The 56,448-nt window shown below is 71.9% G+C and carries 51 protein-coding genes and 1 pseudogene (1 of these 52 only partly in view); 26 read left to right on the top strand and 26 right to left on the bottom strand.

Translation table 11 applies throughout. The features are described 5' to 3' along the window. The 3 genes from FAF44_RS29185 to FAF44_RS29175 form a co-directional block, all read right to left on the bottom strand. A protein-coding gene (locus FAF44_RS29185; RefSeq protein WP_237106503.1) for a fumarylacetoacetate hydrolase family protein crosses the window boundary here: on the bottom strand, positions 1-467 show its 5' portion. Its footprint begins 400 nt before the window's first position; 467 of the gene's 867 nt are visible here — the first part of the coding sequence; it begins with the start codon at positions 465-467; its stop codon lies beyond the left edge, outside the window. A gap of 129 nt (positions 468-596) precedes the next feature. After that, complete coding sequence (locus tag FAF44_RS29180; protein ID WP_237106502.1) at positions 597-2,132, bottom strand: multicopper oxidase family protein; 1,536 nt, start codon at positions 2,130-2,132, stop codon at positions 597-599. Next, on the bottom strand, positions 2,129-2,557 hold the full coding sequence (locus FAF44_RS29175; RefSeq protein ID WP_237106501.1) for a hypothetical protein: 429 nt from the start codon (positions 2,555-2,557) through the stop codon (positions 2,129-2,131). Before FAF44_RS29175 ends, FAF44_RS29180 begins: the two co-directional genes overlap by 4 nt. Before the next feature lie 154 nt (positions 2,558-2,711). Here FAF44_RS29175 and FAF44_RS29170 point away from each other — a divergent pair, with 154 nt between their 5' ends. Then, entirely contained in the window at positions 2,712-3,923 is a 1,212-nt protein-coding gene (locus FAF44_RS29170) for a sensor histidine kinase (protein ID WP_237106500.1), read from the top strand. Then, positions 3,920-4,612 (top strand): response regulator transcription factor, encoded by a 693-nt coding sequence (locus FAF44_RS29165; RefSeq protein ID WP_237106499.1) that lies wholly within the window; start codon positions 3,920-3,922, stop codon positions 4,610-4,612. The genes FAF44_RS29170 and FAF44_RS29165 overlap by 4 nt, the downstream gene beginning before the upstream one ends. Before the next feature lie 499 nt (positions 4,613-5,111). Here the strand turns inward: FAF44_RS29165 and FAF44_RS29160 are convergent, their stop codons facing one another. Beyond that, positions 5,112-6,236 carry an Ig-like domain-containing protein gene (locus tag FAF44_RS29160; protein WP_237106498.1) on the bottom strand — a complete coding sequence of 375 codons (1,125 nt, stop codon included), beginning with the start codon at positions 6,234-6,236 and terminating at the stop codon, positions 5,112-5,114. A 213-nt stretch (positions 6,237-6,449) separates the two neighbouring features. Between FAF44_RS29160 and FAF44_RS29155 the strand changes: the two genes are divergently transcribed. Both FAF44_RS29155 and FAF44_RS29150 read left to right on the top strand, forming a co-directional pair. Further along, a complete protein-coding gene (locus FAF44_RS29155; protein WP_237106497.1) occupies positions 6,450-7,103 on the top strand; it encodes a hypothetical protein in 654 nt (217 codons plus the stop codon). 76 nt (positions 7,104-7,179) lie between these two features. Beyond that, positions 7,180-8,691, top strand: a complete 1,512-nt coding sequence (locus tag FAF44_RS29150; protein ID WP_237106496.1) for a cytochrome bc complex cytochrome b subunit — start codon at positions 7,180-7,182, stop codon at positions 8,689-8,691. Between the two features lie 31 nt (positions 8,692-8,722). On the opposite strand, the gene FAF44_RS29145 is transcribed toward FAF44_RS29150, so the two are convergent. Further along, complete coding sequence (locus FAF44_RS29145) at positions 8,723-8,875, bottom strand: hypothetical protein (protein ID WP_237106495.1); 153 nt, start codon at positions 8,873-8,875, stop codon at positions 8,723-8,725. Between the two features lie 45 nt (positions 8,876-8,920). On the opposite strand from FAF44_RS29145, the gene FAF44_RS29140 reads away from it, so the two are divergent. Together FAF44_RS29140 and FAF44_RS29135 are read left to right on the top strand one after the other, a co-directional pair. After that, the gene (locus tag FAF44_RS29140; protein WP_237106494.1) at positions 8,921-9,274 is read left to right on the top strand and encodes a LysR substrate-binding domain-containing protein; all 354 of its coding nucleotides are present in this window, start codon (positions 8,921-8,923) and stop codon (positions 9,272-9,274) included. Between the two features lie 153 nt (positions 9,275-9,427). Further along, positions 9,428-10,297: a polysaccharide deacetylase family protein gene (locus FAF44_RS29135; protein ID WP_272895160.1), complete on the top strand. Its 870-nt coding sequence runs from the start codon at positions 9,428-9,430 to the stop codon at positions 10,295-10,297. 173 nt (positions 10,298-10,470) lie between these two features. Here FAF44_RS29135 and FAF44_RS29130 read toward each other — a convergent pair whose 3' ends face one another. From FAF44_RS29130 to FAF44_RS29110, 5 genes are all read right to left on the bottom strand, one after another. Next, on the bottom strand, positions 10,471-13,245 hold the full coding sequence (locus FAF44_RS29130) for a DUF5682 family protein (protein WP_237106493.1): 2,775 nt from the start codon (positions 13,243-13,245) through the stop codon (positions 10,471-10,473). After that, positions 13,242-14,357 carry an AAA family ATPase gene (locus tag FAF44_RS29125; RefSeq protein WP_237106492.1) on the bottom strand — a complete coding sequence of 372 codons (1,116 nt, stop codon included), beginning with the start codon at positions 14,355-14,357 and terminating at the stop codon, positions 13,242-13,244. Before FAF44_RS29125 ends, FAF44_RS29130 begins: the two co-directional genes overlap by 4 nt. Before the next feature lie 11 nt (positions 14,358-14,368). Continuing rightward, complete coding sequence (locus FAF44_RS29120; protein ID WP_237106491.1) at positions 14,369-15,712, bottom strand: VWA domain-containing protein; 1,344 nt, start codon at positions 15,710-15,712, stop codon at positions 14,369-14,371. Next, complete coding sequence (locus FAF44_RS29115) at positions 15,709-17,103, bottom strand: hypothetical protein (RefSeq protein WP_237106490.1); 1,395 nt, start codon at positions 17,101-17,103, stop codon at positions 15,709-15,711. Before FAF44_RS29115 ends, FAF44_RS29120 begins: the two co-directional genes overlap by 4 nt. A 61-nt stretch (positions 17,104-17,164) precedes the next feature. Next, a complete protein-coding gene (locus tag FAF44_RS29110) occupies positions 17,165-17,656 on the bottom strand; it encodes a hypothetical protein (RefSeq protein WP_237106489.1) in 492 nt (163 codons plus the stop codon). A 355-nt stretch (positions 17,657-18,011) separates the two neighbouring features. Between FAF44_RS29110 and FAF44_RS29105 the strand changes: the two genes are divergently transcribed. Together FAF44_RS29105 and FAF44_RS29100 are read left to right on the top strand one after the other, a co-directional pair. Further along, entirely contained in the window at positions 18,012-20,036 is a 2,025-nt protein-coding gene (locus FAF44_RS29105) for a SpoIIE family protein phosphatase (protein ID WP_237106488.1), read from the top strand. Between the two features lie 51 nt (positions 20,037-20,087). Next, positions 20,088-20,729, top strand: coding sequence for a GntR family transcriptional regulator (locus tag FAF44_RS29100; RefSeq protein ID WP_237106487.1), 642 nt, complete (start codon positions 20,088-20,090; stop codon positions 20,727-20,729). A 129-nt stretch (positions 20,730-20,858) separates the two neighbouring features. Here FAF44_RS29100 and FAF44_RS55030 read toward each other — a convergent pair whose 3' ends face one another. Continuing rightward, positions 20,859-21,728: an NAD(P)-dependent oxidoreductase gene (locus FAF44_RS55030; RefSeq protein WP_272895159.1), complete on the bottom strand. Its 870-nt coding sequence runs from the start codon at positions 21,726-21,728 to the stop codon at positions 20,859-20,861. Between the two features lie 132 nt (positions 21,729-21,860). On the opposite strand from FAF44_RS55030, the gene FAF44_RS29090 reads away from it, so the two are divergent. Together FAF44_RS29090 and FAF44_RS29085 are read left to right on the top strand one after the other, a co-directional pair. After that, positions 21,861-22,604, top strand: a complete 744-nt coding sequence (locus tag FAF44_RS29090) for a PIG-L deacetylase family protein (RefSeq protein WP_237106486.1) — start codon at positions 21,861-21,863, stop codon at positions 22,602-22,604. Continuing rightward, complete coding sequence (locus FAF44_RS29085; protein WP_237106485.1) at positions 22,601-23,290, top strand: 4-carboxy-4-hydroxy-2-oxoadipate aldolase/oxaloacetate decarboxylase; 690 nt, start codon at positions 22,601-22,603, stop codon at positions 23,288-23,290. The genes FAF44_RS29090 and FAF44_RS29085 overlap by 4 nt, the downstream gene beginning before the upstream one ends. Positions 23,291-23,425: 135 nt before the next feature. On the opposite strand, the gene FAF44_RS29080 is transcribed toward FAF44_RS29085, so the two are convergent. Further along, entirely contained in the window at positions 23,426-23,764 is a 339-nt protein-coding gene (locus FAF44_RS29080) for a luciferase family protein (protein WP_237106484.1), read from the bottom strand. Between the two features lie 62 nt (positions 23,765-23,826). After that, positions 23,827-24,420, bottom strand: a complete 594-nt coding sequence (locus FAF44_RS29075) for a helix-turn-helix domain-containing protein (RefSeq protein WP_237106483.1) — start codon at positions 24,418-24,420, stop codon at positions 23,827-23,829. Between the two features lie 107 nt (positions 24,421-24,527). Between FAF44_RS29075 and FAF44_RS29070 the strand changes: the two genes are divergently transcribed. From FAF44_RS29070 to FAF44_RS29060, 4 genes and pseudogenes are all read left to right on the top strand, one after another. After that, positions 24,528-25,988: an NCS1 family nucleobase:cation symporter-1 gene (locus FAF44_RS29070; protein WP_237106482.1), complete on the top strand. Its 1,461-nt coding sequence runs from the start codon at positions 24,528-24,530 to the stop codon at positions 25,986-25,988. Next, on the top strand, positions 25,985-26,713 hold the full coding sequence (locus FAF44_RS29065) for an aspartate/glutamate racemase family protein (RefSeq protein WP_237106481.1): 729 nt from the start codon (positions 25,985-25,987) through the stop codon (positions 26,711-26,713). The genes FAF44_RS29070 and FAF44_RS29065 overlap by 4 nt, the downstream gene beginning before the upstream one ends. A gap of 121 nt (positions 26,714-26,834) precedes the next feature. Beyond that, a pseudogene (locus FAF44_RS56460) lies at positions 26,835-27,026 on the top strand (carbohydrate-binding protein); the annotation flags it as partial. A gap of 53 nt (positions 27,027-27,079) precedes the next feature. Beyond that, the gene (locus tag FAF44_RS29060) at positions 27,080-28,447 is read left to right on the top strand and encodes a glycoside hydrolase family 18 protein (protein ID WP_237106480.1); all 1,368 of its coding nucleotides are present in this window, start codon (positions 27,080-27,082) and stop codon (positions 28,445-28,447) included. 116 nt (positions 28,448-28,563) lie between these two features. On the opposite strand, the gene FAF44_RS29055 is transcribed toward FAF44_RS29060, so the two are convergent. Next, entirely contained in the window at positions 28,564-29,409 is an 846-nt protein-coding gene (locus tag FAF44_RS29055; protein WP_237106479.1) for an aldo/keto reductase, read from the bottom strand. Positions 29,410-29,557: 148 nt separating this feature from the next. Here FAF44_RS29055 and FAF44_RS29050 point away from each other — a divergent pair, with 148 nt between their 5' ends. Beyond that, positions 29,558-31,111 carry a M28 family metallopeptidase gene (locus FAF44_RS29050; RefSeq protein ID WP_237106478.1) on the top strand — a complete coding sequence of 518 codons (1,554 nt, stop codon included), beginning with the start codon at positions 29,558-29,560 and terminating at the stop codon, positions 31,109-31,111. Between the two features lie 46 nt (positions 31,112-31,157). Here FAF44_RS29050 and FAF44_RS29045 read toward each other — a convergent pair whose 3' ends face one another. The 5 genes from FAF44_RS29045 to FAF44_RS29025 are packed head-to-tail and all read right to left on the bottom strand — an operon-like array spanning position 31,158 to position 36,497. Beyond that, entirely contained in the window at positions 31,158-32,519 is a 1,362-nt protein-coding gene (locus FAF44_RS29045; RefSeq protein WP_237106477.1) for a sulfatase-like hydrolase/transferase, read from the bottom strand. Between the two features lie 13 nt (positions 32,520-32,532). Next, positions 32,533-33,345 (bottom strand): carbohydrate ABC transporter permease, encoded by an 813-nt coding sequence (locus FAF44_RS29040; RefSeq protein ID WP_237106476.1) that lies wholly within the window; start codon positions 33,343-33,345, stop codon positions 32,533-32,535. After that, positions 33,345-34,217 (bottom strand): carbohydrate ABC transporter permease, encoded by an 873-nt coding sequence (locus FAF44_RS29035; protein ID WP_237106475.1) that lies wholly within the window; start codon positions 34,215-34,217, stop codon positions 33,345-33,347. Before FAF44_RS29035 ends, FAF44_RS29040 begins: the two co-directional genes overlap by 1 nt. Beyond that, complete coding sequence (locus FAF44_RS29030) at positions 34,214-35,479, bottom strand: sugar ABC transporter substrate-binding protein (RefSeq protein ID WP_237106474.1); 1,266 nt, start codon at positions 35,477-35,479, stop codon at positions 34,214-34,216. The genes FAF44_RS29035 and FAF44_RS29030 overlap by 4 nt, the downstream gene beginning before the upstream one ends. 16 nt (positions 35,480-35,495) lie before the next feature. After that, on the bottom strand, positions 35,496-36,497 hold the full coding sequence (locus FAF44_RS29025) for a LacI family DNA-binding transcriptional regulator (RefSeq protein WP_237106473.1): 1,002 nt from the start codon (positions 36,495-36,497) through the stop codon (positions 35,496-35,498). Between the two features lie 296 nt (positions 36,498-36,793). Here FAF44_RS29025 and FAF44_RS29020 point away from each other — a divergent pair, with 296 nt between their 5' ends. The 4 genes from FAF44_RS29020 to FAF44_RS29005 all read left to right on the top strand — a co-directional run bounded on the left by FAF44_RS29020 (position 36,794) and on the right by FAF44_RS29005 (position 41,734). Then, on the top strand, positions 36,794-38,257 hold the full coding sequence (locus FAF44_RS29020) for a multicopper oxidase family protein (protein ID WP_237106472.1): 1,464 nt from the start codon (positions 36,794-36,796) through the stop codon (positions 38,255-38,257). Positions 38,258-38,347: 90 nt separating this feature from the next. Beyond that, positions 38,348-39,736: an APC family permease gene (locus tag FAF44_RS29015; protein ID WP_237106471.1), complete on the top strand. Its 1,389-nt coding sequence runs from the start codon at positions 38,348-38,350 to the stop codon at positions 39,734-39,736. Positions 39,737-39,753: 17 nt separating this feature from the next. Continuing rightward, complete coding sequence (locus FAF44_RS29010) at positions 39,754-40,302, top strand: GPP34 family phosphoprotein (protein ID WP_237106470.1); 549 nt, start codon at positions 39,754-39,756, stop codon at positions 40,300-40,302. A 100-nt stretch (positions 40,303-40,402) separates the two neighbouring features. Continuing rightward, positions 40,403-41,734 carry a glycoside hydrolase family 30 protein gene (locus FAF44_RS29005; RefSeq protein ID WP_237106469.1) on the top strand — a complete coding sequence of 444 codons (1,332 nt, stop codon included), beginning with the start codon at positions 40,403-40,405 and terminating at the stop codon, positions 41,732-41,734. Positions 41,735-41,773: 39 nt separating this feature from the next. On the opposite strand, the gene FAF44_RS29000 is transcribed toward FAF44_RS29005, so the two are convergent. The 4 genes from FAF44_RS29000 to FAF44_RS28985 form a co-directional block, all read right to left on the bottom strand. Then, positions 41,774-42,589 carry a carbohydrate ABC transporter permease gene (locus FAF44_RS29000; RefSeq protein ID WP_237106468.1) on the bottom strand — a complete coding sequence of 272 codons (816 nt, stop codon included), beginning with the start codon at positions 42,587-42,589 and terminating at the stop codon, positions 41,774-41,776. Then, entirely contained in the window at positions 42,582-43,499 is a 918-nt protein-coding gene (locus tag FAF44_RS28995) for a carbohydrate ABC transporter permease (RefSeq protein ID WP_237106467.1), read from the bottom strand. Before FAF44_RS28995 ends, FAF44_RS29000 begins: the two co-directional genes overlap by 8 nt. Continuing rightward, complete coding sequence (locus FAF44_RS28990) at positions 43,496-44,749, bottom strand: sugar ABC transporter substrate-binding protein (protein WP_237106466.1); 1,254 nt, start codon at positions 44,747-44,749, stop codon at positions 43,496-43,498. The genes FAF44_RS28995 and FAF44_RS28990 overlap by 4 nt, the downstream gene beginning before the upstream one ends. Before the next feature lie 70 nt (positions 44,750-44,819). Further along, entirely contained in the window at positions 44,820-45,947 is a 1,128-nt protein-coding gene (locus tag FAF44_RS28985; RefSeq protein ID WP_237106465.1) for an ROK family transcriptional regulator, read from the bottom strand. A gap of 73 nt (positions 45,948-46,020) precedes the next feature. Between FAF44_RS28985 and FAF44_RS28980 the strand changes: the two genes are divergently transcribed. After that, the gene (locus FAF44_RS28980) at positions 46,021-47,268 is read left to right on the top strand and encodes a Gfo/Idh/MocA family protein (protein ID WP_237106464.1); all 1,248 of its coding nucleotides are present in this window, start codon (positions 46,021-46,023) and stop codon (positions 47,266-47,268) included. A gap of 43 nt (positions 47,269-47,311) precedes the next feature. Here FAF44_RS28980 and FAF44_RS28975 read toward each other — a convergent pair whose 3' ends face one another. The 3 genes from FAF44_RS28975 to FAF44_RS28965 form a co-directional block, all read right to left on the bottom strand. Then, the gene (locus FAF44_RS28975; protein WP_237106463.1) at positions 47,312-48,418 is read right to left on the bottom strand and encodes a 5-methyltetrahydropteroyltriglutamate--homocysteine S-methyltransferase; all 1,107 of its coding nucleotides are present in this window, start codon (positions 48,416-48,418) and stop codon (positions 47,312-47,314) included. A 2-nt stretch (positions 48,419-48,420) separates the two neighbouring features. Further along, positions 48,421-49,848: a long-chain fatty acid--CoA ligase gene (locus FAF44_RS28970; RefSeq protein ID WP_237106462.1), complete on the bottom strand. Its 1,428-nt coding sequence runs from the start codon at positions 49,846-49,848 to the stop codon at positions 48,421-48,423. Positions 49,849-49,935: 87 nt separating this feature from the next. Continuing rightward, on the bottom strand, positions 49,936-50,742 hold the full coding sequence (locus FAF44_RS28965) for a PaaX family transcriptional regulator C-terminal domain-containing protein (protein ID WP_237106461.1): 807 nt from the start codon (positions 50,740-50,742) through the stop codon (positions 49,936-49,938). Positions 50,743-50,829: 87 nt separating this feature from the next. Between FAF44_RS28965 and FAF44_RS28960 the strand changes: the two genes are divergently transcribed. The 6 genes from FAF44_RS28960 to FAF44_RS28935 all read left to right on the top strand — a co-directional run. Continuing rightward, positions 50,830-52,023, top strand: coding sequence for an ABC transporter substrate-binding protein (locus tag FAF44_RS28960; RefSeq protein WP_237106460.1), 1,194 nt, complete (start codon positions 50,830-50,832; stop codon positions 52,021-52,023). A gap of 6 nt (positions 52,024-52,029) precedes the next feature. Next, entirely contained in the window at positions 52,030-52,785 is a 756-nt protein-coding gene (locus FAF44_RS28955) for an ABC transporter ATP-binding protein (protein WP_237106459.1), read from the top strand. Beyond that, positions 52,782-53,441 (top strand): ABC transporter ATP-binding protein, encoded by a 660-nt coding sequence (locus FAF44_RS28950; protein WP_237106458.1) that lies wholly within the window; start codon positions 52,782-52,784, stop codon positions 53,439-53,441. Before FAF44_RS28955 ends, FAF44_RS28950 begins: the two co-directional genes overlap by 4 nt. A 15-nt stretch (positions 53,442-53,456) precedes the next feature. After that, positions 53,457-54,317: a branched-chain amino acid ABC transporter permease gene (locus FAF44_RS28945; RefSeq protein WP_237106457.1), complete on the top strand. Its 861-nt coding sequence runs from the start codon at positions 53,457-53,459 to the stop codon at positions 54,315-54,317. Next, positions 54,314-55,288, top strand: coding sequence for a branched-chain amino acid ABC transporter permease (locus tag FAF44_RS28940; protein ID WP_237106456.1), 975 nt, complete (start codon positions 54,314-54,316; stop codon positions 55,286-55,288). The genes FAF44_RS28945 and FAF44_RS28940 overlap by 4 nt, the downstream gene beginning before the upstream one ends. A gap of 63 nt (positions 55,289-55,351) precedes the next feature. Then, on the top strand, positions 55,352-56,448 hold a 1,097-nt coding region (locus FAF44_RS28935), incomplete at its 3' end, for an AAA family ATPase (protein WP_237106455.1).

Here is a 56,448-nt window from a genome sequence, read left to right as displayed (position 1 = left end):
ACGACCGTGTAGCCGACGATCTCCCCGGCCGCGTTCAGCACGAGACCGAGCTCCGGCTCCGGCACGTCGATCTCGGAGTCCTCGCGCACCGCGATGCGCCCGCCGTCACCGGCGACCTTCCAGGCCACCGACTTGAAGAACAGCTCGGGCCGCTCGGCGTCGTAGACCAGTTCGTACACGTCGGCGGCGCGCTCGCTCTCCAGCACCCGCGCCTCGCGCGAGCGCCGGTAGGTGACGCCCGCCGCCCACACCTCCATGCGCCCGTCCACGGGCGGCAGCAGCGTCACGGACCCGGAGGGGTGCCTGGTCCCGTCCGCGGCGGCGCAGCGCTCCCGCAGCTCATCGGAGGACAGCCGGAGCAGTTCGCCGACGCCGGTGACGCCCGTCAGCTCCACCACCTGCTCACCGTCGTCGATTCCGACTGCGTCAGCGCTGGTCAGAGGGCTGGTGAACCGTACGATCCGCATTCCTGCTCCTAGCTCCATCAGACGAGGGGGCACATGTCATCCGATGAATTGTCCCCTAAGGAGCAACTTAATAGCTTTTCGGGGGTGATCGGGAGGGCCGCGACCGGCATTCCTGCCGAGATCGTCCGGCTAGACCACCTCGAAGTCGGCCATCATCGCCATGTCCTCGTGTTCGAGGTTGTGGCAGTGGAGCATGTACCGGCCGCGGTAGCCGTCGAAGCGGGCCAGCACGTCCACCACCTCGTACGGGCGCACGTCCACCGTGTCCTTCCAGCCCGCGTCCGTGGCCTCCGGTCGCCTGCCGTTCCTGGCCAGCACCTGGAAGTGGGCCAGGTGCACGTGCACGGGGTGGTGGAAGTCGCTGGTCAGCCGCCACATCTCGGCGGTGCCGAGCCGCGGGCGGGCCAGCGGCACCCCCGGCCGGTAGGGGTGGCCGTTGACCGTCCACACCTCGTCCGTCCTGCGGAAGTCGAACGTGCGGGACGTCACCGGACGCGGGCGGCCGGGCGGGCGCGACAGGGTCGCCGGGACGGCGGTGTCGTCGGGCGCGCGGCGGGTGACGACGAAACGCATCACGTTCCCCGCCGGGCCGTCGGCCAGCGTGTTGACCAGGGTGACCGCGCTGCCGGGCGGGTAGGCGGAGAAGTCCACGACGACGTCGTACCGCTCGCCGGGGGCCATCGTGATCGTGTCGTGCGCGACGGGCGCGGCCAGCAGGCCCGCATCGCTGCCGATCTGCGTGAACCGGCCGCCGGGGGCCAGCCGCAGCCGGTACCTGCGGGCGTTGGAGGCGTTCACCAGCCGCAGCCGGTGCCGGGTGGCCGTCACCTCGGCCACCGGCCAGGGCGCGCCGTTGACCAGGATCACGTCGCCCTCGACGCCCTCCATGTAGTCGGCGTCCAGCGCGAACGCCCCGCCGCCGGGCCCGCCGTGCCCGCCGTGCCCATCGCCATGCCCGCTCGCGTGCGTCTGGGGGTAGCGGAAGGAGCCGTCCTCCTCGAAGGCCCGGTCGCAGATCATCAGCGGCAGCTCCCGCTCGCCCCTGGGCAGCGGCAGCGCGTCCTCCTCGTCGTCGCGGACCAGCGCCATCCCGGCCAGGCCGCGCCACACCTGCGGTGCGGTGAAGTCCATCCGGTGGTCGTGGTACCAGAGCGTGGCGGCCCGCTGCTCCACCGGGTAGCGATAGTCCTTCAGCACCTCGTGACGCACCTCGCCCGGGTGGCCGTGCGGCGCGGAGTAACCGGCCGGGACGACGAGGTCCGTCGGGTAGCCGTCCGAACCGGGCGGGGTGACGCCGCCGTGCAGGTGGGTGGAGGTGGGCACGGGCAGCTCGTTGCGCACGCTGATCGTGGCGGGCACGCCGCGCCGCAGCTCGAACGTCGGCCCGGGGAAGGTCCCGCCGTACCCCCACACCTCGGTACGCAGGCCGGGCAGGATCTCGACGGCCGCCACCCGCTGCGTCACCTCGTACCGGCCGGGGCCGACCGGCCGGGCCACCTCGGGGATCGGCAGCGGCACGGTGAACGGCTCGGGCAGGCGCGCCCGGCCGGTCAGCAGCTCCCCCGAGCTCTCGCGCCGCCCGCCGCACCCGGCGGCGGCCAGCCCGGCCCCGCCCAGCACCCCGAGGAACGCCCTCCTGGAGACCCGCCGGTTCCCCGTCCTCATGCCGTCCCCTCCACCTCGGCCGAGTTCCTGGGGCGGCGGAAGGCCAGCCACGTCCAGACCGTGAAGACGGCCGACAGGCCGAAGATCGCCATCCCGAGCGGGAAGTGCCCCTCCAGCACCCGCCACTGCCCCAGCGCCACCTGCACCGTCTCCACCACGACCAGCCCGAGGGAGGCCGCCGCCGGCCACCACGCCCCCCTGCCGGGCCGCCACAGCAGGACGGCCGCCACGAGCTGGGCGTAGAGCATGGAGTGGGTGTAGCCGGCGTTGTCGCGGTGCCAGGCGAGCAGATCGACGTCGCCGGTGACGAACAGCCCGGCGAGCGCGGCCTGCGCGAGCACGCCCACGAGGTGGAACGTGGCCGTCAGCCGCAGCGACCAGACGATCCAGGCACGTGGCGCAGGGGTTGGGGCGGAGGAGCTCATGACGGAAATGCTGCCGAGCCGGGCACCCCGGTCACATCCCACACCGGACGGCACCACCCCGTACGCCCGGGGACGTACGACGGGGCTTCCGGGCTCGGAAACGTACGTCAGGGGGATGACGTGCGGCTTGGAGCCCTCGCCTACCTTATGGAGCATGAACACCCGCAGAACGGACACGATCATCGCGGCGGGCAGCCTGCTGGCCATCATGCCGGCCACGTACGCGAACCTGTCGTGGACCGGCCCCGGCGAGCGTCCGCTCGACCCGGCGGGCGTGGCGCTCATCCTGATCACGACCCTGTCACTGGCCTTCCGGCGCACCGCGCCGCTGGCGGCCGGGATCGTCGCGGCGGCCGGCGGGGTCGTCTACTACGCGGCCCACTACCCGGGGGTGTTCGTCGCCGCGCCCGCGCTGGCCTCGATCTACACGCTGGCCATGCTGGGCCGCCGGATGGACGCGATCTGGCTGGCGATCGGCCTGGCCGTGCCGGTGTACGGGCTGATGGCGCTGTCGGCGGAGGACCCGGCGGCCGGGAACTGGATGATGCTGCTGAGCGGCTGGCTGGTGGCCATGGTGGTGATCGGCGAGGTGACCCGGAACCGGCGCGCCTACCTGCGGGAGGTGGAGCAGCGCGCGACGGCCGAGGCGCAGCGGGCCGAGGCCATGGCCCAGCGGGCGGAGGCTCTCGCGGAGCGGGCGGAGGCGGTGGAGCAGCGCGCGCGGGAGGCCGAGCGGACCAGGGAGGAGGCCGCGCTGCGCCGGGCCGGCGAGGAGCGGCTGTGGATCGCCCAGGAGTTGCACGACTCGCTCACCCACAGCATCTCGGTGGTCAACGTGCAGGCGGCGCTGGCGATGGAACTGCTGGAGCGCAGGCCGGAGCGGATCGGGGAGGCGCTGGCCGCGATCAAGGAGTCGGGCCACGAGGCGATGCACGAGCTGCGGGCCACGCTCGGCGTGCTGCGGCAGAGCGAGCCGGAAGGGGCCGAGACCGGGCTGTCGGGGCTGCCGCGCCTGGTGTCCAGGGCCGAGGGGGCGGGGCTGCGGGTGACGCACTCGGTCTCGGGCGACCCGTACGCGCTGCCGCCCGACGTGGACCGGGCCGCGTACCGGATCGCGCAGGAGGCGCTCACCAACGTGTTGCGGCACGCGGGCGCGGCGGCGGTCACGGTGGCCGTCGAATACGATCCGTCGCGGGTCGTGCTGCGGGTGGAGAACGACGGCGAGCCGGGAACGGCCGGGCCGGGGATGGGGTTGATCGGGATGCGGGAGCGCGCGGTCGCCGTCGGCGGCCTGCTGGCGGCGGGGCCCGGCGAGCACGGCGGCTTCGCGGTGCGCGCCGAGCTCCCGGCGGGGGTGGCGGCGTGACGGCGATCAGAGTCCTCCTGGCCGACGACCAGCCGCTGATCCGCGCCGGTTTCCGCGCCCTGCTCGAACTCAACGACGACATCACCGTGGTGGGCGAGGCCGGCGACGGCGCACAGGCCGTGGAGCTGGCCGGGCGTCTGCTGCCGGACGTGGCGCTGCTCGACGTGCGCATGCCGCTGCTCGACGGCATCCAGGCCACCCGCAGGATCGGCGGCTCCCCCGAGCTGAACGACGTGCGCGTGGTGATCCTCACCAACTACGCGCTCGACGAGTACGTCTTCGCCGCGCTCAGGGCCGGGGCCAGCGGCTTCCTGCTCAAGGACATCGAGCCGGGCGACCTGGTGCAGTCGGTCAGGGTGGCGGCGCGCGGCGACGCGCTGCTGTCGCCGTCGGTGACGCGCCGCCTGATCGAGGAGTACGTCAGCACCCCGCCCCGCCCGGTCCCCGCCCCCGGCCAGGACCGGCTGACCGGCCGCGAGCGCGAGATCGTCGCCCTGGTCGCGAGGGGCCTGTCGAACGACGAGATCGCCGAGCACCTGGTGATCAGCGTCGCCACGGCCAAGACCCACGTCAGCAGGTCGATGATCAAGCTCGGGGTGCGCGACCGGGCCCAACTGGTGGTCTTCGCCTACGAGTCGGGGCTCGTGGTGCCCGGCGCCGCCGGTCAGACGGCCAGCAGGAACTCGTAGGCGTTCAGCGCCCAGACCAGCAGCCACAGGGCGATGGCGGGGAGGCGGTGCAGCCCCCGCCAGGTTCCGTCAGCAGGCACTCGCGATCACAACACCTTCCTTCGACGGCGGTGTCATCCTCCCGTGCCCGGTGCGCGCCCGGAGGCGCTCCCGGGAACACGAAGCCTTTCCCGAATTCGCCTGTGCGGCGGATCCGGTTTATCTGATCGATCGAATGTGACAGCACACTCCTGTTGCCCCATCGTAAATCGCGTAGGCCCACAAAAGGAGCATTTACTGACAAAGGATTCACGGCACCGATCGATGCGCCACCTGGCGATCTTGCGCCCGCGACCTCGGCCGCCGGGAACGCGGGCACCCGTCGAATCGGCCAAGCGGTTTCCCTGTCTCCGGCACGTCCACGCCATTCCAGCGGTCGCCGAAAACACCGTCGATCGCGAAATATCGATATTTCGGATTCGGTATCGTCAAGGACTCGCAAACCGAATATCCACCGGGCTCACCCGTTGACCGGCCTGCCCAGCGCGCTGCCCGCCAGCCAGTCCTCCCACGACTTCGCCCACGGCGTCGGCCCGTTGCCGAAGCGCAGCTTCCTGGACGTGCCGGTGACCTCGATGACGTCCCCGCGCCGGGTGAACTCGTAGAACCAGCGCGCGTCGGCCGGGCTCGCGTTCACGCAGCCGTGGCTGACGTTCGAACTGCCCTGCGCGCCGGTGGACCAGGGGGCGGAGTGGAAGAAGGTGCCGCTGTAGGTCATGCGCACGTTCCACTTCGTCCGGATCCGGTACTCGCCGGGCTCGCCGATCGTGGCCGAGTCCATGACGAGGTCGGCGGCCTTCTCCTGCGCGATCATGACGCCGGTGTAGCTGTCGTCGCCCGGCCGGCCCAGGCTGACCGGGATGGTCCTGACGACCTCGCCGTCCGCGCGCACGACCGCCCGGTGGGTCTCGGCGCTGACCTCGGTGATGTGCTCCGGGCCGACGGTGAAGGACAGGCTCCGGTCCTTCGCGCCCCAGAGCCCCGGCCCGGCCCGCAGTCCGGCCAGGTGCGCCACCACCGTGACCCGCTCCCCCACCGGCCAGTACGCCCGCGGCCGGAACTGCACCTCACGGTCGCTCACCCAGCTCCACGCGCCCACCACCGGCTGCGACATCCGCACCACCAGCGAGCGCTCGATCGCGGCCCTGACCTGCGTGGAGGTGATCGGCCGCGACAGCAGGAGCTGCACCGGCATGCCGACGCCGACCTGCTCGCCGTCCAGCGGCGACATGCCGCTCTCCAGCACCCGGTCCGGCTTGAGCGTGCTGAAGGTGGAGGTGGCCGTCACCTGCCTGCCGTCCGTGCCCGTCGCCGCCGCGCTGACCGTGTACGCGGCCGACGGCCGTAACGGCCACCGGGGCCGCCAGCGCCCGTCGCCGCCCATCGCGCCCCGCACCGCGCGGCCCTTGGCGTCGGCCACGGTCACTTTTGTGACCTGGCCGCCGGTGGCCTTGACGCTGATCCCGGCGTCGGGGGCGACCTCCCCGGCTCCGTCGGCGGGGGTGATCGACAGGACGGCCACCGGGCCCGGCGCCGGGCCGCCGCCACCACTCGTGGCGGTGCAGCCCGCGGTCGTGACCAGCACCGCCACGCAAACGGTGCGGAAAATCCGTTCGGTCCGGCCGTTCCGCATCGTTGATGCCTCCCGCGCCTGACATATAGGCAGTCATTGAGAGTAGACCGCTTATCGACGATCCGGTGGGCTCCTTCCCGGATTGACCGAACCCATGCGAACACGACGGCGCGGCACGTTGCGATGATCTTGATCTGGCGTTCCGCCGCCCACGATCATTGGCCGGTGGACTACTACCTGATCTCCGCAACGGCGGGCGATCGATCGCCCGCAGGGCTCCTGGTGGAGGAGTTCGTCCTGTGCGACGACTACACGGCGGCCGGCATCGACGGCACCGAGTGGGTGACGGAGATCGGGGCCTGGTCCGCCTCGGCGGATCTGAGCCGGGCCATCCGCGCCGACATCGACCTGCGCTCGCGGGTGACCCCGGTCAGCAGACCGGAGGCGTCCCGGGCCTTCCGGATGCTCGGCGGCGACGTGCTGCCCGAGGAGGCCGGGCTGCGCACGCTCTTCCAGGAACGCCGGGCGCTGCCCACCACGTCCCCGCTCAACCTAGGCAACGGCTCGTCGAAGGCGCGCCGCTACCGCATCCTGTTCGCCGGTGAGCTCGGCGAGACCGGGCTGGCCAACGCGCGTACGGCGCTGCGGCTGGAACCCACCGGCGACCCGCGCGTGGTCGGCGCGGCCTCGGCCAACTCCGGCGGCCACGGCTTCACCTGGGAGCTGCGCCGGATCGGGGCGGGCATCGCCTGGTGCGTGGACGTGACCGCGCGGCTGGGCTCCGGCCCGGTCACCACGCTCGGGGCGCTGCTGCACCATCACCGGCAGGCCGTCCGCGAGCAGGGCCTCATCCCCGTCACCGTGGAGCGCTTCGCCTGACCTGCCGGCTGTCACATTTCCGGTCCCTGTCCCGTCTTGGTGGTGATGACACGACTGAGCGGTTTGCGGGGTGGCGATGAAAGGCAGCTCACTGGCCAGGGCGCTGGACGAGCGGGTCGGCGGTGCCGGGTTCCTGAAGAAGGCGATGCGGAAGGTCTTCCCCGACCACTGGACGTTCCTGCTCGGGGAGATCGCCCTGTACGCGTTCGTGGTGATCCTCCTCACCGGGGTCTTCCTGACCTTCTTCTTCAAGCCGAGCATGAAGGAGGTGGTCTACGACGGGATGTACGTGCCGCTGCGCGGGGTCACGATGAGCGAGGCGTACGCCTCGTCGCTGGAGATCAGCTTCGAGGTGCGCGGCGGCCTGCTGATGCGCCAGATGCACCACTGGGCGACGCTGGTCTTCCTGGCCGCCATCGTGGCGCACGCCCTGCGCAACTTCTTCACCGGCGCCTTCCGCAAGCCGCGCGACCTGAACTGGCTGATCGGCGTGGCGCTGTTCGGGATCGTGATGCTCAACGGGCTGTTCGGCTACTCGCTGCCGGACGACCTGCTGTCCGGGGCCGGGCTGCGCATCCTGCACGGAGTGACGGTGTCGGTGCCGCTGGTGGGCACGTACCTGGCGATGTTCCTGTTCGGCGGCGAGTTCCCGGGTGAGGACATCGTCGCCCGGCTCTACAGCCTGCACGTGCTGCTGATCCCGGCGCTGCTGCTCCTGCTGATCCCGCTGCACGCGGTGGTGCTGACCTGGCGGCAGACGCACACCCAGTTCCGCGCCAAGGGGCTGAACGACCGCGTGGTGCGCGGCGCCCCGTTCTACCCGGCGTTCCTGGCGAAGACGACCGTGTTCTTCCTGTGGGTGCTCGGGGTGGTCACGCTGCTGGCCACGGTGTTCCAGGTCAACCCCATCTGGCTGTACGGGCCGTACGTGCCGGGGCACGTCAGCGCCGGCTCGCAGCCCGACTGGTACATGGGGTTCCTGGAGGGCGCGCTGCGGATCATGCCGGCCTGGGAGTTCACGGTGTTCGGCCAGACGGTGGCCATGAGCGTGCTGATCCCCGCCCTGGCCGCGCCGGGACTGCTGTTCGCCGCGCTGGCGCTCTACCCGTTCGCGGAACGGTGGATCACCCGCGACCGGGCCGTGCACCACCTGCTCGACCGGCCGCGGGACGTCCCGATGCGGGCCGGGCTCGGGGTCGCCGGGATCGTGTACTACGGGGTGTTGTGGGCGGCCGGGGGCAACGACCTGATCGCCACCACGTTCCACATCTCCCTGTACGCCACGACGTGGATCTTCCGGGTCGCGATCGTGGCCGGGCCGGTGCTGGGGTTCGTCGTCACGCGGCGGATCTGCCACGGGCTGCTGGCCCGCGACCGGCACACCGTGGCGCACGGGGTGGAGACCGGGGTCATCGTGCGCAGCGGCTCCGGGGGCTACACCGAGGTGGAGCGGCCGGCCACCGAGGAGGAGACGGCGGTGCTGGTGCCCGCGCCGCGACCCGCCCTCCCACCGGCCGCCACCGGCGACGTGCCGCCACCGGCCGCCCGCCGGGTGCAGGACGCGCTGCGCCGCTCCTGGGACGGGTGACCGGGGACGGGTGACCGGGGACGCGCGGCCGTCAGCCCCGGGCGGCGGGAGCCACGCTCTCGACACCGCGGTCCAGGCGCAGCCCGCGCGTCTCCTTGAACGACGTCAGCACCACGACCAGCGACACCACCGCGATCGCCACCATGTAGAAGGCGGGCGCGATCGCGCTGCCGGACGCCGACACCAGCCCCGTCGCGACGAACGGGGCGGTGCCGCCGAGCAGGACGAGGTGCGCCTGCGCACGCTCGACGGCTCCGCCCTGGTGATCTTTCCCAGGGAGATGGCGCCGCAGCTCTACGACCACATGCTGGAGACGTGCCGCGACAACGGCTTCCTGCCCAGCGCGATCCGGCACGCCCGCAACCCGCACTTCGTCCACGGCCTGGTCATGTCGGGGCTGGGGGCGCACCTCAACGAGGAGCCGTACGACGAGCTGCCGGCCGGGCTGGTGCGGCGGCCCATCGACGAGCCCCGGCTGACCTGGTCCACCTCGGCGGTGTGGCTCCAGGTGCAGGGCGGGGAGGCGGTCACCGCGTTCGCGGAGGCGGCGCTGGCGGGGCTGCGTTCCGTCGGCCACGCCTGAGCGCGCCGCTCATCCGGAACGGGGTCTCCCGCTCCAGAACGGGTCTCCCGCGAACCACGGGCGAACGACGGTCGTCCAACCCTCTGGACCGATCCCGGCCTGGTCCGCCCGGCCGGGGTCGGCGCTCGGGGGCAGGTGCGCGAAGGGGGATCCATGCACATCGGCGCGATACGGGGGACGGCACGGCTGATCACCGCGCTCGCCATGGTCACGGCGGCCTGCGGCGCGGGCCACCGCGCAGCCACCGCGGACCACTCCACCACGGACCACTCCACCACGGGCCACACCACCACGGACCATTCCGCCACGGGCCCCGCCGCCGCCGGAGCGGCCATCGCAGGGCCTGCCGCCGAGGGGCCCGCCGCCACAGGGCCCGCCGTCACCAGGAGGAGCCGGCGCAGCGCCGCCGACGCCAAGCCCATCGACTGCCGCCGGGTGAAGTGCGTGGCGCTCACCTTCGACGACGGCCCCGGCGTGTACACCGACGAGCTGCTCCGGCACCTGGCGGCCTACCGGGCGCGGGCCACGTTCTTCGTCATCGGGCAGAACGTGGCCGCCCACCCGGAGGTCTTACGCCGGACGTACGAGGCGGGGCACGAGATCGGCGGCCACACCTGGTCGCACCCCGACCTGACGAAGCTGACGGCCGCCGCGGTGCGCGCCCAGTTCGCCCGTACCGACCAGGCCGTCAAGGCGGCTATCGGGGTCACCCCGAAGCTCATCCGGCCCCCGTACGGGGCGCTCTCGGCGAGCGTGCGCCGGCAGACGAGGCGGCCGATGGTGCTGTGGAGCGTGGACACCCTCGACTGGCTGCACCGCGACAGCGCCAGGGTGGCCCGCAAGGCCGTCAGGTCGGTACGGCCGGGCAGCATCGTGCTGTTCCACGACATCCACCCGACGACGGTCGCGGCGATACCGCAGGTGCTCAAGCTCCTGTCGGCACGCGGCTACCGGTTCGTCACCGTCAGCCGGCTCTTCGGCGGCGAGCCGCCCCGGCTCGTGTACAGCCGGGCCCGCGGGTGAGGTGAGCCCCGGCTCCGGCGGGAGCGCGGGCGCGGTGGGACCGGCCCCACCGCGCCCGCGACTCAGACCAGCAGGGCCAAGCGCTCAGACCAGCAAGGCCCAGGGCTCAGACCAGCAAGGCCCGGGGCTCAGACCGGCAGGGCCCGCGGCTCACGACCGGCAGGGCCGGGGGCTCAGACCAGCAGGGCCGCCACCGCGAGGGCCGGCTCAGGATGACCGGCCAGCAGCGCCCGCACCTCCCGGTGCCCGGCGTCGCCGCCGGTGCCCGGCGCGCGCCACTCACCCTCGCACCCGAGCAGCCCGGCCACCGCGTCGCACGCCACCGGATGCCCGTGCAGCAGCTCCGCCACCGGCCCGGACGCCGCCGACCCGGAGGCGGGGAGCACGGCGGGCTTGGGGCGAGGCGTCCACGGGGGCACCCAGGAGTCGACGGCCGTCAGCGAGCCGGGGAACGTGCGCCCCGCCTCCCGGACGAGCACCGGCACCAGCTCCGCCGCCCCCTTGCGCAGCGTGGTGATCAGCTTCGGCAGCCACGGCAGCAGCACGTCGTCGGGCAGCCGTCCGAACGCCTTGGAGATCACCTCCACCACGAACCCGGACAGGCCGGGCGCGAGCTCCATGGCCTGTACGAAGCCCATGATGTACTGCGGGACCGACGGGATGACCAGCGGGTTGCCCAGCAACTCGGCGCAGCGCGCCCGCAACTCGGCGATCGGCAGCAGCCCGAGCTGGTGCTGCGCCGCCCACAGCAGCGCCACCTTGCCGGGCGCCTCCGGATGCGACTGCCGCACCGCCAGTTCGAGCTGGGCCCGGTCGCAGCCGAGCGCCAGCGCCAGGCTCTCCATGGTGAACAGGAAGCCCAGCATGGCCGCCACCTGCCGCACGCCCGTCTCCTCGTCGAGGAAGGCCGTCGGGAGCAGCGTGCAGTAGTGCGCGTATCCGGCGATCACGAACGCCTCGCACCAGGCGGGCAGCTCGGACTCGTTCGCCCGGTAGTAGGCGAGCAGCCGCCGGATGCGGCGCAGCACCTCCGGGGCGTCGTCCACGCTGCGCTCGGCCGCGAGCAGCTCCACCGCGCGCGCCCCCAGCTCGTCGGCGAAGCGCCGGCTGCCCAGGAACAGCACGGCGTCCTCGACCGCGGCCAGCGCGACCGCCGCCGTGGCCTTGGGGTCGTGCACCGAGCGCCGCAGCCGCTGCTCCAGCACCTGCTCGATGGTGACGCCCTCGTAGCCGAGTTCGATGATCGAGCGCTGGTGCTTGCCGAACGCGAGGTCCCAGCTCTCCTGGATCGAACGCTCGCCGAGCCGCCGCTCGCCCATGATGGGCCGCACCGCGTCGGACGGCAGCAGGTAACGCAGCATCCACAGCAGGTCGGAGCAGGGCACCAGGTCGGGCTCGGCGTTGAGGTCGAGCAGCGCCCGCTGGATCGTGCGCTTCTCCAGGTCGAGGCCGAGCGGCTCGAGCCGGTCGTAGACGTTCCTGGCCAGCGGCGGCAGCGCGTCGTAGCCGACCTCGCCGAGCCGGTCGCCGCCGAGCAGGATCTCGCACAACCGCCGGATGTCGCGCCGGCCCGGCACCGCGTCCTTCTCGATGCAGGTGACGGCCGCGTCCTGGAAGTCGTACGGGGTCGGCCTGGCGCGGTTGCGCATGCCGGCCAGCAGGATCGAGGTCTCGTAGACCGCGATCGCGTCGGCGGTGCTGGCCAGGTAGCCGTTGCGGCGGGCCAGCCGGACGATGTCCACCGACCAGCCGACCAGCTCGGCGTCGTCCAGCGGGTCGAGCGCGGGCGGCCTGGACAGGAACCCGGTCAGCTTGTCGGCCACCTCGCCCCGCGGCGCGGGCGCGGGCAGCTTGGCCGCCCGCTTGCGCGCGCCGCGCTGGCCTTCGAGCTGGAACGGGACCAGCCGGTCGCGGGTGAGCGCCTTGGTCCACATGGCCGCCGCGATCGACACCGAGCCGGAGGCCAGCCCGAACTGCGCCTCGATGGCCGAGTGGCTGGACGGGATGAGCCCGTACAGCCACTTCGTGGCCGAGCGCGGGCTGATCTCGAAGGGGGCCGTGGACCTCAGGCCGAACTGCTCGACGTGGCTGGCGGCGTGGAAGGCGCCGCACACGTACAGGCAGTCGGCGGGGTCGGCGCCGGAGCCGGCCAGGTGCTCGCGCATCCTGGTCCACATGTAGCGCTCGCGGTCCTCGTCCATGGCCAGCCGGGCGGCGTCGGGACGGAGCCGGCGGAACAGGCTGCCGATGAGCACCATGACCTGGCGGTAGGTGTCGTAGTCGGCGCCGGACAGGGGCTGCTCGACGTACTGGTCCCACCACTCCGACCAGTGGCGCACCTTGCCGTGGTGCAGCAGGTGCTCCTCCAGTTCGGCGAAGCCGGGGCGCAGGTCGCCGATCTCGACGCCGACCGCGTCGCCGTGCAGGCCGGCCTCCTCGTCCTTCGGCGGGGCGGGCGGCTCCTCCTCCTTCGGCGCCCACTGGAAGACGTGGTCGGTCGAGCGGTCCACCAGCACCAGTTCGACGCCCGGGGTCTCGAGCGCGTACGAGATGGCCTGGTACTCGGCCGACGCCTCCGTGATGGGCGCGACCACGCTGAGCGGCGCCCACGACTTCGGGAAACCGTCGATGTCGGTCGCGAACGCCTGCAACGCCACCGGCAGGCGGCAGTTGCGCAGCTCGGTCAGCAGCGGCTGGAGGTCTTCGCACAGCTCCAGGTAGATGACCTTCGGCTGCTTCTCGCGCAGCCTGCGCACCATCGCCAGCGCGGAGGCCGGCGAGTGGTGGCAGACGGGGAAGATCTCCAGCTCCTCGCGCAGCGCCCGATCGACGTCGTCGACCAGGCCCGACAGGATGCCGGAGACCGCGACAGGACTGTCGGCGAACTGCTCGGCGGCGCCGAGGAGCTGCTCGCGCAGCTCCCCGAACGGGCTCGTCAGGCCGGTCATGAGAGCGTGGAGATGGCCTCGCGGCCGCCCTCGAGGAACTCCGGCCACTCCCCGCCGTCCTTCTTGCTGCGGGGCTCGACGACACCGTGCCAGTACTTGTTGAGGATGGCGAGGTCCTCGGGGCTGCGCCGGGCCAGCGAGCCGACCAGGGAGCCGGCCAGCGTCTGGGCGCGCAGCACGCGGTCGCCGAAGAAGTTGCTGTGCAGGATGGCGTCCTCCAGCACGCCGATCTGCTCGGCCGTGGACAGCGCCGACTCCAGCTTCTCGTCGTCGCTGGTGGCCGAGGCCGCCGCCGAGCGCAGGTCGGCGAAGCTCTGCAGCAGGATGTCGAGCAGCGTGGGCGGCAGGTCCAGCTCGATCTGGTGCCTGCGCAGCAGTTCCTCGGTACGGAAGCGGACGATCTCCGCCTCGCTCTTCTTGTTCGTCACGACCGGGATGCGGACGAAGTTGAAGCGCCGCTTGAGCGCCGAGGACAGGTCGTTGACGCCCCGGTCGCGGCTGTTGGCGGTGGCGATGATGGAGAAGCCGGGCTGGGCGAAGACGATGTTGTCGTCGTCGAGCTCGGGGATGGAGACGTACTTCTCCGACAGGATCGAGATGAGGGCGTCCTGGACGTCGCTGGTGGAGCGGGTCAGCTCCTCGAAGCGGCCGATCACGCCCCCCTCCATCGCCGTCATGATCGGCGAGGGGATCATCGACTGGCGCGACTGCCCCTTGGCGATGACCATGGAGACGTTCCACGAGTACTTGATGTGGTCTTCCGTGGTGCCGGCGGTGCCCTGGACCACGAGGGTCGAGTTGCGGCAGATCGCGGCGGCGAGCAGCTCGGCCAGCCAGCTCTTGCCGGTGCCGGGGTCGCCGAGCAGCAGCAGGCCCCGGTCGGAGGCCAGGGTCACGATGCTGCGTTCGACGAAGCTGCGGTCGCCGAACCACTTCTGCGGGATCTCGCGCTCGATCCCGTCGGAACGCTCCGAGCCGAGGATGAACAGCCGGATCATCCGGGGGCTGAGCCGCCAGGAGAACGGCTTGGGGCCGTCGTCGATCGACTCGAGGTAGTCGAGCTCCTCCGCGTACTTGACTTCCGCGGGTGCGCGCAGCATGTCGTCACTCATTCGCCGGTCTCCTAGGTGAGGAAGTTCTTGAGCTCGAAGACGAGCTTGTGGATGTGGCCCGAGATCACCGGGGTGCCCAGGGCCTTGAATTTCTTGCGGAACCACGGATCGACGCTCTGGACACCGGAGCTGTTGACCGACCCGACGGGGATGAACTTCACGCCCGAGCGGTAGACGGACTCGATGCCGTCGTACAGCGGCTGGGAGGCGCCGAACTCGTAGAAGTCGGAGATCCACACCATCACGGTGTTGCGCGGATCGCTGATCTTCGGCCGGGCCATGGCCATCGCCACCGGCCCGTTGTTGCCGCCGCCGAGCTTCGTGCGCAGCAGCACCTCGAACGGGTCGTGGATCCACGGCGTCAGGTCGATGGCCCGGGTGTCGTACGCGATGAGGTGCACGTCCACCTTCGGCAGGCCCGCGAAGATCGAGGCCAGGATGGTGCAGTTGACCATCGAGTCCACCATCGAGCCCGACTGGTCGACGACCACGATCAGCCGGGCCGGGGTGGTGCGGTGGGCGGTCTGCTTGTAGTAGAGCCGGTCGACGTAGAGCTGCTGGTCCTCGGGGCTCCAGTTGGTGAGGTTCTTCCAGATCGTGCGCTCGACGTCGAGGTTGCGGAAGACCCGCTTCGGCGGGACCGACCGGTCGATGACGCCGACGCTGGTCTTCTCCACCTGGGTGCGCAGCACCTCGGCGACCTCGTCGACGTACTTGCGGATCAGCGCCTTGGCGTTGGCCAGCGCGATGCCCGACAGGTTGGACTTGTCGCGCAGGAGCTGCTCGATGAGCGACATGCTGGGCGTGAGCTTACTGGCCAGGGCCGGATCGGCGAGCACCTCGCGCAGGCGCATGCGCTTGATCAGGTCGCCTTCCAGACCGCCGAGGACCTTGGCCAGCTCCTCGTTGCCGGGGCTGTGGCGCAGGCCGCCCGGCTCGCAGCCCATGCCGCGCTCGAACCAGCCGGCGTCCTGCTTCCAGCTTTCGAGCTGGCCGGCGGAGACGTCGCCCGAGCCCGTGGCGAACACGTTGAGCAGCAGCTTGGAGACCAGGGCGGCGCGGCGTACCTCGTCGCCCGCCTCCTGCTCCTTGCCGGCCATCAGGCCGTCGAACTCGGCGGCCAGGTCGGGGAAGCGCTGCACCAGGTTGTCGACCGACACCCCGGGGTCGAGCAGCGCGTGCGGCAGGCCGAGGTCGCCGACGATGCCGAGGCTGGCGTTCTCCAGCGCGGGCTGCTCGTCGGGGCTGAACAGCCGGGCCATCAGGCGCCAGTAGAGCACCTGCCGCCTGGTCTCGTCGGCGCTCTGCACGGTGTCGGTCTCGGGGGTGTGCGTGGTCGCGGGGGTCTCGGTCATTTCCGCAGCAACCGCCCCGCCCGCTCGCGCAGCACGGCGACCACGTCGCCGTTCTTGTTCGCGGCCTTGGCCGCCTTCGGATCGGTGGGGCCGAGCGCCCAGTCGCCGTTGTGCGCGGCGACCTGCTGCTTCTTGACCGTCGCCTGCACGGCCAGCGGCTGGAGCGACCACTGCCCGCCGTCCCAGCGCACCAGGCCGATGCACGCGGTGGACACCTTGAGCAGCGCAGGGGTGAGCGGGCCGCTGGACGGCAGCCGCCCGAGGTCGAGCCCGATCCGGTTGCCGCCCAGGTCGAACGAGCCGCCGTCGCTCTTGTAGCCCTCGACGAGGACGACCTCGGCCAGGCGTACGGGATGGCGGTCGAGCGGCGTGACCGCCGGCGCCACGGTGGCGGCGAGCTGCACCCGCGCGATCGCGAACGGGTCGGCGTCTTCCCCCGCGCGGGCCCGGTCGTCGTGCCACCGGAGGTCGCCGCCGGGCAGCAGCGGCATGTCGGTGATCTCCACGGCGCGGCGTTCGGCCAGCGCGGCCAGCAGCACCGGGTGGCCGCCGAGCAACTGCCACACGGTCGGGCCGACGATGGTGTCCACCTTGGCGGCGGCCACGCTCGTGCGGACGAGCCGGCCGGGCTCGCCGTTGCGCTCCAGGATCGCGTGGACCTGGACGCGGACGACCGTAGCGTGCTCGTGCACGTCGGCGCCCAGGATCAGCAGCCGGCCCGACACCTGCTCGGGGGCCGCGTGGTGCCACGGGCCGTGCTGCGACAGCAGCATGGCGCGCGTCCACAGGTCGGCCCAGCGGCGGGCGGGCAGCCGCTCCATCGTGGCGATCGGGCCGGACGCGCGCAGTTCGGTCGCCAGGCCGTCGAGCAGCACCGCCAGCCCGCGCAGCTCGGGTACGGCCAGCAGCGCCTCGATCGTCTGGTCGGCCGAGGAGACCAGGTCGTGGTCGACGCCGCGCCAGCCCACGATGGCCAGCTCGCGCAGCCAGATCCGGCAGCCGGCCAGCAGGTTGTCGGCCGGCTTCGCGGGGTCGGCGGCGTCGGCGGCGGGCTCCCAGGGGGCGCGGGTGCGGCCGAGCGCGGTGTCGAGGCGGGCGAGCAGGGCGTCGTGCACCGCGCCGAACAGCGCGGCCCGCCCGCCGGCCAGCGCCGCGAGGTGCTCGTCGGCGACCGAGCCGGCGCTCACCTTGTCGACCGCCTCGGCCAGCCGCTCGCCGACGGGGGTGCCCGCCAGCGCGCCCGCCATGGCCGCCAGCGCCGCGGCCGGCTCCTCGCCGAGCCTGGCCAGCCCGTTGGTGAGGGCGGCGTCGAAGCCCGCCACCAGGTCGAGCGCCTCGGGGGCCCCGGCCGGGGCCTCGCCGAGCAACTCGCTGAGCTGTACGTCGAGCATCAGCACACCGCCTTGTCCGTGGTGATGGGCGCCTGCGCGCCCGGCGGGCTCGTCGCCGGCATCAGCGCACCTCCCCGGTCGCGGGGAACCAGTGCAGCTCGGCCAGCGGCTCGGTGCTGTCGGGCACCTCCAGGTAGGCCAGGTGCCGCAGGAACCGGCTGAACACGACGGCCGCCGGGGTGCGCTCGACGTGGCCCGTGATCTGGGACATCAGCGACCCTCCCTCGGGTACCTCGACCCGCAGGTAGCGGGCCACCCGGTCGAGGCCGTACTGCACGACCGCCTCGTCGGCCAGCATGCGGATGTGCTTGCAGGCGTAGCCGTGCAGCGCGCCGCACGGCCGGTTGTTGTTGGTGCTGCAGCTCAGCGCGTGGGTGCCCGCGGTGATCGACGAGACGTAGACCCGCTCGATGTCGGATCCGCTCGACACGACCCCTTGCAGCCGGCCGTCGGCCAGCTCGACGAAGGGCACCTTCGCCAGCTTGCGTGGTTCGACGGGTGGCACCACCCGCACCACGCTGCACCGCTCCCACGCGGTTTCGTCCGCGTCCACGACCTCAGAACCTCCCGCCCGCCGGCTCGTGAGCGCAGGCGGAAGTGCCCGTGCCCCATGCGGCCGGCTGATCAATTGATCTGGGAACTTACCGGAGGGCACCGACAGACCCGCACCAAACGATCAAAGCCCCTGGTCGGGCTGGGACCACCCGCGAGACGCCCAAACCGGCCATGAACGTATCCTGCTGGTATGGGGTTGATGGAACATTTGTCGGGCTTGCGGCGTGAAAGCCGTCCGGGCTGCGGTGCGGCCTCGGGATAGCATCTCTGTTCCCGACGCGGCGATTTCATCGTCTCGTCTTGACGAACTGCTGGTCGAAGCCGTTTTCAGCGCCGGTGCGCACTTCGGCATCGTGTACGTGCTGGCCGACGAGCGCCGGCTGCTCCAGATGGAGTCGGCGATCGGCCTGCCCGTCACCGTCGCCCGTACCTGGATGCGGATCAGAACGAATGCCTCCGTTCCGGTGGCGCTCGCGGTCCGGGAACGGCGGCTCATCTGGCTCAGCGACCGGGTCGCGCTGGCCCGCGAGTTCCCGGCGGCGGCGCTGTCACTGCCGTACCACTTCGCGATGGCCACCTCGCCGGTCTGCTCCGACGGCGTCGTCTGGGGCGGTCTCGTCCTGGGCTGGCCCACCGCGGGCGAGTCCGAGCTCACTCCGCAGCAACTCGCCGTCATCGACGACGTCCGCGCGCGGATGGGACGCCTGCTGCACGAGGCCAGCGGGCGGGGGCACCCGGTCGTCCCGCCCGCCCAGCCGCGCGTCCTGGACCCGATCCGCGCCCACCGGCCGGGCCCGTACACCGGGCTGGCGGCGCTGACGTCGCTCAACTCGCTGCCCGAGGGCTACTGCCACCTGGACGCGTACGCGCGGGTCACCCTCGTCACCGCCCCGGCCGCCGAACTGCTCGCCACCCAGCCCGCGCAGATGCTCGGCAAACGCCTGTGCAAGGCGCTGCCCTGGCTGGACGACCCGATCTACGAGGGCCGCTACCGGGCCGCGATCGTCGGCCATCAGACCACCCGGTTCACCGCCCGCCATCCCGACGGCCGGCGGCTGTCGTTCCAGTGCTATCCGAGCCTGCCCGGCGTCACGCTCCGCATCACGCAGGAGGGCACGACGGACACCGGCGCCGAGACCGCGACCGGGGCGACGGACGGGCGGCCCCGCGTGATCGGGTTGCACGACGTGCTCCACCTGGCCGCCGCCCTGGCGCAGGCGACGACGGCCCAGGACGTGCTGGACCTGGTGGCCGATCACGTCATGCCGGTCACCGAGGCGCAGGCCATGGCCATCCTCACCTGGGACAGCGGCCGGATGCGGGTGGCCGCCTCGCGCGGCTACAGCCCCCGGGGGCTCGACGACTTCAACGGCCGCCCGGTCGCCCACGCCGTGCACTGGGGGCGCGGCTACGACCAGGGCCGGCCGGCCTTCTACGCCACCTGGGAGGAGTTCCACCGGACCTACCCCGACGCCATCCGCATCGACGGCATGGGCGCCTGGGTGCTGCTGCCGCTGGTCGCGCTGGGCCAGTCGATCGGCACGTGCGTCCTGGCCTACGAGCGTCCGCGCGAGTTCAGCGACAACGAGCGGTCCGTGTTCACCGCGCTCGGCGGGCTGATCACGCAGGCGTTCGAGCGCGCCTGGCTCTTCGACAGCAAGCACCGGCTCGCCGAGTCCCTGCAGTCGACCCAGCTCCCGCACGATCTGCCCGAGCTCGACGGCCTGGACGTGGCCGCCAGGTACGTGCCCGCCACGCCCGGCATGGACATCGGCGGCGACTTCTACGACCTGATCCGGCTCAGCGACACCGTGGCCGCCGCCGTCATCGGGGACGTGCAGGGCCACGACGTCACGGCCGCCGCGCTCATGGGCCAGGTGCGCACCGCCATCCGCGCGCACGCCACCGCGGGCGCCGACCCCGGCGAGGTGCTGGCGCACACCAACCGGCTGCTGACCGAGCTGACCCCGGACCGCTTCACGAGCTGCCTGTACGTCAGCTTCGACCTGCGCCGGCGCACCGCGTCCCTGTCCAGCGCGGGGCACCTGCCGCCGCTGCTCGGCCTGCCCAACGGCCCGGCCGAGATCATCGAGACCGCCCCCGGCCTGCTGCTCGGCATCGACCCCGACACCGACTACGGCACCACGGACCTGAACGTGCCGCCTGGCTCGGTGATGGCCCTGTACACCGACGGCCTCGTGGAGGCGCCCGGCCTCGACCTGGGCGACGCCATCGCCGCCCTGGCCGCCCGGTTCACCGCCGCGCCCGACCGGCCGCTGTCCGACCTCGCCGAGACGCTGACCGCGCCCACCGAGAACGAGCGGCGCACGGACGACATCGCCCTCCTGCTCCTGCGCAGCACCCTGCCGTCCGGTTGATCGGTGGGATTGTCCAATAATATTGTCAACCATGATGCGTGGGAGGATCGCGTGAACGCGGGGCCGCCGGCCGCGGAGACGCTGACCGGCCGGGTCAGGGCGGCCATTCTCGGCGGCGACTTCGCGCCCAACCAGCGGCTGATCGAGGCGGACGTGTGCGAGCAGTTCGGCGCCGCGCGCGCCGCCGTGCGCGAGACGTTCAAGGAACTCGCCGGGGAGGGGCTCGTCGAGATCCTGCGCAACAAGGGCGCCAGGGTCCGGGCGATCTCGAAGGCGGAGGCCGTCGAGATCACGGAGGTGCGGATGGTGCTGGAGGGCCTGTCCGCGGCCAAGGCCGCCGAGCGGGTGACGCCCGAGCAGGCCCGGCGGCTCCGGGAGATCGTCGCCGGCATGCGGGCGGCGGTGGAGGGCCACGACCTCGACCGGTACTCGGAGCTGAACGTGCTGCTGCACGCGACGGTGCGGGAGATCGCCGGGCACCGCACGTCGGCGGCGATCATCGAGCGGCTGGGGGCGCAGGTGGTGCGGCACAAGTACCGGCTGGCCAGGCAGCCGGGCCGGGCGGCGACGTCGCTGGCGCAGCACGAGCTGATCGTGGCGGCGATCGTGGCCCGCGACCCGGAGGCGGCGCAGACCGCCATGCGGCAGCACCTGCGCAGCGTCACCAAGGCCCTGGAGTCCACCCCCGACTGACACACCACCCCGGCCGCTCCCCGCAAGCGGACCGCCGTCACAACCGATCCGGGACGAGCGCGCCGGTGTCACGACCGCTCCCCGCGAACAGGCCGCTGTCACGACCGATCCGGGACGGGTGGACCGGTGTCACGACCGATCCGGGACGGGTGGCACGCCGGTGCGGGTGACCTCGTCGAGCGTCGCGGCCGTGGCCTCCGTCATGGTGCCGGGCACCCCCAGTTCCCTGAGCATGCGCGCGGCGGCCTCCATCTCGTGCACCCGCCGCGCCCCGTGCTGCCCCGCGCCCTTGAGCAGCCGCAGCACGAACTCCTCGTCGGCGGCGGTGACGGTCTCCAGCAGGTGCGCCCAGAACCACTCCCCCAGCCCGGCCTCCCGTGCCGCCCGCTGCGCCTCGATGACCAGCGCGCTCAGCCCCTTGACCAGCACGCTGCGCAGCAGCTTGCGGGCGGCGGCGTCACCGGGCAGGCCGCCGATCGGCGTCACCGACAGGCCGAGCCGGCCCGCGAGCGCGGCGAAGCGCTCCGCCCGCGCGCCGCTGGCCAGGATGGGGGTGGCCAGGCCGCGCAGCGGGATCGGGGCCATGATGGCGCCGTCCACGACCGCCGCCCCGGCGGGCTCCAGCAGTTCGGCGATGCGCCGCTTGTCGCCGGGCGCGCAGGTGGACAGGTCGGCGTAGAGCGCGCCGGGTTCGAGGTGGGGACGGGACTCGGCGCAGGCGGTGAGGCTGTCGGCCCCGGTGGTGACGGCGATGACGAGGTCGGCCCCGCGCACGGCGTCCTCGTTGCGGGCGACCAGTTCGACCGCGCCCGGCTCGCGGGGCGGCCCGTGCCGGGTGCTCGCGGGCGGGCAGGCCGGGTCGCGGGGCGGCCCGTGCCAGGTGCTCATGGGCGGGCACGCCGGGTCGTACACGCGCAGCCGCGCCCGTCCCGCGAGCCCGGCGGCGAGCACCCGGCCGACCTCGCCGTGGCCGAGCAGCGCCACCCGGATCGCTTCCATGGTCATCCCCTCCGCAGATCGTTGACAATATTGTCCCTATGGTGCAGGCAATCCGCCGTGAATCCCACCCTCGATCGACATTGACGATGAAACTGTTGACAATCTGTCGATCCTGCTCCTAGCGTCAACGGAGTGACCCCGGCAAAGACCTCTTCCCGGACCCTGTTGGTGATCAGCGCCCACGCGGGCGACTTCGTCTGGCGCGCCAGTGGCGCGATCGCGCTGGCCACCAGCCGCGGCGAGCGGGCCAAGGTGGTGTGCCTCAGCTTCGGCGAGCGCGGCGAGTCGGCCAGGGCGTGGCGTGCCGGCAAGACGCTGGCGGAGATCAAGGCGATCCGGCGCGAGGAGGCCGAGCAGGCCGCCGCGCGGCTCGGCGCCGAGATCGACTTCCTCGACGCGGGCGACTACCCCCTGGTGGAGAGCCCGGAGCTGGTGGACCGGCTGGTACGCGTCTACCGCGACCTGGAGCCCGACGTGGTGCTGACGCACCCGCTCGCCGACCCGTACAACGGCGACCACCCGGCCGCGGCCCGCATGGCGCTGCAGGCCCGGGTGCTGGCCCAGGCCGCCGGCTACGACGCGCCCGGCGAGCCGCTCGGCGCGCCCCCCGTGTTCTTCTTCGAGCCGCACCAGCCCGAGCAGTGCGGCTTCAAGCCCGACCTGCTGCTCGACATCACCCCGGTCTTCGACGCCAAGCGCAAGGCCATGGAGTGCCTGCCGGCCCAGCGGCACATGTGGGACTACTACACCGACCTGGCCAGACGCCGCGGCGTCCAGCTCAGGCGCAACGCCGGCCCCAACCTCGGGCTCGCGCACGACACCGCCGCCGAGGCGTACATGCGGCTGTACCCGCAGGTCACGGACGTGCTGTCATGAGGAACGTGGTCGTCACCGGCATCCCGCGCGCCGACCTCGCCCGGATCGACACGCTGGCGGCGTACGGCGTCGCGACCGTGCACGAGGCCCTCGGCCGCACCGGCTACCTCGGCCCCGGGCTGCGCCCCGCCTGGCCGGGCGCCCGCACCGGCGGCAACGCCGTCACCGTGCTGTGCTGGCCCGGCGACAACCTGATGATCCATGTCGCGGTCGAGCAGTGCCGCGAGGGCGACCTCCTGGTCGTCACCACGACGTCGCCGTCCACGGACGGCATGTTCGGGGAGCTGCTCGCCACCGCGCTGCGGCGGCGCGGGGTGCGCGGGGCGGTGATCGACGCGGGCGTGCGCGACGTGGCCGAACTGCGGGAGATGGGCTTTCCCGCGTGGAGCGCCGCCGTCAGCGCGCAGGGCACCGTGAAGGCGACCCCCGGCGCGGTCAACGTGCCGATCACGATCGGCGGGCAGCTCGTCAGGCCCGGTGACACGATCCTCGCCGACGACGACGGGGTGCTCGTGTGCCCGCGCGCGGACCTGGAGCGGGGCATCGCCGCCTCCGCCGCCCGCACGGAGAAGGAGGCCGCCGCCCGCGCCGCGTTCCTGGCGGGCGAGCTCGGCCTCGACCGTTACGGCCTGCGCGAGCGCCTGCCCGGCCTGGGCGTCACGTACGAGGAGTACGACGGCGGATGAGGACGTGCCGCGCGGCGGCCCGCCCACGGATGCCTGCTTCCTGACCGGCGACCTGCCTCACGAGCTGGCCGGATGCGCCAAAGGCATGGCGCTGAAACCGATCGGCGCCTGCCCCGGCCCGCCGCGCGCCGCCCGTCAGGGCACGTGTGCCTTGATCGCCACGCTGGTGAGGGCGAGCAGCAGTTCGAGGTCGGGCTCGGCGTCCACGTGGACGGCCACCCAGGCACGGTCCTCGCACGCCTGCACCTGCTCGCACGTGCTCAGATGGGGACGCAGCCGGTCGATGGCCGGGGCGGTCAGGCGCACCCGGACCTCGTCGGCGCCGATCAGCCGCAGGATCTCGGTGCCGTGCACGGCGAACGTGGTGCCGCGCCGCCCGTCGCTCACCGCCAGCGCGGGCCACGACCTCAGCTCGGCCACCGCACGGGCCACGTACGGACCCCGTCGTTCAGCCTCCCGCCGCCAGGCGGTCATCCCTGCCACACCTCCATGCTGAGGTATGGGCATGCCCGGCGTCAGTGTCCGTTTTGCAACCGTTATCCAGCGTGCACGATCAACCACGTCGCGACCGCGGTGACGGTGGCGGAGCGGTTGCCGATGATATGCGGACGGCTGCACGGGAAGGTGATCGAGTCGCCCACCCCGAGCGTGACGACCTCCGACTCGAACTCGATCGTCAACTCCCCGGTCGTCACCGTGCCGACCTCGTAGCCCTCGTGCCGCAGGAACCTGCCATGGGCGGTGGAGACCGCGTGCGGCGGGTAGGTGGACTCGAAGAACTCGACGTCGGGCGTGGGTCCGGGCGACAGCCGCCGGAACGTCACGCCGCCGCCGAGCCGGATCGCCGCCACCTCCCCCGCCCGCCGGACGGCGAACCCGGGCAACGGCTCCCCCGCACCGGACGCCGGGTCGAGCGCCGGGTCGAAGACGGCCGCCAGCGGCACCCCGACGGCCGACACGTACGCGATCAGCCGGCTCACCGACGGCCGCATCGTGCCCCGCTCGATCTGCGACACCGCGCTGGCCGAGATGCCCAGCTCGCGGGCCAGCGCCCGCAGCGACTTGCCGGACTCCACGCGCAGTTCCCTGAGCCGCCGGCCGAGCCGCGCGCCCGCCTCCAGGTCCTCCATGGCCTCCGTCACAAGCCTTTAACGCCCACGCAATATGGACTTCCGCCCGCAAGGTGTTAAGTGATGACTTAACACCATCAGGCGCCCCACCCCCAAGGATGCCGCAGATGACACGACCCTCCGTCGCCCAAGCCCCCTCCTACGACCCCCGGCTCACCAACGAGGACCTCGCCCCGCTGCGCGAGCAGTCCTGGTCGTCGTACAACATCTTCGCCTTCTGGATGTCCGACGTGCACAGCGTCGGCGGCTACGTGACCGCGGGCAGCCTGTTCGCGCTCGGCCTGGCGAGCTGGCAGGTGCTGTTCGCGCTGCTGGGCGGCATCGTCATCGTCAACGTCTTCTGCAACCTGGTGGCCAAGCCCAGCCAGGTCACCGGCGTGCCGTACCCGGTGATCAACCGCGTCGTGTTCGGCGTGCGCGGCGCGAACATCCCGGCCATCGTGCGCGGCGTGATCGCGATCGCGTGGTACGGCGTGCAGACGTACCTGGCCTCGCAGTCGCTGATCATCATCTTCCTCAAGTTCTGGCCCGCCACCGCCGCGCTCAACGAGCCCACCTTCCTCGGCCTGTCCGTGCTCGGCTACCTCTGCTACGCCATCCTGTGGGTGGCGCAGGCGGCGGTGTTCTGGCGCGGCATGAACGCGATCCGCCGGTTCGTGGACTGGGCCGGCCCCGCCGTGTACGTGGTCATGGTCGTGCTGGCCGTCTACCTGGTGAGCCGGGCCGGCTGGGAGAACATCAGCCTGGACCTGTCGCAGGGCCCTAGCCTCGGGTTCGCCGAGTCGATCCCGGTGATGCTGAGCGCGACCGCGCTGGTCGTGTCGTACTTCTCGGGCCCGATGCTGAACTTCGGGGACTTCTCCCGCTACGGACGCTCGTTCGAGGCCGTCAAGCGCGGCAACCTGCTCGGCCTGCCGGTCAACTTCCTGTTCTTCTCCCTGCTGACGGTGATCACGGCGTCGGCCACGGTGCCGGTGTTCGGGGAGCTGATCACCGACCCGATCCACACGGTGCAGCGCATCGACACGCCGTTCGCGATCCTGCTGGGCGGCCTGACCTTCGTGATCGCGACGGTGGGCATCAACATCGTGGCCAACTTCATCTCGCCGGCCTTCGACTTCTCCAACGTCAGCCCGCAGCGGGTGAGCTGGCGCGCCGGCGGGATGATCGCCGCGGTCGGCTCGGTGCTGCTCACGCCCTGGAACTGGTACGGCAACCCCGACGCCATCCACTACACGCTCGGGCTGCTCGGGGCGCTGATCGGGCCGCTGTTCGGCATCCTGATCGCCGGTTACTACGTCTGCGCGCGGCAGCGGGTGTCGGTGGACGAGCTGTTCACGATGGACCCGGGCGGGCGCTACTGGTTCGACCGGGGCTACAACCGCAACGCCGTCTGGGCCATGGTGCTGAGCGGGCTGCCCGCCATCGCCTCGGTCCTGGTGCCGAAGCTGATCACGGCCGTGGACGTGCTGTGGATCGCCGACTATAGCTGGTTCCTCGGCTGCGGGCTCGGTTTCGTGGCCATGGTCGCGCTGGAGCGGCGCGCGCCCCGGATCGTCCCCGCATGACGCGCGTGCGGCTGATCAATCCGAACACCGCCCTGGCCATGACCGCCGCCATCGGTCGTTGCGCCAGGGCGGTGGCGTCTCCCGGCACCACCGTGACCGCGGTGAGCCCGGCCATGGGGCCCGAGTCGATCGAGAGCCACTACGACGAGGCGCTGGCCGTGCCGGGCGTGCTGGCCGAGATCGCGGCGGGCGAGCGGGAAGGGGTGGACGCGTACGTCATCGCCTGTTTCGGCGACCCCGGCCTGGACGCCGCCCGCGAGCTGGCCGCCGGCCCCGTGATCGGCATCGCGGAGGCCGCCATGCACGCCGCCACGCTGGTCGGCCGGAGCTTCAGCGTGGTGACCACGTTGTCCAGGACGACCGGGCGGGCCTGGGACCTGGCGCACCGCTACGGCTTCGCCGCCGCCTGCCGGGGCGTGCACGCCTGCGACATCCCGGTCCTGGACCTGGAGCAGCCGCGGGCCCGCGCGCAGGTGACGGAGCTGTGCGCGGCGGCGGTGGCCCGGGACGGCAGCGACGCGGTCGTGCTCGGCTGCGCGGGCATGGCCGAGTTCTGCGCCGAGGTGTCGGAGGCGACGGGCGTGCCGGTGATCGACGGGGTGAGCGCGGCGACCCGGTTCGCCGAGTCGCTGGTCGCCCTCGGCCTGCGGACGAGCACCCGGGGCGAGTACGCTCGGCCGGGCCCCAAGCGTTACTCGGGTTTACTGCGCGATTTCACGATCTGAGCGAGACGTATTGACTGCTCCGCGGGTTGGGGATACCGTCACCATAACTAAAAGGAAACTTTACTAATAGTTTCCTAGGCATCCCACCCCCTGTACACCCCCCAACGGATGTCGGAGCATCATGAGACACACCATCATGAGCAAGGTCCTGGCCGGGCTGGCGGCGCTGGCGCTGCCGCTCACCGCGGCCGTCACCGTCCCGCCCGTCGCCTCCGCCGCGTCCGCCGTGCGGTTCGCCGCGGCCGAGTGGGCGCCCTGGACGGCGTACCCGGCGGGCGCGCGCGTCAGCTACAACGGCGTCGAGTACGAGTGCCTCCAGAGCCACACCTCCCAGCCCGGCTGGGAGCCCTCGAACGTGCCCGCGCTGTGGAAGGTCGCGACCGGCGGCGGCACCGACACCACCGCGCCCAGCGTGCCGGCCAACCTGCGGTCCACGGGCGTCAGCAGCAGCACGGTCGCCCTGGCCTGGAACGCCTCCACCGACAACGTCGCACCGACACCGGCCTGACCGCCAACACCGCCTACACCTACACCGTCCGCGCCCGCGACGCCGCCGGCAACCGCTCCGCCGCCAGCACCGCCGTCACCGCGACGACGAGCGGCGGCAGTGGCGGCGGCGGGAACAAGGTGCTCGGCTACTTCGTGCAGTGGGGCATCTACCAGCGCGGCTACCACGTCAAGAACATCGACACCAGCGGCTCGGCGGCCAAGCTGACGCACATCAACTACGCCTTCGGCAACGTCGCGAACGGCCAGTGCGCGATCGGCGACAGCTACGCCGACTACGACCGCGCCTACCAGGCGGGCGAGAGCGTGGACGGCGTCGCCGACACCTGGGACGCCGGCGCGCTGCGCGGCAACTTCAACCAGCTCCGCAAGCTCAAGAAGAAGTACCCGAACCTGAAGGTGCTCTGGTCCTTCGGCGGCTGGACCTGGTCCGGCGGCTTCGGCCAGGCCGCGCAGAACCCGGCCGCGTTCGCCGACTCCTGCTACAAGCTGGTCGAGGACCCGCGCTGGGCGGACGTCTTCGACGGCATCGACATCGACTGGGAGTACCCGAACGCCTGCGGCCTGACCTGCGACACCAGCGGCCCGGCCGCGTTCAGGAACGTCATGTCGGCGCTGCGCTCCCGCTTCGGCTCCGGCAACCTGGTCACCGCCGCGATCACCGCCGACGGCACCGACGGCGGCAAGATCGACGCGGCCGACTACGGCGGCGCGGCGCAGTACGTGGACTGGTACAACGTCATGACCTACGACTTCTTCGGCGCGTGGGCGGCGCAGGGCCCGACGGCCCCGCACTCGCCGCTCAACTCCTACTCCGGCATCCCGATCGCGGGCTTCCACTCCGACAGCGCGATCCAGAAGCTCAAGAGCAAGGGCATCGCGGCGAGCAAGCTGCTGCTCGGCATCGGTTTCTACGGCCGCGGCTGGACCGGGGTCACGCAGGCCGCCCCGGGCGGCACGGCCACGGGCCCGGCGCCGGGCACGTACGAGCAGGGCATCGAGGACTACAAGGTGCTCAAGACGCGCTGCCCGGCCACGGGGACGGTCGCGGGCACGGCGTACGCGTACTGCGGCAACCAGTGGTGGAGCTACGACACGCCGGCCACGATCGGCGGCAAGATGAGCTACGCGAAGGGCCAGGGCCTCGGCGGCGCGTTCTTCTGGGAGCTCAGTGGCGACACGACGAACGGGGAGCTGATCACGGCCGTGAAGGGCGGCCTGGGCTGACCCGCTGAACACGGGGCCCGATGCGGCATCGGGCCCCTGAGAGACCGGGGCCGGCCCTCCGCGCCTGAGGGCCGGCCCCGTTTCCGCCCGTCCGGGGGCCGGGCGGGAGCCCGCGCTCAGCCCAGTTCGCTCACCTGCTCCGCCGTCAGCTCGACGGCCGAGGCCCCGAGGTTCTCCTCCAGGTGAGCGATCGACGACGTGCCAGGGATCGGCAGCGTCACCGGCGACCTGGCCAGCAGCCAGGCCAGGCTGACCTGCGACGGCGTGGCCCCGACCGCCTTGGCCACGTGCTCGACCGGGCTGTCCGGCCCCGTCAGCGCGCCCTTGGCGACAGGGCTGTAGGGGATGAAGACGATCCCCTGCTCGGCGCAGTGCTCCAGCACCGGCTCCGAGAAGCGGTTGGTCAGGTTGTAGCGGTTCTGCACGGAGGCGATGGCGGCGACCCGCCGCGCCCGCTCCAGTTCCGCGACGTTCACCTCGGACAGGCCGATCTCGGCGATCTTGCCCTCGCGGCGCAGCGCGTCCAGCTCGCCGATCTGGTCCTCCATCGGCACCTCCGGGTCGATGCGGTGGAGCTGGAGCAGGTCGAGCCGCTCGACGCCGAGCCGGCGCAGGCTCATCTCGACCTCCTGACGCAGGTAGGCCGGCCGCCCCACGGGGTGCCACTGGCTCGGCCCGGTGCGTACGAACCCGGCCTTGGTCGCGATCAGCAGGCCCTCCGGGTACGGGTGCAGCGCCTCGCGGATCAGTTCCTCGTTGACGTACGGCCCGTAGGAGTCGGCCGTGTCGATGAAGTTCACGCCCAGCTCGACCACCCGGCGCAGCACCCGCAGGGCCGCGTCGCGGTCGGCGGGCGGGCCCCAGACGCCCGGCCCCGTCAGGCTCATGGCTCCGTAGCCGAGGCGGTGCACGGTCTTGCCGCCGATGGCCAGCGTGCCGGCGGACGGGAGGGAGATGGGCATGCGGTTCCTCACCTTGGCTGCTCGCGACGTTCCGGGTCCGTGATGCAACGGATACGTGGTGACTCTTTCCCTGCCACGCGACCCAAGAATACGTTTCGGGGCATCTGCGGAATTTGATCTGGTTCACCCTCCCATTCCGAGGAGCAGCATGCGTTCCCGCTTACGCAACGGCGCGGTCGGCGCCATCACGGCCGCGGCCCTGGTCCTTACCCCTGTCACCCTCGCCACGCCCGCCCACGCCCATTCCGGCGGGCACGGCGGCGCCGCGGACTCCGTACGGAAGCTGGTCAAGGCCGTAACGGGCAAGAACGTCAAGAAGCATCTGCGGGCCCTGCAGTCCATCGCCGACGCCAACGGCGGCACCCGCGTCTCGGGCACCTCCGGCTTCGACGCCTCGCGCGACTACGTGGCCGGCAAGCTGCGCCGCGCCGGGTACGACGTGACGATCCAGCCCTTCGAGTTCACCTTCGACGGCTACGTCACCCCGCCCTTGCTCAAGCGGACCAGCGGCGAGCAGAAGACCTACACCTACGGCTTCTTCGGTGACTTCGTCGCGCTGCAGGACTCCCCCGCCGGCGCCGCGAGCGGCCGGATCCGGCCGGTGGACCTCGTGCTGCCGCCCGGGGCGGAGGCCAACTCCTCGACGTCGGGATGCGAGGCGAGCGACTTCGCCGGGTTCCCGGCCGGCGACGTCGCGCTGATGCAGCGCGGCACCTGCAACTTCCGCGTCAAGGTGGACAACGCCGTCGCGGCCGGGGCCTCGGCGGCCATCGTCTTCAACGAGGGGCAGGAGGGCCGGACCGAGGTCGACCTCAACCCGGTGCTCGGCGGGCCCGGCGTGACGATCCCCTCGTTCTTCACCAGCTTCGCGGTCGGCGCCGAACTGGCCGCCACGGCGGGCACCACCGTCGAGCTGAACTGGGATCCGATCGTGGAGACCAGGACCACGTACAACGTGATCGCGCAGAGCCGCAAGGGCGACCCGGACAACGTCGTCATGCTCGGCTCGCACCTGGACAGCGTGCAGGAGGGACCGGGCATCAACGACAACGGCTCCGGCAGCGCGGCCGTCCTGGAGGTGGCGCTGCGGATGGCCGGGACCAAGCCGGCGAACCGGATGCGCTTCGCCTTCTGGGGGGCCGAGGAGTTCGGGCTGCTCGGCTCCGGGCACTACGTGGCCTCGCTGACACCGGAGGAGCGGGCCAGGATCGCCCTCTACCTCAACTTCGACATGATCGCCTCGCCCAACTACACCTTCGGCGTCTACGACGGGGACGGTGACGCCTTCGGCACGGCCGGGCCCGCCGGGTCGGACGTGATCGAGGCGGACTTCGAGAAGTTCTTCGCCGGGCGCGGGCTGCCGTACAAGGCCACGGCCTTCACCGGACGCTCGGACTACGGGCCCTTCATCTCCGTCGGGATCCCGTCGGGCGGGCTGTTCACCGGTGCCGAGGTGCTCAAGACCGCCGAGGAGGCGGCGATCTTCGGCGGCACGGCCGGGATCCCGCTCGATCCCTGCTACCACAGCGCCTGCGACACCATCAGGAACATCGACGACCGCGCCCTGGACGTGAACGCCGACGCCGTCGCCACCCTGGCGGGCACGTACGCGTACGACACGAAGGGCATCGGGCCCGCCGCGCCGGCCGCCCCGGCCTCCCGGGGCGCGCACGCGCACGGGCCCGCGCCGTCCGCCTCCTGACCCCCACGGGCGCCCGGGGCCGCGCGGCCCCGGGCGCCCCTCACCGTCAGGGGCGGGGCTGGTGGCCGAAGCGGACCGGCTTCGGGCCCCGGAGCCGGACCTCCGGGTCGGGCATCGCCTGCTCCCGTCCCGCCCGCCGCACGGCCGGCTCGACGACCGCGGGCGGCTCACCGGCCTCGGCGATCCGCCGTACCAGCCGCTCGCGCAGCCCGGTGGCCACCTCCGCGTGCGAGGCGTACCCGGCCAGGTTGACCAGTTCGTGCGGATCGTTGTCCAGGTCGTACAGGGCCTGCTCGCGGTAGACGGGCGCGCCCGGGTCGTCCCAGGGGTGGGCGTCCTCGGCGACGGCGTAGTACTTCCACCGCGACGTGCGGATCCCGCGCCCCACCTCCGACTCGCTCACCTGGAAGAACACCTCCTCCGGCCAGGACGCGCGCGAGTCGCGGGCCAGCGGCAGGAACGAGCGCCCCTGCATCTCTTCCGGCACCGGCAGCCCGGCGGCCTCCAGCAGCGTCGGCGGCAGGTCGAGGGTGCTGACCGGCCGCGCGATGGCCCCGCCGCCGTCGAAGCCCGGCCCGCGCAGCGCCAACGGCACCCGCAGGGAGGCGTCGTGGCAGGAGCGCTTGTACTCGCCGTTGCGGGTCTTGAAGTGGTTGCCGTGGTCGGAGGTGTAGGCCACGATCGTGTCGTCCAGCAGGTCCATGCTGCGCAACGCGTCCAGCAGCCGGCCGAGACCCTCGTCGAGCCGCTTGACCTGGCCCAGGTAGCCGCCCATGTGCTGGTGGGCGGTGCCGCCGAGGGCGGCCAGGTCCGGCGGCATCCAGCGGCCCTGGTAACGCTCCTCGTAGCCGTCGGGGGCCGGGTAGTTGTCCACCTCGTTCTGGTGGTGCGGCTCCAGGAGCGACAGGAACAGGTAGAACGGCTCGTCGGCGTGGTCGGCGACGAAGCGCACGGCGGCGTCCACGAGCGCGTCGGAACGGTAGCCGGGCAGCAGGACGGGCTCGTTCGCCTCGTCGTAGACGATCGTCCGGTAGGCGTCGGAGGTGTGCTCCAGGGCGTTGGCCGCCAGCCACGACCGGTAGCCGCCGCGCCGCTCCCGCGGCACCGGCTCGGCCCCGCCCAGATGCCACTTGCCGATGTAGCCGGTGGCGTAGCCGGCCGCGTCGAAGTGGTGGGCCAGCGTGCGCTCCTCGGGGGGCAGCACGCGGCCGTTGCGGTAGACGCCGGTCGTGGTCGGGTAGCGGCCCGTCTGGAGCGCGGCGCGGGCGGGGGCGCACACCGGCTGCGGGGTGAGCGCGACCGTGGCCTGCGTGCCGTGCCTGGCCATGCTGTCGAGATTGGGGGTGAAGGGGCCGACGGTGTCCCACCGCTGCTGGTCGGTGAAGACGACGATCACGTTCGGGCGCAAAACAGCGGACTCCTTATTTCAGACCGGTCAGGGCGATGCCCCGGACGAAGTATCTCTGGGTGCAGACGAACAGGACGGCGGTGGGCACGAAGAGGATCACCGAGCCGGCGGCCGTGAGGTGCCACAGCGTGAAGTACTCCTGGTTGAACAGGGTCAGCCCGACCGGGATGGTGCGCATCTCGGCCGTGGTGGTGGCGACCAGCGGCCAGAGGAACTCGTTCCACTGGAAGACGAACGTGAACAGCCCGAGCACGGCCAGCGCCGGCCGCGTCTGCGGCAGGATGACGCTGCGGTAGATCCGCAGCTCGGAGGCGCCGTCGATGCGCGCGGCGTTGATCAGGTCGTCGGGGATGGGCTGGATGAACTGCCGCATGAGGAAGATCCCGAACGCGTCCATGAGGAACGGCGTGATCAGCCCCTGGTAGGTGTTCAGCCACCCCATGTTGGCCATGAGCACGTACAGCGGGATCATCCGCACGAAGAACGGCACCATGAGGGTGGCCAGCAGCGCCACGAACAACGTGTTGCGCAGCGGGAAGCGGAACTTGGCGAAGACGTACCCGACGAGCGGGTCGAACAGCAGGTGCGCCAGCGTGATCACGCCGGCCACGATCAGGCTGTTGACGATGAAGTTCCCGAACGGCGCCCGGGTGAACAGCTCGGCGTAGTTGCCCCACTGCGGCGACTCCGGCACCAGCACGGCGTTGGCCGACAGCGTCTCGGCCTCGGTCTGCAGCGACAGCGAGAGCATGTAGAGCAGCGGCACGACCGTGACGAGACCGGCCAGCCCGAGCAGGGCGTAGAGCAGCCATTTACGCGTCCCCATCAGTACGTGACCTCCCCGCGCCGCCCGGCCCGCAACTGGACCACGGTGAACGCCACGATCACCATCAGCAGCAGCACCGACTGGGCCGAGGAGTAGCCGAAGTCCCTGGTGCGGAAGGCGACGTTGAAGATGTGGAAGACGGACAGGTCGGTGGCGTCGCCGGGCCCGCCGTTCGTGATGATGTACGCCTGCCCGAACGCCTGCAGCCCCGAGATGACCGCCATCACCGAGACGAACAGCGTGGTCGGGGCGAGCAGCGGCAGCGTGATCCGCCAGAAGCGGTGCCAGGCGTCCGCCCCGTCGATCCTGGCCGCCTCGTGGTAGGTCTCCGGGATGCCCTGCAACCCCGCCAGGAACAGCACCATCGTGTACCCGACGCTCTGCCAGAGCGTGACGGCGGCGATCGTGAGCAGCGGCGCGGTGTTGAGCCACTGCTGCTCGGGCAGCCCGATCGCGCCCAGCGCCCGGTTCAGCACGCCCAGTTCGGGGTCGAGGATGTTGCGCCACAGCAGCCCGACGATCGCCACCGAGGTCAGGTACGGCACCAGCAGCAGCACCCGGAAGACCACCCGGCCCCGCAGCGGCTGGTCGATCGCCAGCGCCAGGGCCAGCCCGATCACGATGGAGCCGGCCACCACCATCGCCGAGAAACCGACGGTGACCAGGAACGAGTGCCGCACGGCGGGGTCGGCCAGGGCCTGCGTGTAGTTGCCCAGGCCGGCCCACTGGTCGGCCATCGGCCCGGTGCGGAAGCTGGTGGCCACCACGTTGCCGATGGGCAGGTAGAAGAAGGCGGCGAAGAACAGGATGGCGGGCAGGAGGAACAGGTAGGCGGTCCTGGCGTACCGCCCGTAGAGCGTGCGCGACCTCACCTGAGGAAGCCCTCCGCCGCCTTCACGAAGGCGTCGAGGGCCTCGGCGGCCGGCTGGTTCTGGATGAGCACCTGCTGGTACATGACCTTGAGCTGCTCCTCCCACTTGCCGAGCTGCCCCGTCAGGCGTACTTGCTGGGAGGAGTCCTTGGCGGTGGGCAGGGCCTCGGCGAAGACCTTGGTGACGGGGTCGGACTGCACCTCGGGCAGGTCCACCCACGACTTGCGCGGCATGAGCATGCCGGTTTCCTTCGTGGCGGCCTGCTCGACCTCCAGCGCCGTGATGCGCTTGATGAAGTCCCAGGACAGGTCGGGCCTGGCCGCCTTGGCGGGCACGAACATGCTGACCCCGGCCGCCTGCGTGGCCGCCGTCTTGTTCTTCAGCGGCGGCGCGACGCCCAGCTCGATGTCGGCGCTGGTCTTCCTGATGGGTTCGAGGTCCCACGGGCCGGTGAGGATCATCGCGGCGCGCTTGGCGGAGAACAGCTTCTGCGGGCCCGAGTAGTCGGTGCTGGAGACCGGCACCGGAGCCACCTTGTGCTGGTGGATCAGGTCGGCCTGGAACTGCAGGGCGGCGACGGCGTCCGCGCGCGGCTCCATGATCGCCTTGGTGTCCAGGTCGTAGGGGGTGATCCCGGCCTGCACCAGCCAGGGCCACATGTAGGTGTAGTCCTGATTGAGGGCGATGCCGTAGACGCCGTCCTTGGTGAGCTTCTTGGCCGCGTCGAGGAGTTCCTCCCAGGTGGTCGGCGCCTCCACCCCGGCGTCCCTGAGCATGGCCTTGTTGTACAGGAGGGTGTTGCAGGTCAGGTGGAGCTGAACGCCGTACACCTTGCCCTGGTAGGAGTTGCGCTCGACGGTCACCGGCTGCCAGTCGGACGGGAAGCCCATGGCCTGGCCGTCGCGGTCGACGTAGTCCTGGAGCGAGCGGGCGTTGCCCGAGACGGCGAACTCCTGCACCCACCCGCCGGGCTCCTCCACCAGGTCGGGCACGGTGCCGGAGGCGAAGTCGGCCAGCAGCCTGGTCCGCAGGTCGGGCCACTGGTACTTCTGCAGGTTGACGGTGACCTTGTTGGCCTGCTCGAACTCGGCGATCACCTTGCGGTAGGCCGCGTAGTCGTGGCCCGCGTTCCAGTAGACCGTGAACGTGCCGGGCGCGGCGCTCTGCGTGGCGGGCGCTCCGGCGCAGGACGACAGGACGGGCACCGCGGCGGCGGCCCCGACGAGGCGGAGCAGGTCACGGCGTGAGGGGTGGGAAGACATCTCGCTATTTCCCTTTCTAGGACGAGCCCCGCCGCACGAAGGTCCACGAACGGACGATCTCGCGGGCGGGTGGCGGCTCCTCGGCCTGGAGGCGGTCGAAGAGCAGGCGTACGACGTCGGTGTAGTCGTGCCGGAGCGGACCGACGGTGCTGAGCTGCGGATTGCTGATGAGACCCTCGTCGATGTTGCCGACGCCGACGACCGCGACGTCCCCGGGCACGCTGAGCCCCAGGTCCCTGGCGGCCCAGATGGCGCTGATCGCCGCCCGGTCGGAGGCGGCGAAGATCGCGTCGGGCCGGTCGGGCGAGCTGAGCAGTTCGGTGGCCGTCTGGTACGCGGACACGCGGTCGTCCGCGCCTCCGGTGATGATGCGTTCCGTCACACCGTGCCGGTCGAGGGCGGTGGTGTAGCCGAGCAGCCGGCCCTCGGGCTTGTCGCGGTAGACCTCGTAGCGCTGGGCCATGAACGCGATCCGCCGCCGGCCGGTGGCGAGCAGGTGCTCGACCGCCTCGGCGCACGCCTCCATCTCCGGGGTGCGTACGATGTCGCAGCCGTCGAGCCGGCTGCCGTTGCTCATCACCACCATCGGCAGCCCGGTGGCGGCCAGCCCGCCGAGCAGGTCGTGCGCCAGGTGGTCGCCGGTCAGGCGGATCAGCGCGCCGTCGGCGATGCCGCCGCGCAGCGCCTCCACGGCGGCCTGGGCGCGCGCCTCGGAGTAGACGGCGAGCGTCACCACCGAGTAGCCGCGTGCGTCGGCCATCTCGTGCAGGTCCATGGCCAGCCGGGCGTCGGTGGGCACGCCGCCGAACGTGCTCAGCACCAGGCAGACGCGCTGGGTACGGCGTTTGCGCAGGCTTCTGGCGGCTTGGTTGGGGGTGTAGCCGAGTTGCCTGGCGGCGTCGAGCACCCGCTGCCTGGTCTCGGCGGCGACGCGGCGATCGCGCCCGCTGAGCACGTAGGACACGGTCGCCACGGAGACGTTCGCCAGTTCGGCCACTTGTCGTGCTGTTGGTCTCATGTTAGTCGAATAACCTAGCATTCCCTACAGGATTATGGGGTAATCGAGTGGCCGGATCTCGGCATATGGGCACACGGATGGGAGTCGTCGCCTGCAGACCCTCGCCTGCTGTTAAACGATTAACACCATATTTCGCACATGCCGCCCCTTCAAGAGGTGCGGGACCCGATTTCGGCGATCCGCCGGTCCGCCCCCACTCGGGTGATCTTCAGCGTGGCGCGCGGCCTGAACGATCACCGTCCGTTACCTTGCGAGGTGGATGGGGGGGTTCCGCAGTGAATGGTTCGTATAAGAGCTTGTCCCGCAGGTCGTTCGTCACCGGCGCGTTCGCCGCGCTGACCGGCGCCGCAACCGTGACCCGCGCCGCGGCCGGCACCGTGTCTGGAGCCGTGTCTGGAGCCGTGACCGGAGCCGTGGCCGCGCGGGGCCGTCCGCCGAAGGGCGTTGTGTTGCGGGCGGCGCCCGCGAAGGTGTCCATCGGCAGCCGGACCGTCTCCACCTGGGCCTACGACGGCCTGCTCCCCGGCCCGCGGATCGAGGCCACGGCCGGCGGCGTCGTACGGGCGCGGCTGGTCAACAACCTGCCCGCGGAGACGACCGTGCACTGGCACGGCATCAGGATCGCCGCCCCGATGGACGGCGCGCCCGGCTACACGCAGAAGCCGGTGCCGCCGGGCGGGTCGTTCGACTACACGTTCACCGTCCCCGACGCCGGCACGTACTTCTACCACTCGCACGTCGGCATGCAGAACGACCGCGCCCTGTACGGGCCGCTGATCGTGGCCGACCCGCACGAGCCGCTCGGGTACGACCAGGAGTTCACGGTCGTCCTCGACGACTGGCTGGACGGCGTCACCGGCACCCCCGACGACGCGCTGCGGCGGCTGAACGCCAGCACCGGGCACGACGACACCCTGCGCAGCACGCTGCTGGGCGGGGTCACGGGCGAGCTGCGCCATCCGTACCACCTGGTCAACGGCCGGGCGGCGACCACGCCCGAGGTGTTCGCCAGCAGGCCGGGACGGGTCGTCAGGTTCCGGGTGATCAACGCGGCGGCCGACAGCGCGTTCCGGGTGGCGCTCGGCGGTCACCGCATGACCGTCACGCACGCCGACGGCTTCCCGTGCGCGCGCCCGGTCGAGGTGGACACCTTCCTCATCGGCATGGGCGAGCGCTACGACTTCCTGGTCCGGCTCGGCGACGGGGCGTTCCCGCTGGTGGCGGTGGCGGAGGGGAAGCGGGCGCGGGCGTTCGCGATCGTGCGCACGTCGCGCGCGGCGAGCCCCCCGGACCGGAACGTACGGCTCAGCGAGCTGTACGCGCGGATCCTGCGCTACGCCGACCTCAACTGCCGCCGGGCCGACGCCCTGCCCCGCCCGTCGCGGAGCGTCACCGTGACGCTGGGCATGCGCCCGTCCGGCAACGAGTGGACGCTCAACGGCAAGCTCAGCGACGACCCGATGCGCCTGCGCGTGGAGCGCGGCGAGACGGTCCGGATCGTGCTGGACAACCAGTCGCCCATGTGGCACCCGATGCACCTGCACGGCCACACCTTCCAGCTCCGCACGGCCGGGGCGCGGGGGCCGCGCAAGGACACCGTGAACATCCTGCCGCGCGAGCGCCTGAACATCGACGTGCACGCCGACAATCCGGGCGAGTGGATGTTCCACTGTCACAACCTGTACCACCAGGAGCAGGGCATGATGGGCGCGTTCGGCTACGGCCGGCCACCGGCGGGCGAGCACCGCATGCACCACTGAGCCAGGCGGTCTTGCGGGCCGGGCGGGCGCTGCGAAAGGATCGCCGGACCAAACCCCCCAGCCCTTGCCTGACGACTGGAGAGACCTGTCGTGCGGACACAACAGAACATCGAGCAGTTCGGTTACCGGCAGGAGTTACGCCGCGGGGTCGGGCTGACCGACCTCGTGTTCTACGGTCTGGCGCTGATGCTGCCCATCGCGCCCTTCGCCATCTTCGGCACGGTCTACCAGGCGTCCGGCGGCATGCCGGCCCTGGCCTACCTGGTCGGGATGGTGGCGCTGCTGTTCACCGCCGCCTCCTACGCGCAGATGGTGAAGGCGTTCCCCCTGTCGGGCTCGGTCTACAACTACGCCGGGCGCGGCATCGCCCCGCCGGTCGGGTTCCTGACCGGGTGGATGGTGCTGCTCGACTACATCCTCGTGCCCTGCCTGCTCTACCTGGTCGCCTCGGTGGCGATGAACGACAGCGTGCCGGCGGTGCCGGTCTGGGCCTGGCTGGTCGGCTTCGTGATCGTCAACACGCTGATCAACCTGTTCGGCATCCGGATGACGGTGCGGCTCACCCGGCTCATGATCGTGTTCGAGCTGGTGGTGCTGGCGCTGTTCCTCGCGGCCGGCGTCTGGGCGCTGCTCCAGGGCAAGGGCAACGGCTTCAGCCTGTCCCCGCTGTTCGACGCGGGCGCCTTCTCCTGGCCGGTGGTGTTCGCGGCGGTGTCGGTGGCCGTGCTGTCCTTCCTCGGCTTCGACGGGATCAGCATGCTGGTGGAGGAGTCCACCGGCGGCTCGGCCCAGGTCGGCAGGGCCATGCGGCTGGCGCTGGTGCTGGCGGGCGTGCTGTTCATCGTCCAGGTCTGGGTGGCCGCGCTGCTCGTGCCCGATCCCGCGGGCCTGATGGAACGGGCCGGTGACACGGCCTTCTACGACGCCGCCGCGGTGGCCGGCGGCGAGTGGCTCAGGCACGTCACCTCGTTCGCCACGGCGCTGTCCTGGGGGCTGGCCAACACGATGGTCGCGCAGGTGGCGGTCTCGCGGCTGCTGTACGCGATGGCGCGCGACAGGCAGCTCCCGTCGTTCCTGGCGAAGGTGTCGGTCAAGCACTCGGTGCCGGCCAACGCCATCGTGCTCATCTGCCTGCTCTCCATGGGCGTCGGCGTCTGGATGTCCACCCGCGACGACGGCGTCACCCTCCTCACGAGCCTGATCAACATGGGCGCGATGGTGGCGTTCATCGTCCTGCACGTGTCGGTCGTCGTGCACTACTCGCTGCGTTCCCGTTCCCGCCGGTGGTGGGCGCACCTGGTGTCGCCGCTGGCCGGGGCCGGGATCCTGGTCTTCGTGGTGGTCAACGCGAACGTCCTGGCGCAGGCGCTCGGCCTGGTCTGGCTCGGCCTCGGCGCCCTGGCGCTGGTCACCCTGTACGCGCTCGGCCGCCCTCCGGCGTTGACCGGCATGGCCGGCCCCGGACCGGACCGCCCGTAGCGAAGGACTCCTGTCACATGAACCGGCTGCCGCTCCACCACGACCTGTACGTGCTCGCCCACGACCAGGCCGGCAGACCCCTGATCCACCAGTCGTCGCTGGCGCTCGGCCTGGCCGGCGCGGCCCTGCTCGACCGGCTGCCCGCCGGCTCGGATCCACCGCCCGAGGCCCGTTCCCTGATCAAGCAGGTGGCGGCGAACGCCGTCTACGAGCGCACCCGCCGGGGCCTGCTCGACACGGGGGTGCTCGTGGGGGTGCGCGGGCGGCGCATGGGCATGCTGCCGTACACGCGGTACGAGCTGGCCGACATCGCCTCCGCCGTCCGGGCCTCCTCGGGGGTGCGCTCGGCCGTCGAGGGCTGGAAACCGGCGGACGCGCGCAGCGCCGGGCTGTGCGGGCTGGTCGCGGTGCTGCGGCTGGAGGCCGAGCTGTACCTCGACGAGCCGGCCGCGCGGCTGGTCTCCCGCCTGCGCCAGATCGCGGCGACCGCGGGGCCGCCGATCGGCGGGCTGGTGGCGATCGTGGAGACGCTGATCGCGGAGGCGGCCGTGGCCGTGTACCGCTGACGGCTCAGGAGGGTGGTTGACGGGGACGCCTCCGTGCGCTTACGGTTCCGGCGATCGGTGAAATATATCGTCACATATCCGAAATTTTCGGAGGCGCGCCATGTTGCGAGGGCTCATCGCGATCAGCCTGCTCGGCTCACCGGCGGCGCACCCGTCGCCTCCCGCGCAGCCACCCGCCATCACCGTGCACGAGGGCGTCCGCCACCAGGAGATCGACGGTTTCGGCGTCTCCCAGGCGTTCCGGCGCAACGAACTGCTCGAGGCCCTGTCGCCGGACAAGCAGCGGGAGGTGCTCGACCTGTGGTTCGACCGCGACAAGGGGGCCGGGCTCAGCATCCTGCGGCTCGGCATCGGCTCCTCCCCCACCGGCAGCCCGTACGACCACATGGTCTCCATCCAGCCGGACGACCCCGGCGGCCCCGACGCCCCGCCCCGCTACGTCTGGGACGGCGACGACAACGGCCAGGTCTGGGTGGCCAAGGAGGCCCAGCGGTACGGCGTCAAGCGCTTCTTCGCCGACGCCTGGAGCGCCCCCGGCTACATGAAGGACAACGGCGACGACAAGAACGGCGGCACGCTGCTGCCCGAGTGGCGGCGGGCGTACGCGGACTACCTGGTCGCCTACACCAGGTTCTACGCCGGGGAGGGCATCAGGATCACCGACCTCGGCTTCACGAACGAGCCCGACTGGACGGCCACGTACGCCTCCATGCGCTTCACCCCCGAGCAGGCCGCCGAGTTCGTCAAGGTGCTGGGGCCGCGCGCCCGCGGCACCGACCTGGTCTGCTGCGACTCCTTCGGCTGGAACGAGGCCAAGGCGTACACGGCCGCGATCGAGGCCGACCCGCAGGCCCGCCGCTGGGTGAAGACGCACACGGGCCACACCTACGCCAGCCCGGTGGACGCCCCGCTCCCGACCGCCAGGAAGAGCTGGATGTCGGAGTGGAACCCCAACGGCAACACCTGGAACGAGGCGTGGGACGACGGCAGCGGCTACGACGGACTGACCGTCGCGCGGGCCGTGCACGACGCGCTCACGCTGGGCGGGGTCAGCGCCTACGTCTACTGGCTGGGCGGCTCGCGCGGCGCGACCAGGGCGCTGCTGCAACTCGACGACGCGGCCGGGGAGTACCACGTGTCGAAGCGGCTGTGGGCGCTGGCCGCCTACAGCAGGTTCATCCGGCCCGGCGCGGTCCGGATGGAGGCGAGCGCGGCCGATCCGGCGCTGAAGGTCTCGGCCTTCCGCAACCTCGACGGCTCACGCGTGATCGAGGTGCTCAACACCGGCACCGCCCCCGTCACGTGGAAGGGGGTGCGCGGCCGGGCCACCGCCTACGTGACCGACGAGGCCGACTCGCTCACCCCGTCCAAGGTGACGGGCGGCACGGTGACGCTCCGGCCGCGCGCGCTCACCACGATCGTCGTCGGATGACGGGCGCGGGCCCGGCGGGAGCGACGGCTCCCGCCGGGCTCAGCCCTTGGTCCCGGTGTGGGCGATGCCCTGGATGAACTGCCGCTGCAGGAAGACGAAGACCGCGATCACCGGCAGCGAGGCGATCAGCGAGCCGGCCATCAGCACGGGATAGTCGGTCTGGTACTGGCCCTGGAGCGCGGCCAGCCCCGCCGACAGCGTCATCCGCTCCGGGTCGGTGTTGACCACCAGCGGCCAGAACAGGTCGTTCCACGCCCACAGCAGGGTGAGCACGGCCAGCGCGACCAGCCCGGGACGGGCCAGCGGCAACATGATCGACCAGTAGATCCGCCACGGCCCCGCGCCGTCGAGCCGGGCCGCCTCCTCGATCTCGCGCGGCAGGGCGAGGAAGAACTGCCGCAGCAGGAACACCCCGAACGCGCTGAACAGCCCCGGCACGATGATCGCCTGGAGGCTGTTGAGCCAGCCCAGCGTGGACATGATCTGGTACTGCGGGATCACGAAGAGCTGCGGCGGCACCATGAGCACCGACAGGAACAGGCCGAACAGCAGGTTCCTGCCGGGGAAGCGCAGCCGCGCGAAGGCGTAGGCGGCCATCGAGCAGAACAGCACCTGCCCGGCCACCCGGCCCGCGGACATGACCACGGTGTTGAGGAACTGCTCGCCGAACGGCAGCAGGTCGAAGACCTTGGCGTAGTTGTCCCAGCGGCCCTCGGGCAGGAACGTCGGCGGCACCGCGGTGGCGCTGCTGAGCGTCTTGAGCGAGGTGACGATCTGCCAGGCGAACGGGGCCACCATCAGCAGCGACGAGACGGCGAGCACCGCGTGCACGCCGAGCGGGCGGCGCTCAGACATAGTGCACCCACCTGCGCTGGAGCCGGAACTGCAGGACCGTCAGCACCGCGATGAGCACGAGCAGCGCGATGACGACGGCGGCGGCGTAGCCGCGGTCGTTGGTGACGAAGGCCCGCTCGTAGAACAGTTGCACGACGGTCTGCAGCCGCGTGTACGCCGGGTTGGCCCGCGCCGCCTTCCCCGAGCCGGTCATCACGAAGACCAGGTCGAACAGTTGCAGCGAGCCGATCACCGAGACGATCGAGACGAAGAACGCGGTCGGCGACACCATCGGCAGGGTGATCCGGAAGAACTGGCGCACGCGCCCGGCCCCGTCCATGGACGCGGCCTCGTACAACTCCTTGGGGATGGCCTGCATGCCGGCCAGGAAGATGATCAGGTTGTAGCCGACGCTGCTCCAGATGCCCACCACGACCAGCGCGTACAGGGCGGTGGCCGGGTCGGCGATCCAGTTGGGCCCGTCGATCCCGACGACCGCGAGCACCTGGTTGATCAGGCCGTAGTCGCCGTTGTAGAGCCAGCGCCAGAGCATCGCGACCGCCACCGGCATGGTCACCACGGGCAGGAAGAACGCCGTCCGGTACAGGCTCACGCCGCGCAGCCCCGGCCGGTTGAGCAGCGCCGCGAACACGATGGCCACCGGGATGCCGAGCAGGCCGAGCGCGGTGTAGGTGAGCGTGTTGAGCACGGCCCGGCCCACCTCGGGGTCGCCGAGCAGCCGCGTGTAGTTCGCCAGGCCCGTCCAGGTGTGGCCGCCGAACGGGCCCCACTCGGTGAAGGAGAAGTAGGCCGTCTGCAGGACCGGCCAGAGGTAGAAGATCGCCAGGCCGAGCCCGGTGGGGGCGATGAACGCGTACCCCCACAGGGCCTCGGCCCGCGAACCGCGGGCCGGGCCGCCGCCGTCGCTCACTCCTCGGCCAGCAGGTCGTTCATGCCGGCCGCGAGGTCCGCGGCGGCCCGTTCGACCGGCGTCTCGCCGGTCCACGCCTTGGTGAGGTGGGTGAGCTCGGCCTCCTGCCAGGCGGCGGTGTTCTTGGAGACGGGGTACGGCACCGCGTACGCGACGGAGTCCAGGAACGTCTGGAGCTTCCACTCGGGGTGGGCCCGCACCCAGTCCTGCTGGGTGCCGTTGTAGGCGGGGATCGGGCCCTTCTTGCCGAGCAGCCCGGCGGCCTGCCCGGAGCCGAGGAACTTGACGAACTCCCACGCCTCGGCCGGGTGTTCGGTCTTGGCGGACATGACGTTGGCCACGCCGTGGATGATCGTGGCCTGCTTCTCGCCCTTCGGCAGCGGGGCGACGTCCACCTTGTCCTTGGTGTAGTCGTTCGTGCCGAACTCGGCCACGTTCCACGACCCGCCCCAGTACATCGCCAGCTTGCCGGCCTCGAAGAGTTGCAGCGGCGCGGTGTCGGTCATGGTCTTGAGGTCGGGCGACTGCTTGGCGGCGATGAGGTCGGTCCAGAACCTGAGGCCCTCGATCGTCTTGGGGTCGGCGTAGCCGGACTGCTTGCCGTCCGGGGAGATCACGTAGCCGCCGGCCTGGTAGATGGTGTTGTACTGGTACTCCTGGAAGCTGGTGAGCTGGGCCCCGACGGCGTAGACGCCCTTGTCCGGGTCGGTCAGCGCGGCGGCGGCCCGCCGGAAGTCGGCCCACGTCCAGTCGTCGGCCGGGTAGTCGACCTTGGCCGCGTCGAAGAGCGTCTTGTTGTACCAGACGCCGACGGTGTCCATGTCTTTCGGCAGGCCGTACAGCTTGCCGTCGTAGGTGTAGAGGTCGACCAGGGCCTTGGGGTAGACCGAGGTGTCGATCCGCTCCCCGATCGGCGCGATCACGCCGTTGGAGGCGTAGAGCTGGAAGTTCGGGCCGTTCATCCAGAAGACGTCGGGCGCCGCGCCGCCGCTCACCGCGGCCTTCATCTTCGTCCAGTAGTCGACCCAGGGGGTGAGCTGGACGTCGACGGTGATGTTCGGGTGCGACTTGGTGAACTCCGCGGCCAGGTCCCGCATGACCGCCTGCTGGGTGGCGTCCCATACGCCGTAGGACAGTGTCACCTTCCCCTGCGCCGTCGCGCCCGCGCCGGCCTGCTCACCGCCGCCGCACGCGGAGGCGAGCAGTGCCGCGCAGAGGAGGGCCGCAGCGCTCCGTGCCGACTTCCACATCTCCCGGTCCTCTCCTAGAACGTGGGAGTAATGATGGAGTCCATGGAAATTATTGGCAAGAGTGGGCGTGTTACAGATGGCTCACGAGCGGGGACCGGCCATCGAGCAGCCGCTCCTCGACGTCGTCGAGCGCGAGCCGTACGGCCCCGAGCACCACGGCCTCGTCGCCGAGCGCCGACATGCGCACCTCGGGGGTGCGGATGCACCAGCGGTCCAGCTCCCGCCTGAGCGGCTCGATGAGCACGTCGGCCGAGCGCGAGAAGCCGCCGCCGACCACCACCATCTGCGGATCCAGCGTCAGGACCAGCGCGGACGCGCCGAGCGCGAGATCCTTCACGTAGCGGCGCACCGCCGCCAGCGCCGCCTTGTCGCCCTCCCGCGCGGCGGCGAACACGTCGCCCGCCTCCCCGCTGGCGTCGGCGAGGTGCTCCTGGGCGCGGATCCAGCCGAGCACCGGCAGCGCGCCGATCTCGCCCGAGGCGTTGCCGAAGCCCCGGTGCAGCTTGCCGTCGATGACCAGGCCCGCGCCCGTACGCAGGCCGGCCAGCAGGAACACCATGTCCTTGGCGTAGCGGGCCACGCCGCGCCAGCACTCGGCCAGGGCGGCGAGCTTGCTGTCGTTCTCGACCAGCACGGAGGCCGGGACCAGGCGGCGCACGTGGGCGGCCAGGTCGACGCCGGTCCACTCCGGCAGCGCCTCCGACAACATCACCTTGCCCGCGCCGTCCACCAGCCCGGTCGTGCCGACGCCGGCGGCCCACACGTCGCCGCCGCCCAGCCCGGCGCCCTCCAGGCACTCGGCGACGGCCCGGTCCACCGCCTCCAGGCGGTCGAGCCGGCCCATCCCGGGGGTGACGGCCACGCGGGCGGCGTGCTGCACGTCGCCGTCGAGATCGGCGGCCACCGCGCGGATCTTGTGGCCGCCGATGTCGATGCCGAGCACCCGGCCCGCGTCCGCCCGGAACCGGTAGCGCCTGGCCGGGCGGCCCACCCCGCCCGCCGTCGCGCCGGCCTCGGCCACCCAGCCCTTGCCCAGCAGCTCGCGCACGACGTCCTCGGCGGAGGCCCGCGACAGGCCCGTACGCTTGGCGACCTCGGTGAGGGTGAGCGACGGCTGCCCCTTCAGCGCCTTGAGCACGGCCAGCGCGTTGAGCTGCCGCAGCCGCGACAGATCGCCGCCACTCGTCTCCGCGGTCATCCGCCCCCCTTGCTGTCGGCTTTTTCAGACCGAATAATGATGGTCTCCATGATATTTGTTCGGGGAAGGTTCCATGACTGAGGTGACTCTAGCCGTCGCCGGCGGCGGCCTGCGAGGGATTACCTACGCGCGCCGCGCGCACGCCACCGGCGCGGGACGGGTGGTGGCGGTGGCCGAGCCCGACCCGCGCCGCCGGGCGGAGTTCGCGGCCGAGTTCGGGATCCCGGCGGAACGGGCGTACCACGGCTGGACGGAGCTGGCCGCGGCCGGGCGGCTGGCCGACGCGGCGATCGTGGCCACCCACGACCGGCTGCACACCGGCCCCGCGGTGACGCTGGCCGGCCTCGGTTACCACATTCTCCTGGAGAAACCGATGGCGGCCAGCGAGGAGGAGTCCGCCCTGATCGCCGAGGCGGCCGAACGCAACGGCATCCTGCTCGCGGTCTGCCACGTGCTGCGGTACACGCCGTACACGCGGCTGCTCAAGGGGCTCCTGGACGAGGGGCGCATCGGACGGCTCGTCAGCGTGCAGCACCTGGAGCCGGTGGGGTGGTGGCACCAGGCGCACTCGTTCGTCCGCGGGCACTGGCGCAGGCAGGACACCTCCGCGCCGATGCTGCTGGCCAAGGCGTGCCACGACATCGACTGGCTGGTGCACCTGTTCGGCCGCCCGCCCGCGCGGGTGTCGTCGTTCGGCTCGCTGTCGCACTTCAACGCCGCGCAGCGGCCGGACGGGGCGGCCGACCGCTGCCTCGACTGCCCGCTCGAACCGGCCTGCCCGTACTCCGCGCCGCGGCTCTACCTGGGCTGCCTCGGCGATCCCGGCAGCGAGTTCTGGCCGTTGTCGGCGGTCACGCCCGGACGCACGGAGCAGGCCGTGCTCGACGCCCTGCGCACCGGGCCGTACGGGCGCTGCGTGTACGCCTGCGACAACGACGTCGTGGACCACCAGGAAGTGATGATGGAGTTCGACGACGGGGCGACGTGCTCGTTCACGATGAGCGCGTTCACCCCGATGGAGCACCGGCGCACCCGCCTGTTCGGCACCCACGGCTACATCGACGGCGACGGGCTCACGCTGCGGGTGGTGGACTTCCGGACGGGTACGGAGGAGAGCCTGCGCACCCAGGACGTACCGGGCCCCTCGGCCGCGGACGGGCACGGGGGCGGCGACGAGGGGCTGACCGACGCCTTCCTCGCCGCCGTCGCCACGGGCGACGCCTCACTGCTGCGCTCGGACGCGGCCGAGAGCCTGATGACGCACCGCGTGGTCTGGGCCGCCGAACGCGCCCGGCACACCGCCTCGGTCGTCCACCTCTGAACGGGCCGCCCCCCGGCCGCCGCCGCACCCGGCGCGGCCGGGGTCAGCCCCACACCTCCTGCGCCGTCTCGACGATCAGCCGGAGCTTGGCGAACTGCTGCTCCTCGGTCAGCTCGTTGCCCTCCACCGTGGAGGAGAACCCGCACTGCGGCGACAGGCAGAGCTGCTCCAGGTCGACGAACTTGGCCGCCTCGTCGATCCGCCGCTTGAGCGCGTCCTTCGACTCCAGTTCGCCGCGCTTGGTGGTGACCAGCCCGAGCACGACCGTCTTGCCCGGCGGCACGAACCGCAGCGGCTCGAAGCCGCCCGAGCGCTCGTCGTCGAACTCCAGGAAGAACCCGTCCACGGTCAGTTCGTTGAACAGCGCCTCGGCCACGAAGTCGTACCCGCCGGAGGCGACCCAGGAGGACCGGAAGTTCCCCCGGCACATGTGCGTGGTGATCGTCATGCCGGCCGGCCGGTCCGCGAGCGCGGCGTTGATCTGCCTGATGTAGCGCAGGTGCAGGTGCTCGGCGTCGTCGCCGCGCTCACTCAGCTCCGCCCGCTGCGCCGGGTCGTTCAGGTAGGCGAGGCTGGTGTCGTCGAACTGCAGGTAGGTGCACCCCAGCGCGCCGATCCGGCGCACCTGCTCGGCGTAGGCCGCGCTGAGGTCGCGCCAGAACTCCTCGACGTCGGGGTAGACCCGCGGGTCGATGGCGGCGGGCCCGCCCCGGTAGTGGACCATGCTCGGCGACGGGATGGTCAGCTTGGGCGTCACCCCGTCCGCGACGGTGTCGCGCAGGAAGGCGAAGTCGTCGGCGAAGACGGGCTCGCCCAGCCGGATCCGGTCGTGCACGCGCAGCGCCGCCGGGGTGAACTCGATCTCCCGCTCCGCGTTGTGGAAGCGCACCCTGATCTGCTCGTCGGCCGCCTGCCCGATGCCCTGGAGACGGTAGATGAAGTCCATGTGCCAGGAGGCCCGGCGGTACTCGCCGTCGGTGGCGCCGCGCAACCCCGCCTCCCGCTGCCTGCGCACCACGTCCCTGATCGCCGTGTCCTCCGCCTCGCGCAGCGCGTCGCCGGTCAGCGTCTGGCGGGCGCGCAGCAGCGCGGCCGGGCGCAGCAGGCTGCCGACGTGGTCGGCTCGGAAGGGCGGTGTGGTGCGCATCATGGTCATCCTCCTCCGTAGAGCTTTCTCAGCGGGGCCTTGAGCAGCTTGCCCGCCGCGTTCCTGGGCAGTTCGGCCACGAATTCCAGGTGTTTCGGCACCTTGAAGCGGGCCAGGCGGCCGTCCAGGTGCCGCAGCAGGTCGTCGGCCGCGACGCTCGCGCCGGTCCGGAGCACGACCAGGGCCTTGCCCACCTCGCCCCATCGCTCGTCCGGCACGCCGATCACCGCGCACTCGCCGACCGCGGCGTGCTCGTACAGGGCGCTCTCGACCTCGGCGGGGTAGACGTTCTCGCCGCCGGAGATGTACATGTCGATGATCCGGTCGGAGATGCGCACGAAGCCGTCCGCGTCGGCGGTGCCGACGTCCCCGGAGCGGAACCAGCCGTCGCCGGACAGCACCTTGGCGCTCTCCTCCGGACGCCGCCAGTAGCCGGGCATGACATTGGGCCCCTGGACGTACAGCTCGCCCGGCTCCCCGGGGCCGGCGGGCGAGCCGTCGGGGGCGACCAGCCGCACGTCGGAGAAGAAGCACGGCACGCCGGCCGTCCCGGCCTTGGCGACGGAGTGCTCGGCCCCGAGGAAGAGCGCGCCGGGGGCGGCTTCGGTCATGCCGTAGCCCTGCAGGAACGTCAGCCCGCGCTCTTGGTAGGTCCTGATCAGCGGCTCGGGCACCGGCGCGCCCCCGCACAGCAGGTGCCGCAGGCTCGACAGGTCGGCCCCGGCCCAGCGGGGCGAGCGCGCGAGCCGGCCGAACATCGACGGCACCCCGAACGTCACCGTCACCCGCTCGGACTCGATCAGGTCGAACGTGCGCTCCACGTCGAAGCCCGGCTCCAGGATGACCCGCGCGCCCTTGAGCACGCCGGGGATCAGCGTCTGCGCCAGCGCGGCGATGTGGAACAGGGGCGCGCTGACCAGCACCACCTCGTCGTGCGCGAGCGGCACGTCCACGAGCAGGTTGACGGTGTTCCAGGTGAGGTTGGCGTGGGTGAGCACGGCCCCCTTGGGGCGGCCGGTGGTGCCGGAGGTGTACATGATCAGGCAGAGGTCGTCCTGGCCGACGGGCTCGTCGAGGGGTTCGGGCGAGCCGGAGGCGAGCAGGTCCTCGTACGCGGCGGCGGGCACGTGCCGGCCCGGCAGCCCGGCTCCGTCGCGCTCCGCGCCGAGCACGAGCCGCGCCGGCTCGGCGTCCTCCAGGATGAAGCGCAGCTCGGGCACGGTCAGCCGGGTGTTCAGCGGCACGAACACGGCTCCCAGCAGCCCGGCGGCGAAGAACGTCTCCACCATGGCGGGCTGGTTGCTCCCGAGGAAGGCGATCCGCTCGCCGCGCCGCACGTCGAGCCCGCGGGCCAGCCGGTTCACCCGTTCGGTCAGGTCACGGTAGGTGTGGTGGCGTCCTGCGTACGACAGCGCGACCCGGTCGGGCGTCATGCGTGCCCTGCGTGCCGGCCACGAGCCAATCCCCTGATTCCGCATCGGCGACTCCCGGACCCAAATTAGGCTACTTTCCGATGACTGTCAGCTTTCTGCCCAACTTTCATCGGGAACGGTGTCGAGCAGTTCCCCCGCGATCCGCGCCGCCTCCGGCCTGAACCGCTCGTGCAACGCGTGGCAGACCCGCTGGGCCTTCTCGGCGGGCCAGTCGTGCGGCAGGTAGCGCAGCGGCAGCCGCGGGTCACTCCTGATGAGCTGCAGCCAGCCGGTGAGCAGCATGAGCGAGCGCGCCAGGTCGTCGGGGGCCTCGGACGCCGGGTCGGCCCGGTCCCAGCGGCGCAGGAACTCCCGGTAACGCTCGCCCAGCCCGGCCAGATCGTAGGCGTCGCCGACCAGGGCCTGCATGTCGGTGGGACGGCGCGGCTCGGCGGCGAAGACCTTGACGTTCGCGCCGAGGTCCTCGATCACCCCCGTGGCGTCCACGTCGCCGGGAGCCAGCCACAACCCGTTCTGCAGCGGCCCGAACCCGGCCCAGACCAGCCGCGAGCGCAACTCGTGCCGCTGCCGCTGCCAGGACTCGGGCAGCGAGAAGCCGATCAGCGTCCACCGGTCCTCGTCGGCGTCGTTGAGCACGCCGCTGTGCCAGATGCGCCGCTCACCGTCCTTGAGCACCTCGGCGCTGGTCGGGGTGAGGCCGAAGTACATGCGCCGGCCCGAGCGCTGACGCCGCAGCAGCCCGCGCCGGACCATCCGGGTCAGCGTCGAGCGGGTGGCCTCCTCGGAGATCCCGACCCTGCCGAACGCCTCGATGAAACTCCGCGAGGAGACGCAGACCCCGCGTCCGTACACGTGATCCCCGAGGAAGGTCAACATCACCGATTGGGGTCTCATAACAGCTTGTCTCCGGATATTAGGCACTCTATTGACAGCCGTAATGTACCTGCCTACATTCGGGGCCACCCGGCCCAGGAGGTCCTGATGCGCAGGTTTCTTCCGTCCCTGGTCTGCCTGTCGCTAGCCGTGACGGCGTGCGCGGGAGGGGGCGGATCGGGCGGCGGCGGCCCGGGCGACCCCGTCAAAGTGGGCCTCATCGTCTCCCTGACCGGCAACTACACGCCGCTCGGCAGCGAGGACAAGAAGGCCGTGGAACTGGCCGTGGAACAGGTCAACGCGCAGGGCGGGCTGCTGGGCCGCACCGTGGAACTGGTCACGCGCGACGACAAGACCGCCCCCGACCAGGCCATCGTCGCCTACAACCAGATCAAGGGCGAGATCGACGCGCTGATCGGGCCGGTGTTCTCCAACGCGGGGCTCGCCGTCGAGCCGCTCGCGCAGCGCGACAGGATGCCGTACCTGTCGCTCGCCCCGGCCCAGGAGCAGGTCGAGCCGATCAAGTCGTACGTCTTCGTCACCCCCGCCCTGTCCAGCATGTACGCCGAGCGCTACCTCCAGTACCTCCAGGCCGAGGGCATCAAGACGATCGCCGTGGCCTGGGACTCCAAGAGCGCCTACTCGGTCTCCGGCCACGAGTCCATGGCCGAACTGGCCCCCCGGTACGGCGTGACGATCGCCGTGGACGAGCCGTACGAGACCACCACCTCCGACTTCAGCCCCCTGTTCACCCACGTGCGCGACTCCCCCGCGCAGGCGCTGGTCTTCTGGGGCTCCGGCGCACCCGGCGTGACGGCCGCCAAGCAGTACGCGGCCTCGGGGCTCAAGACGCCGCTGTTCCTGACCGCGTCGCAGGCCAGCAAGCTCTGGCTGGAGCCGATGGGCGCCCAGGCCGAGGGCATGACCGTGCAGAGCGCCATCGGCGTCGTCGGCGACCACCTGCCCGCCGGCAGGCAGAAACAGGTCATCGACCAGATGGCCGGGCCGTACGAGCAGAAGCACGGCTACCCGCCGCCGCAGTTCGCGCAGGACGGCTACAGCGCCTCGCTGCTGCTGTTCGAGGCGATCAGGAAGGCGAACAGCACCGACGGGACCAAGATCCAGCAGGCCCTGGAGAGCATGGACCTGATCACCCCGAACGGCCGCTTCCGCTACTCCGCCACCGACCACTCCGGGCTGTCACCCGAGTTCATCTCGGTCAACACCGTGCGCGACGGCCGGTTCGTCCCCACCGAGTGGGCCAAGGAGCAGCTCACCAAGACCGTCACCGCACAGGGGTAGGGCCGCGTGCTGACCGTCACCGAGGTCTCCCGTTCCTTCGGGGGCGTCTACGCCGTCCGCGACGTCTCGCTGAGCGTCGCGGACGGCGAGGTCTGCGGCGTCATCGGCCCGAACGGAGCCGGCAAGTCCACCCTGTTCAACCTGATCACCGGCCACCTGCCGGCCGAGCACGGCCAGATCTCCTTCCGCGGGCGGCGCGTGGACCGGCTCCCGCCGCACCGGCGCGCCCGGCTCGGCATGTCGATCGTCTTCCAGGCGGCCCGCGTCTTCCACGGCATGACGGTCAAGGAGAACGTCATGGTCGGGGCGCACGGGCGTACCCGGGCCGGGTTCGTCGCGGCGGCGCTGCGACTGCCCCGGCACCGGAGCGACGAGAAGGAGATCGACACCGAGGCGACGGCCGCCCTGGCGCGCGTCGGGCTGGCGAAATGGGCGGACCGGCCCGCCGACCGGCTGCCGATCGGGCAGCAGCGGGCGCTGCAACTGGCCCGCGCCCTGTGCGCGCGGCCCCGGCTGCTGCTGCTCGACGAGCCCGCCTCCGGCCTGCGCGGTCAGGAACGCGAACGGCTCGCCACGCTGGTGGAGGAATTGCGGGCGGACGGGCTGACGATCCTGCTGATCGAGCACGACGTCGCCTTCGTGACCCGCCTGGCCGACCGGATCGTGGTGCTCGACCTGGGCCGGGTCATCGCCGACGGCCCGCCGGCCGAGGTGCGGACCGACCCGCTGGTCCTGGCCGCCTACCTCGGGCCGAGCGCATGATCGACGTCAGGGACCTGGTCGTCTCGTACGGCACCGCGACCGCGCTGGAACACGTGAGCCTCACCGTCGGCGCGGGCGAGATGGTGGCCCTGCTCGGCCCGAACGGAGCCGGCAAGTCCACCCTGGCCGACACCCTGGCCGGCCTGCTCACGCCCACCTCGGGCACGGTCACGGTCGGCGGCCGGCTCGCGCTGATCCCCGAGGGCCGCCGGCTCTTCCCCGACCTGTCCGTCGCCGACAACCTCGCGCTCGGCGGCTGGCGCTCCGGGCTGCGCGACCCCTCCCCCGTCTACGACCTCCTCCCCCGCCTGGCCGAGCTGTCCGGACGCCGGGCCGGGGTGCTGTCCGGCGGCGAACAGCAGATGGTCGCCTTCGGACGGGCCCTGATGTCACGCCCGGACACGCTGGTCGTGGACGAGCTGTCACTCGGCCTGGCCCCCAACGTCACCGCCGACCTGGCCGGGCACCTGGCCGAGCTGAACCGCTCCCAGGGGCTGACCGTGCTGCTCATCGAGCAGAACGCGCGGCTGGCCTTCGACCTGTGCCGGCGGGCGTACGTGCTGGAGTCCGGACGGCTGGTGACCGAGGGCGAGTGCGCCGACCTGGCCGGCGACCCGCGGGTGGCCGGCGCCTACCTGGGCGGGGCGATCACATGAGCGGCGGCGGGTGACATGAGCGCCTTCCTGACCTACCTGCTCAACGGGCTCGCGGTCGGCTCGGCCATCGCGCTCGTCGCCAGCGGCCTGGTCACCATCCACCGGGTCACCGGCGTGGTGAACTTCGCCCAGGGCACCTTCGCCGTGATCGCGGGGCTGTGCACGTCCTCGCTGCTCGGGCTCGGGTTCCCGCACGGGCTCAGCGAGGTGGCCGCCGTGCTGGCCGCGGCGCTGGCGGGGCTGCTGACCGGGCTGGCCGCGATCGGGAGACCGGGCACCACGCCGCTGTCGTCCCTGATCGTCACGCTCGGGGTGGGCGTGCTCGCGTACGCGGTGGAGATCGTCCTGTGGGGCGACCAGCCGCGCTCGGCCCCCGGGCTGGCCGGCTCGGTGACGCTGGCCGGGGCCCGCGTCCAGACCCAGCACCTGCTGGTCATCGGCGTGGCCGCGGCGACGTTCGCGCTGCTCGCGCTCTTCTTCGGACGCACCTACCTGGGCAAGGCGCTGACCGCGTGCGCCTCCGACCCGTACGCCGCCCGCGTCGTCGGCATCGACACCCGGCGGATGGGCCTGCTGGCGTTCGCGCTCGGCGGGCTGCTCGGCGGCGTCGCCGGGGTGCTGGTGACGCCGCTGCGGCCGATCTCGTTCGACACCGACGTCACGCTCATCGTCAACGGCTTCGCCGCGGCCGTCTTCGGCGCGCTCACCCGGCCCGTGATCACGCTCGCCGGCGCGCTGCTGCTGGGCGTGGCCGAGACCATGGCCGCCGGGTACGGCTACGGCTCGCACCAACTGGAGGTCGCGCTGGGTCTCATGCTGGTCGTCATGATCGTGCAGGCGAGCCGCCGCCCGGCCATCTCCCAGGAGCGGGCATGACGGCCAGGACGTGGATCGTCGCCGGGCTCGCCGGGCTGACCCTCGCGCTGCCCGCGGTGCTCGACGACAGCGCGCTGGCCGTCTACGTCCTGCTCGGCCTGGCCGCCATGGTCACCGTCGGGGTGTCGCTGCTCATGGGGTACGCGGGCCAGGTGTCGCTGGGCCAGGGCGCCTTCTACGCCGTCGGCGCCTACACCGCCGCCCTGCTGGCGCTGAACGGCGTGCCTCCACTTGTCGGTCTGCTGGCCGCGCCCGTCGTGGCCGCGCTCGCGGCCCTGGTCATCGGCACGCCGCTGCTGCGCCTGCGCGGCCACCACCTGGCCTTCGCCACGCTCGCCACGCAGCTCATCCTGCTGTCGCTGGCCGGGCAGCTCGAGTTCACCGGCGGGGACATCGGGCTCCAGGGCATCCCGCAGTTCGGCGTGGGCTCGTTCGAGGCGGGCGGGGCGTCGGTGTACGCGTACCTGACATGGGCGGGGCTGGCGCTGGTCATGCTGGTCACGCACAACGTCATCGCCTCCCGTCCGGGCCGCGCCCTGCGCGCGCTGGCCACCAGCGAGATCGCGGCGGCCTCCGCCGGGATCCCGGTCGGGCGGTACAAGCTGGTGGTCTTCGCGCTGTCGGCCGCCTTCGCCGGGCTCGCCGGGGGGATCTACTGCTTCTACACCGGGTACGTGGCCCCGGGGTCGTTCCCCGTGCTCCTCTCGATCCAGTACATCGTGATGGCCGTGGTCGGGGGGCTCGGGACGATCTGGGGCGCCGTGGCCGGGGCCGCCGCGATCACGCTGCTGGTGCAGGGGCTGGACCGGCTGGCGACGCTGCCGGGGATGCCGGCCTACGCGCCGGGCGTGCTGTCGTACGCGGTCTACGCGCTCGTGCTGATCGTGGTGGTGCTGTTCCTGCCGCGCGGGCTGGTGCCCGCCGTCTCCGGCCGCCTGACGGGGAAGCGGACGAAGAGGGCGGATCGGTGAAATCACCGGTATCTCCCGGACGGCCCCTTTCAGTCCTGACATCCGCGCGTAACACTGGACGACGTGTCCCCTGACATGTCCGTGCCCGTGTTACGCGGGCGCGATGAGGAGGAACGCGCCCTGCTGCGGCTGCTCGACGCCGCCCGTACCGGCTGCGGCGGGGCGCTGCTGCTGGTGGGCGCGCCCGGCATGGGGAAGACCACGCTGCTCGACCTGGCCGCCGCGCGGGCGTCCCCCGGCTTCCGCGTGTTGCGGGTCTCGGGGGTGGGCTCCGAGTCGCGGCTGCCGTACGCCGGGCTGCACGGCCTGCTGCGCCCGGTCGCCGCGAGCGCCGCCGCGTCCCTGCCCGGGGCGCAGGCCAGCGCCCTGATGTCGGCGCTGGAGTCCGGCACCGCCGCCGGCGGGCTGGCGCTGCCCGCGGCCGTGCTCGGGCTGCTGTCGGCACTGGCCGCGCGGCAGCCGGTGCTGGCCTGCGTGGACGACGTGGACCTGCTCGACGCGGACAGCCGGGAGGTGCTGGCGTTCGCGGCCCGGCGGATCGCGGCCGAGCCGGTGGCGCTGCTGTTCACGGCACGGGAGCACCCGCGCGCCTTGAACGGGCCGGCCGGCGTTGAGAGCGGGTTCGAGGGCGGGCTTGAGGGTGTGCCCGTGCGGGTGCTGGGCGGGCTGGCGGCGGCGGCCGTACGGGAGCTGGCCGACGACCTGGCGGCCGGCAAGGTGGCCGAGGACCTGCTGGCGGCGCTGGAGCAGATCGCCCGCGGCAACCCCCTCGCGCTGGCCGAGCTGATCGGCGCGCTGACCCCCGACCAGCTCGCCGGCCTCGCCGCGCCGCCCGTGGCACTGCCCAAGGGCGAACGGCTGTGGCGGGACCACGCGAACCTGCTCGCCGCCCTGCCCCCGGCGACGCGGCGGATGCTGTTGCTGATCGCCGCCGACCCCGGCCTCGACCTGCCCACGCTGATCCGCGCCGCCCGGCCCGGCTGCGCGCTCACGACGCTGGAACCGGCCGAACGGGCGGGCGTCCTGCACTCCTCCGGAGACCGGTATGACTTCCGCGACCCGGCCATGCGCGGGGTGGTCTACCACGGCGCGTCGCTGCTCCGGCGGCGCGCCGCCCACCGCCTGCTGGCCAACCTCCTGGAGGACGACCATCCCCTTCC

Origin of the sequence: Nonomuraea sp. MG754425 (assembly GCF_021699195.1) — a bacterium.
Taxonomy (GTDB): Bacteria; Actinomycetota; Actinomycetes; order Streptosporangiales; family Streptosporangiaceae; genus Nonomuraea.
Note: the sequence above shows the minus strand (reverse complement) of the source record. Positions and strands in the feature narration are given on the sequence as shown.

Coding starts and splice junctions, on each gene's coding strand:
- FAF44_RS29180 (WP_237106502.1), bottom strand. CDS start 2,132: ATGAGGACGGGGAACCGGCGGGTCTCCAGGAGGGCGTTCCTCGGGGTG.
- FAF44_RS29175 (WP_237106501.1), bottom strand. CDS start 2,557: ATGAGCTCCTCCGCCCCAACCCCTGCGCCACGTGCCTGGATCGTCTGG.
- FAF44_RS29170 (WP_237106500.1), top strand. CDS start 2,712: ATGAACACCCGCAGAACGGACACGATCATCGCGGCGGGCAGCCTGCTG.
- FAF44_RS29150 (WP_237106496.1), top strand. CDS start 7,180: ATGAAAGGCAGCTCACTGGCCAGGGCGCTGGACGAGCGGGTCGGCGGT.
- FAF44_RS29135 (WP_272895160.1), top strand. CDS start 9,428: ATGCACATCGGCGCGATACGGGGGACGGCACGGCTGATCACCGCGCTC.
- FAF44_RS29130 (WP_237106493.1), bottom strand. CDS start 13,245: ATGACCGGCCTGACGAGCCCGTTCGGGGAGCTGCGCGAGCAGCTCCTC.
- FAF44_RS29125 (WP_237106492.1), bottom strand. CDS start 14,357: ATGAGTGACGACATGCTGCGCGCACCCGCGGAAGTCAAGTACGCGGAG.
- FAF44_RS29120 (WP_237106491.1), bottom strand. CDS start 15,712: ATGACCGAGACCCCCGCGACCACGCACACCCCCGAGACCGACACCGTG.
- FAF44_RS29115 (WP_237106490.1), bottom strand. CDS start 17,103: ATGCTCGACGTACAGCTCAGCGAGTTGCTCGGCGAGGCCCCGGCCGGG.
- FAF44_RS55030 (WP_272895159.1), bottom strand. CDS start 21,728: ATGGAAGCGATCCGGGTGGCGCTGCTCGGCCACGGCGAGGTCGGCCGG.
- FAF44_RS29085 (WP_237106485.1), top strand. CDS start 22,601: ATGAGGAACGTGGTCGTCACCGGCATCCCGCGCGCCGACCTCGCCCGG.
- FAF44_RS29080 (WP_237106484.1), bottom strand. CDS start 23,764: ATGACCGCCTGGCGGCGGGAGGCTGAACGACGGGGTCCGTACGTGGCC.
- FAF44_RS29075 (WP_237106483.1), bottom strand. CDS start 24,420: ATGGAGGACCTGGAGGCGGGCGCGCGGCTCGGCCGGCGGCTCAGGGAA.
- FAF44_RS29070 (WP_237106482.1), top strand. CDS start 24,528: ATGACACGACCCTCCGTCGCCCAAGCCCCCTCCTACGACCCCCGGCTC.
- FAF44_RS29065 (WP_237106481.1), top strand. CDS start 25,985: ATGACGCGCGTGCGGCTGATCAATCCGAACACCGCCCTGGCCATGACC.
- FAF44_RS29055 (WP_237106479.1), bottom strand. CDS start 29,409: ATGCCCATCTCCCTCCCGTCCGCCGGCACGCTGGCCATCGGCGGCAAG.
- FAF44_RS29050 (WP_237106478.1), top strand. CDS start 29,558: ATGCGTTCCCGCTTACGCAACGGCGCGGTCGGCGCCATCACGGCCGCG.
- FAF44_RS29040 (WP_237106476.1), bottom strand. CDS start 33,345: ATGGGGACGCGTAAATGGCTGCTCTACGCCCTGCTCGGGCTGGCCGGT.
- FAF44_RS29030 (WP_237106474.1), bottom strand. CDS start 35,479: ATGTCTTCCCACCCCTCACGCCGTGACCTGCTCCGCCTCGTCGGGGCC.
- FAF44_RS29025 (WP_237106473.1), bottom strand. CDS start 36,497: ATGAGACCAACAGCACGACAAGTGGCCGAACTGGCGAACGTCTCCGTG.
- FAF44_RS29010 (WP_237106470.1), top strand. CDS start 39,754: ATGAACCGGCTGCCGCTCCACCACGACCTGTACGTGCTCGCCCACGAC.
- FAF44_RS29005 (WP_237106469.1), top strand. CDS start 40,403: ATGTTGCGAGGGCTCATCGCGATCAGCCTGCTCGGCTCACCGGCGGCG.
- FAF44_RS29000 (WP_237106468.1), bottom strand. CDS start 42,589: ATGTCTGAGCGCCGCCCGCTCGGCGTGCACGCGGTGCTCGCCGTCTCG.
- FAF44_RS28990 (WP_237106466.1), bottom strand. CDS start 44,749: ATGTGGAAGTCGGCACGGAGCGCTGCGGCCCTCCTCTGCGCGGCACTG.
- FAF44_RS28985 (WP_237106465.1), bottom strand. CDS start 45,947: ATGACCGCGGAGACGAGTGGCGGCGATCTGTCGCGGCTGCGGCAGCTC.
- FAF44_RS28980 (WP_237106464.1), top strand. CDS start 46,021: ATGACTGAGGTGACTCTAGCCGTCGCCGGCGGCGGCCTGCGAGGGATT.
- FAF44_RS28975 (WP_237106463.1), bottom strand. CDS start 48,418: ATGATGCGCACCACACCGCCCTTCCGAGCCGACCACGTCGGCAGCCTG.
- FAF44_RS28970 (WP_237106462.1), bottom strand. CDS start 49,848: ATGACGCCCGACCGGGTCGCGCTGTCGTACGCAGGACGCCACCACACC.
- FAF44_RS28965 (WP_237106461.1), bottom strand. CDS start 50,742: ATGAGACCCCAATCGGTGATGTTGACCTTCCTCGGGGATCACGTGTAC.
- FAF44_RS28960 (WP_237106460.1), top strand. CDS start 50,830: ATGCGCAGGTTTCTTCCGTCCCTGGTCTGCCTGTCGCTAGCCGTGACG.
- FAF44_RS28950 (WP_237106458.1), top strand. CDS start 52,782: ATGATCGACGTCAGGGACCTGGTCGTCTCGTACGGCACCGCGACCGCG.
- FAF44_RS28945 (WP_237106457.1), top strand. CDS start 53,457: ATGAGCGCCTTCCTGACCTACCTGCTCAACGGGCTCGCGGTCGGCTCG.
- FAF44_RS28940 (WP_237106456.1), top strand. CDS start 54,314: ATGACGGCCAGGACGTGGATCGTCGCCGGGCTCGCCGGGCTGACCCTC.